Source organism: Pseudogulbenkiania subflava DSM 22618 (assembly GCF_900177275.1).
Lineage (GTDB): Bacteria > Pseudomonadota > Gammaproteobacteria > Burkholderiales > Chromobacteriaceae > Pseudogulbenkiania > Pseudogulbenkiania subflava.
The window spans coordinates 55,288-104,130 of sequence record NZ_FXAG01000017.1 but is presented as its reverse complement, the minus strand read 5'-3'; the positions used below and the strand labels follow the sequence as shown (position 1 = coordinate 104,130).

47 protein-coding genes and 1 tRNA gene (1 of these 48 only partly in view) are annotated in these 48,843 nt (G+C 64.1%); 20 read left to right on the top strand and 28 right to left on the bottom strand.

What is annotated here, in order from left to right; all coding sequences use genetic code 11:
• Position 1: 1 nt before the first annotated feature.
• Positions 2-78 (top strand) — tRNA-Asp (locus B9N72_RS14980).
• 96 nt (positions 79-174) lie between these two features.
• Here the strand turns inward: B9N72_RS14980 and B9N72_RS14975 are convergent.
• From B9N72_RS14975 to pmbA, 4 genes are all read right to left on the bottom strand, one after another.
• Positions 175-666 (bottom strand): disulfide bond formation protein B, encoded by a 492-nt coding sequence (locus tag B9N72_RS14975; RefSeq protein ID WP_085277106.1) that lies wholly within the window; start codon positions 664-666, stop codon positions 175-177.
• A 54-nt stretch (positions 667-720) separates the two neighbouring features.
• Complete coding sequence (locus B9N72_RS14970; protein WP_085277105.1) at positions 721-1,866, bottom strand: patatin-like phospholipase family protein; 1,146 nt, start codon at positions 1,864-1,866, stop codon at positions 721-723.
• Between the two features lie 63 nt (positions 1,867-1,929).
• Positions 1,930-2,547, bottom strand: coding sequence for a DNA-3-methyladenine glycosylase family protein (locus tag B9N72_RS14965; RefSeq protein WP_085277104.1), 618 nt, complete (start codon positions 2,545-2,547; stop codon positions 1,930-1,932).
• Positions 2,544-3,890: a metalloprotease PmbA gene (pmbA, locus tag B9N72_RS14960; RefSeq protein ID WP_085277103.1), complete on the bottom strand. Its 1,347-nt coding sequence runs from the start codon at positions 3,888-3,890 to the stop codon at positions 2,544-2,546. Before pmbA ends, B9N72_RS14965 begins: the two co-directional genes overlap by 4 nt.
• 97 nt (positions 3,891-3,987) lie before the next feature.
• On the opposite strand from pmbA, the gene yjgA reads away from it, so the two are divergent.
• The 5 genes from yjgA to B9N72_RS14935 all read left to right on the top strand — a co-directional run bounded on the left by yjgA (position 3,988) and on the right by B9N72_RS14935 (position 8,643).
• A complete protein-coding gene (gene yjgA, locus B9N72_RS14955) occupies positions 3,988-4,533 on the top strand; it encodes a ribosome biogenesis factor YjgA (RefSeq protein WP_085277102.1) in 546 nt (181 codons plus the stop codon).
• Positions 4,530-5,111: a molybdopterin adenylyltransferase gene (gene mog, locus B9N72_RS14950; RefSeq protein ID WP_085277101.1), complete on the top strand. Its 582-nt coding sequence runs from the start codon at positions 4,530-4,532 to the stop codon at positions 5,109-5,111. Before yjgA ends, mog begins: the two co-directional genes overlap by 4 nt.
• Entirely contained in the window at positions 5,111-6,073 is a 963-nt protein-coding gene (locus tag B9N72_RS14945; protein WP_085277100.1) for a YheT family hydrolase, read from the top strand. Before mog ends, B9N72_RS14945 begins: the two co-directional genes overlap by 1 nt.
• A gap of 19 nt (positions 6,074-6,092) precedes the next feature.
• Entirely contained in the window at positions 6,093-6,887 is a 795-nt protein-coding gene (gene trpC, locus B9N72_RS14940; protein ID WP_085277099.1) for an indole-3-glycerol phosphate synthase TrpC, read from the top strand.
• Positions 6,888-7,125: 238 nt separating this feature from the next.
• Positions 7,126-8,643, top strand: a complete 1,518-nt coding sequence (locus B9N72_RS14935) for a PilZ domain-containing protein (protein ID WP_085277098.1) — start codon at positions 7,126-7,128, stop codon at positions 8,641-8,643.
• Between the two features lie 64 nt (positions 8,644-8,707).
• Here B9N72_RS14935 and B9N72_RS14930 read toward each other — a convergent pair whose 3' ends face one another.
• The 13 genes from B9N72_RS14930 to B9N72_RS14870 all read right to left on the bottom strand — a co-directional run bounded on the left by B9N72_RS14930 (position 8,708) and on the right by B9N72_RS14870 (position 24,510).
• Positions 8,708-9,910: an acetyl-CoA C-acyltransferase gene (locus B9N72_RS14930; protein WP_085277097.1), complete on the bottom strand. Its 1,203-nt coding sequence runs from the start codon at positions 9,908-9,910 to the stop codon at positions 8,708-8,710.
• A gap of 192 nt (positions 9,911-10,102) precedes the next feature.
• Positions 10,103-12,478 (bottom strand): 3-hydroxyacyl-CoA dehydrogenase/enoyl-CoA hydratase family protein, encoded by a 2,376-nt coding sequence (locus B9N72_RS14925; protein WP_085277096.1) that lies wholly within the window; start codon positions 12,476-12,478, stop codon positions 10,103-10,105.
• A gap of 114 nt (positions 12,479-12,592) precedes the next feature.
• Complete coding sequence (locus tag B9N72_RS14920) at positions 12,593-14,053, bottom strand: OmpP1/FadL family transporter (protein WP_085277095.1); 1,461 nt, start codon at positions 14,051-14,053, stop codon at positions 12,593-12,595.
• Between the two features lie 194 nt (positions 14,054-14,247).
• Positions 14,248-14,706, bottom strand: a complete 459-nt coding sequence (locus B9N72_RS14915) for an acyl-CoA thioesterase (RefSeq protein ID WP_234986000.1) — start codon at positions 14,704-14,706, stop codon at positions 14,248-14,250.
• A 22-nt stretch (positions 14,707-14,728) separates the two neighbouring features.
• Positions 14,729-17,182, bottom strand: a complete 2,454-nt coding sequence (locus B9N72_RS14910) for an acyl-CoA dehydrogenase (RefSeq protein WP_085277094.1) — start codon at positions 17,180-17,182, stop codon at positions 14,729-14,731.
• A gap of 117 nt (positions 17,183-17,299) precedes the next feature.
• Entirely contained in the window at positions 17,300-17,983 is a 684-nt protein-coding gene (locus B9N72_RS14905; protein ID WP_234985999.1) for a TetR/AcrR family transcriptional regulator, read from the bottom strand.
• A 150-nt stretch (positions 17,984-18,133) separates the two neighbouring features.
• Positions 18,134-19,318, bottom strand: coding sequence for an O-succinylhomoserine sulfhydrylase (locus tag B9N72_RS14900; RefSeq protein ID WP_085277092.1), 1,185 nt, complete (start codon positions 19,316-19,318; stop codon positions 18,134-18,136).
• Between the two features lie 138 nt (positions 19,319-19,456).
• Positions 19,457-20,992 (bottom strand): amidophosphoribosyltransferase, encoded by a 1,536-nt coding sequence (purF, locus tag B9N72_RS14895; protein WP_085277091.1) that lies wholly within the window; start codon positions 20,990-20,992, stop codon positions 19,457-19,459.
• A gap of 28 nt (positions 20,993-21,020) precedes the next feature.
• Positions 21,021-21,578, bottom strand: coding sequence for a CvpA family protein (locus tag B9N72_RS14890; protein ID WP_085277090.1), 558 nt, complete (start codon positions 21,576-21,578; stop codon positions 21,021-21,023).
• A gap of 6 nt (positions 21,579-21,584) precedes the next feature.
• Positions 21,585-22,397 (bottom strand): SPOR domain-containing protein, encoded by an 813-nt coding sequence (locus B9N72_RS14885; protein WP_085277089.1) that lies wholly within the window; start codon positions 22,395-22,397, stop codon positions 21,585-21,587.
• A gap of 7 nt (positions 22,398-22,404) precedes the next feature.
• A complete protein-coding gene (gene folC / locus B9N72_RS14880) occupies positions 22,405-23,679 on the bottom strand; it encodes a bifunctional tetrahydrofolate synthase/dihydrofolate synthase (RefSeq protein ID WP_085277088.1) in 1,275 nt (424 codons plus the stop codon).
• A 2-nt stretch (positions 23,680-23,681) separates the two neighbouring features.
• A complete protein-coding gene (locus B9N72_RS14875) occupies positions 23,682-24,149 on the bottom strand; it encodes a protein YgfX (RefSeq protein WP_085277087.1) in 468 nt (155 codons plus the stop codon).
• Between the two features lie 7 nt (positions 24,150-24,156).
• A complete protein-coding gene (locus B9N72_RS14870) occupies positions 24,157-24,510 on the bottom strand; it encodes a hypothetical protein (protein ID WP_085277086.1) in 354 nt (117 codons plus the stop codon).
• 144 nt (positions 24,511-24,654) lie between these two features.
• Here B9N72_RS14870 and B9N72_RS14865 point away from each other — a divergent pair, with 144 nt between their 5' ends.
• From B9N72_RS14865 to B9N72_RS14845, 5 genes are all read left to right on the top strand, one after another.
• The gene (locus B9N72_RS14865) at positions 24,655-26,568 is read left to right on the top strand and encodes an ATP-binding cassette domain-containing protein (protein WP_085277085.1); all 1,914 of its coding nucleotides are present in this window, start codon (positions 24,655-24,657) and stop codon (positions 26,566-26,568) included.
• Positions 26,565-27,086 (top strand): C40 family peptidase, encoded by a 522-nt coding sequence (locus tag B9N72_RS14860; protein ID WP_085277084.1) that lies wholly within the window; start codon positions 26,565-26,567, stop codon positions 27,084-27,086. Before B9N72_RS14865 ends, B9N72_RS14860 begins: the two co-directional genes overlap by 4 nt.
• The gene (locus B9N72_RS14855; RefSeq protein ID WP_085277083.1) at positions 27,086-27,664 is read left to right on the top strand and encodes a hypothetical protein; all 579 of its coding nucleotides are present in this window, start codon (positions 27,086-27,088) and stop codon (positions 27,662-27,664) included. Before B9N72_RS14860 ends, B9N72_RS14855 begins: the two co-directional genes overlap by 1 nt.
• Before the next feature lie 100 nt (positions 27,665-27,764).
• On the top strand, positions 27,765-28,766 hold the full coding sequence (locus B9N72_RS14850) for a class 1 fructose-bisphosphatase (protein WP_085277082.1): 1,002 nt from the start codon (positions 27,765-27,767) through the stop codon (positions 28,764-28,766).
• Positions 28,767-28,864: 98 nt separating this feature from the next.
• Positions 28,865-29,665 carry a response regulator gene (locus B9N72_RS14845; protein ID WP_085277081.1) on the top strand — a complete coding sequence of 267 codons (801 nt, stop codon included), beginning with the start codon at positions 28,865-28,867 and terminating at the stop codon, positions 29,663-29,665.
• Between the two features lie 30 nt (positions 29,666-29,695).
• On the opposite strand, the gene B9N72_RS14840 is transcribed toward B9N72_RS14845, so the two are convergent.
• A complete protein-coding gene (locus B9N72_RS14840) occupies positions 29,696-30,538 on the bottom strand; it encodes a hypothetical protein (protein ID WP_085277080.1) in 843 nt (280 codons plus the stop codon).
• Positions 30,539-30,616: 78 nt separating this feature from the next.
• Positions 30,617-31,648 carry an EAL domain-containing protein gene (locus B9N72_RS14835; RefSeq protein ID WP_085277079.1) on the bottom strand — a complete coding sequence of 344 codons (1,032 nt, stop codon included), beginning with the start codon at positions 31,646-31,648 and terminating at the stop codon, positions 30,617-30,619.
• A gap of 229 nt (positions 31,649-31,877) precedes the next feature.
• Here B9N72_RS14835 and B9N72_RS14830 point away from each other — a divergent pair, with 229 nt between their 5' ends.
• From B9N72_RS14830 to B9N72_RS14820, 3 genes are all read left to right on the top strand, one after another.
• The gene (locus B9N72_RS14830) at positions 31,878-32,750 is read left to right on the top strand and encodes an NAD(P)-dependent oxidoreductase (RefSeq protein ID WP_085277078.1); all 873 of its coding nucleotides are present in this window, start codon (positions 31,878-31,880) and stop codon (positions 32,748-32,750) included.
• 403 nt (positions 32,751-33,153) lie between these two features.
• Positions 33,154-34,458 (top strand): DEAD/DEAH box helicase, encoded by a 1,305-nt coding sequence (locus tag B9N72_RS14825; protein WP_085277077.1) that lies wholly within the window; start codon positions 33,154-33,156, stop codon positions 34,456-34,458.
• Between the two features lie 145 nt (positions 34,459-34,603).
• A complete protein-coding gene (locus B9N72_RS14820; protein WP_085277076.1) occupies positions 34,604-34,960 on the top strand; it encodes a DUF2249 domain-containing protein in 357 nt (118 codons plus the stop codon).
• 114 nt (positions 34,961-35,074) lie between these two features.
• Here the strand turns inward: B9N72_RS14820 and B9N72_RS14815 are convergent, their stop codons facing one another.
• Positions 35,075-35,419, bottom strand: a complete 345-nt coding sequence (locus B9N72_RS14815; protein WP_327078302.1) for a YkgJ family cysteine cluster protein — start codon at positions 35,417-35,419, stop codon at positions 35,075-35,077.
• Between the two features lie 315 nt (positions 35,420-35,734).
• On the opposite strand from B9N72_RS14815, the gene B9N72_RS14810 reads away from it, so the two are divergent.
• On the top strand, positions 35,735-36,145 hold the full coding sequence (locus tag B9N72_RS14810; protein WP_085277074.1) for a YMGG-like glycine zipper-containing protein: 411 nt from the start codon (positions 35,735-35,737) through the stop codon (positions 36,143-36,145).
• Positions 36,146-36,220: 75 nt separating this feature from the next.
• On the opposite strand, the gene B9N72_RS14805 is transcribed toward B9N72_RS14810, so the two are convergent.
• A complete protein-coding gene (locus tag B9N72_RS14805; protein WP_085277073.1) occupies positions 36,221-36,526 on the bottom strand; it encodes a panthothenate synthetase in 306 nt (101 codons plus the stop codon).
• A gap of 72 nt (positions 36,527-36,598) precedes the next feature.
• A complete protein-coding gene (locus B9N72_RS14800; RefSeq protein ID WP_085277072.1) occupies positions 36,599-36,898 on the bottom strand; it encodes a helix-hairpin-helix domain-containing protein in 300 nt (99 codons plus the stop codon).
• A 118-nt stretch (positions 36,899-37,016) separates the two neighbouring features.
• Here B9N72_RS14800 and B9N72_RS14795 point away from each other — a divergent pair, with 118 nt between their 5' ends.
• Positions 37,017-38,141 (top strand): PQQ-dependent sugar dehydrogenase, encoded by a 1,125-nt coding sequence (locus tag B9N72_RS14795; RefSeq protein ID WP_085277071.1) that lies wholly within the window; start codon positions 37,017-37,019, stop codon positions 38,139-38,141.
• On the opposite strand, the gene B9N72_RS14790 is transcribed toward B9N72_RS14795, so the two are convergent.
• Entirely contained in the window at positions 38,119-39,621 is a 1,503-nt protein-coding gene (locus tag B9N72_RS14790) for a sigma-54-dependent transcriptional regulator (protein ID WP_085277070.1), read from the bottom strand. The genes B9N72_RS14795 and B9N72_RS14790 overlap by 23 nt on opposite strands.
• A 165-nt stretch (positions 39,622-39,786) precedes the next feature.
• Between B9N72_RS14790 and B9N72_RS14785 the strand changes: the two genes are divergently transcribed.
• Genes B9N72_RS14785 through B9N72_RS14775 form a run of 3 tightly spaced genes read left to right on the top strand, consistent with a single transcriptional unit; the run spans position 39,787 to position 42,295 of the window.
• Positions 39,787-40,584 carry a hypothetical protein gene (locus B9N72_RS14785; protein ID WP_200811003.1) on the top strand — a complete coding sequence of 266 codons (798 nt, stop codon included), beginning with the start codon at positions 39,787-39,789 and terminating at the stop codon, positions 40,582-40,584.
• Complete coding sequence (locus B9N72_RS14780) at positions 40,581-40,961, top strand: hypothetical protein (RefSeq protein WP_085277069.1); 381 nt, start codon at positions 40,581-40,583, stop codon at positions 40,959-40,961. Before B9N72_RS14785 ends, B9N72_RS14780 begins: the two co-directional genes overlap by 4 nt.
• Positions 40,958-42,295, top strand: coding sequence for a B12-binding domain-containing radical SAM protein (locus B9N72_RS14775; protein ID WP_085277068.1), 1,338 nt, complete (start codon positions 40,958-40,960; stop codon positions 42,293-42,295). The genes B9N72_RS14780 and B9N72_RS14775 overlap by 4 nt, the downstream gene beginning before the upstream one ends.
• Positions 42,296-42,368: 73 nt before the next feature.
• Here B9N72_RS14775 and B9N72_RS14770 read toward each other — a convergent pair whose 3' ends face one another.
• From B9N72_RS14770 to B9N72_RS14760, 3 genes are all read right to left on the bottom strand, one after another.
• Positions 42,369-43,103, bottom strand: a complete 735-nt coding sequence (locus tag B9N72_RS14770) for a pseudouridine synthase (protein ID WP_085277067.1) — start codon at positions 43,101-43,103, stop codon at positions 42,369-42,371.
• Between the two features lie 164 nt (positions 43,104-43,267).
• Positions 43,268-44,464: an amino acid aminotransferase gene (locus tag B9N72_RS14765; protein WP_327078303.1), complete on the bottom strand. Its 1,197-nt coding sequence runs from the start codon at positions 44,462-44,464 to the stop codon at positions 43,268-43,270.
• A gap of 221 nt (positions 44,465-44,685) precedes the next feature.
• Positions 44,686-46,341 (bottom strand): magnesium transporter CorA family protein, encoded by a 1,656-nt coding sequence (locus B9N72_RS14760; RefSeq protein ID WP_085277109.1) that lies wholly within the window; start codon positions 46,339-46,341, stop codon positions 44,686-44,688.
• Between the two features lie 427 nt (positions 46,342-46,768).
• Here B9N72_RS14760 and B9N72_RS14755 point away from each other — a divergent pair, with 427 nt between their 5' ends.
• On the top strand, positions 46,769-47,077 hold the full coding sequence (locus B9N72_RS14755; protein ID WP_085277108.1) for a SemiSWEET transporter: 309 nt from the start codon (positions 46,769-46,771) through the stop codon (positions 47,075-47,077).
• A 123-nt stretch (positions 47,078-47,200) separates the two neighbouring features.
• On the opposite strand, the gene rarD is transcribed toward B9N72_RS14755, so the two are convergent.
• Positions 47,201-48,109: an EamA family transporter RarD gene (rarD, locus tag B9N72_RS14750; RefSeq protein WP_085277066.1), complete on the bottom strand. Its 909-nt coding sequence runs from the start codon at positions 48,107-48,109 to the stop codon at positions 47,201-47,203.
• Positions 48,110-48,347: 238 nt separating this feature from the next.
• Positions 48,348-48,843, bottom strand: the 3' portion of a protein-coding gene (locus tag B9N72_RS14745) for a Pr6Pr family membrane protein (RefSeq protein WP_085277065.1). 170 nt of this gene lie beyond the right edge of the window; 496 of the gene's 666 nt are visible here — the last part of the coding sequence; its start codon lies beyond the right edge, outside the window — the gene reads right to left on this strand; its stop codon occupies positions 48,348-48,350.

Here is a 48,843-nt window from a genome sequence, read left to right as displayed (position 1 = left end):
TGGAGTGGTAGTTCAGTTGGTTAGAATACCGGCCTGTCACGCCGGGGGTCGCGGGTTCGAGTCCCGTCCACTCCGCCAACAATAGAAAAGCAGCCTTCGGGCTGCTTTTTTGTTTTCCAGGCACTTCAAACCTCGGGCAGGGCGACCAAACCGATCGCCCTGCCCCTCCGAGGCTTACTTCTTGGTAAAGAAAGCCTTCGCCAACAATACCAGAACCAGCGCAAAGAACACCCCGGTCCAGAACGGCATCGACATGCCGAGGAATGTCCAGTCAATCTTGGCGCACTCGCCGCTGCCCTTGAGCACCTTGGACAACACATTGCTCATCGGCATGGTTTCCAGCATGTAATCCAGACCGGGACCGCAGGACGGGACCTGGTCGGCCGGCAGGTGTTGCAGCCAGACATGGCGCACCGATACGGCTCCTCCCGCCAGCGCGGCGATGGCCGTGAGGCCAGCCCATAGCCGCCCACCGGTCTGGCCAGGGTTATGGATTGCCGCCAGCAGGGCGATGCCCCCCACCGACATCACGCCGATACGCTGGAAGATGCAGAGCGGACAAGGTTCCAGGCCCCAGACGTGCTGAGCGTACAAGGCAAAACCGATGGCCGCGGCGCACGCCAGCGCGATCAGAAGAAAAATGCTTCGGCGACTATTCAGTCCCATTCCATACCCTTTACATAAAAAGAAACACAAACGCTATCGGAACTGTCGACCTGGTCAAAGTTCCAGAAACTCGCCGATCGCCTGCTTTTGATTGAGCACGTCCTTGTAGCCCAAGGCGATCAGTTCACGGCAGTACTCGGGTTCGAACAACAAATAGCTGGCCAACACGCTACCGCGCTTGCGCGTGGCCCCAGCCCCCTGCATGACGAAACGCATCACCCGGGGGAATCGCCCGCTATGACGATAGGCAATTTCCTCCAGGGAACGACTGGGGTTCAGCACAAACGCCTCGACCCGGCGCAGCGGGGTCTGATCGGCCAGTTCGGGGTAGGCCTGCAGCAGGGAGACGGTATGGTTGATGCGCAGCAGACGCTCCATGTCGGATGACAGGCTATCGAGAAACACGCTATCCAGCAGATGGCCAAAAATCTGCGCCGGCGACGGAGCGATTCCTCCCCCACCCTGCCGGCGTTCGGCGTGAGCGACGTCCCGTCCCCCAACCCCGACGATGAACAGCTTCTCGGCCCCCATGTGCAAGGCAGGTGACAATGGCGCCATCTGCCTGACGGCGCCATCGCAGTAGTAACGGTTGCCGACCTGGGCCGAAGGAAAGATCAAGGGAATAGCCGAGGTGGCCATCAGGTGATCGACACCGAGCGTCTCACGCACGCCGACGCGACGGTAGCGCGACCAGGGCTGAATGCTGTCGTCCCCCTGGAAAAAGGTCTCCGACATGCCGGAGCTGTAGCAGGAAGCGGTCAGCGCCACTGCGCGCAGTGCGCCGGCACGAATGGATTGCTCGATCCCTTCGAATTGCATGACGCTGGAGAGCAGTTCGCGCAGGGCCGAATTGTCGAGAAAACTGCGCGGATTGGTCCAGACCCGTCCACCGCTCAATACCGAGACACCAAAATGCAGGAAGGTCTTGAGGAAGTAGGCCAGACTCGGGTCGTAGATGTACTCGATGTGCACCTGCTTCCAGACCTGCGCCAGGTAACCTGCGGCACGGCGGAAATCGGTAGCGCCGGCGGCCATGGCCACCGCGTTCACAGCGCCGGCAGACGTGCCGGAAATAATCGGAAAAGGATTGCGGGAAGGATCCGGCAGCAGCTTGGACAGGGCCAGCATCGCTCCGGCCTGATAGGCAGCACGCGCCCCGCCTCCCGACAGGATCAGCGCAACAGTGGGTTTGCCCGACATGGCGGCACCTCTTCAGGATGCTTCAAATAAGCAGTCTCGCCTTCACCATCCATCCCGAAGTCGTCAATACACCACTTCCTGCGGCTCGACGTGACGCCACAAGTACCAGCTGGCCACGCTGCGCCATGGCCGCCAGCGTTCGCCCAGCTCGCGCAGGGCGGCCGGGGTTGGCCGAAGCCCGTCCAGGTATAACCCGGACACCGCACGCTGCAGGCCGATGTCGTCGACGGCCCAGACATCGGGTCGCGCCAGATGGAAAATCAGGAACATTTCCGCCGTCCAGCGGCCGATACCGCGTACGGCAACCAGTTCCCGGATGATGTCCTCGTCGTCAAGCACCGGGAACGACTGCGGATCGATACGGCCATCGGCAAAATGCCCAGCCAGATCCTGCACGTAGTCGGCCTTGCGCGCCGACAGCCCGACCTGTCGCAGGGCATCGACCGGCGCAGCCAGGATGCTGTCCGGGCTGTCGCAGCGGACCACTGCCGACAACCGACCCCAGATGGCGTCGGCCGCCTTCAGCGAAATCTGCTGGCCGACAATGGCTCGCAGCAGGGTTTCGAAGGGTTGTCCGCGCGTCACCAGCCGGGAGCCGGGAAAGCGTGCGATCAGCCCGGCCATGACCGGATCGGCTTCGGCCAACCCTTCACAAGCAGCCTGCCACTCGGTCGGCGTCATGCCCCCTGGCCTGCCACCATCATCGACTCGATCAGGATGGAGCCCACATGTTTGGCCCCGCGCACCAGCACGTCGTCACCGATGCCCACCACCTGCCGGAGCATGTCGCGCAGATTGCCGGCGATGGTGATCTCCTCCACCGCATGGGCAATGACGCCGTTCTCCACCCAAAAACCCGCGGCGCCGCGCGAGTAATCGCCGGTCAGCGTATTCACGCCGTGGCCGAGCAATTCGGTGACCAGCAGCCCGGTTCCCATCTTGCTCAGCAAATCGTCGAAACTGTCGCCGGTGGAATGCACAATGAGATTGTGCGGCCCGCCGGCATTGCCGGTGGTTTCCATGCCGAGCTTGCGCGCCGAATAGCTACTGAGCATGTAGCCCTTCAGTACGCCTTTGTCCACCAGCCGGCGGGCGCAGGTTTCCACCCCCTCGCTGTCGAAGGGGCTGCTGCCGAAGCCACGCAGCAGGAAGGGGTCCTCATCGATCACGACGCAAGGCGAGCACACCGGTTTGCCGAGGCTGTCGAGCAGGAAGCTCGATTTGCGGTAGAGCGCGCCGCCGCTGATGGCGGACACCAGATGGCCGATCAGCGACGCCGCCACCGGCGCCTCGAACAGCACCGGATACTGGCCCGTCGTGATACGGCGGGCATTGAGGCGACGTACCGTGCGTTCGCCGGCGCGGGCGCCGACCTGCATCGCGCTCTCCAGATCCTCGCGGTGGCGAGCGGCACTGTACCAATAGTCGCGCTGCATCGACTCGCCTTCGCTCGCGACCACCGCCGCTGACAGGCTGTGGCGCGACGAGGGGAAGCCACCGACAAAGCCATGGCTGTTGGCATAGATGAACTGACTTTGCTGGGTGGAGACCGTGGCGCCTTCCGAATTGCTGATGCGGCTATCTACCGCCCGTGCCGCCTGCTCGCACTCGCGCGCAAGTTCGATCGCCTCGGCCACCGGCAAGGCCCACGGATGGTACAGCGCCAGATCGGGGAAATCGGTGGCGAGCAAGGACGACTCGGCCAGGCCGGCGCAATCGTCCGCGGCGGTGAAACGGGCGATGTTGACGGCAGCGCCGACCGTATCGGCCAAGGCCGTTGCGGTGAAATCGGAGGTGCTGGCGTGGCCCTTCTTCTGACCGAAATACACCGTGACATCGACACCCTTGTCCTGGTTGTATTCGATGGTTTCCACCTCGCCGAGGCGAACGCTCACCGATTGCCCCGTGCCTTCGGAAATGTCCACCTCGCAGGCGGTTGCGCCCTGCTGGCGCGCCAGTTCCAGCACCTGCGCGGCGAGGCTTTCGAGGTGACTGCGGGTATAGCTGAAAGTGGTATCAGACATAGACTCTTTCACTGTTATCGGACGGCCGGATCAAGAACCGCCGGTCTAGGCTTTTCCGGTATCATACCAGCCTTGAAATATGAAGAGCTCGACAACGATGACCGATTACTTGAACGATAGTGCGGATCAGGAATTCAGCAAAACCCGCCGCAAGAAAGAAATGATCGCCCTGCAGGAGTTGGGCGAGGAATTGCTGCAACTCTCCAACGACCGTCTCAAGCAGATGACCCTGCCGGAAAACCTCGTGGAAGCCATTCGCGAGTACAAGCGCATCTCCTCCCATGGCGCACGCAACCGGCAAGAGCAATACATCGGCAAGCTGATGCGCGATATCGATCCCGAGCCGATCCGCCAGCAACTGGCGGTGATCCGCGGCGAATCGGCCGAGCATACCGGCTGGCTTCACCTCCTGGAGCGCTGGCGCGAACGTCTGATGAGCGATGACAAGATGCTTGCCAGCTTTATTGCGGACTATCCTGAAAGTGACGCCCAGTACTTGCGCACGCTGATCCGCAACGCGCGCAAGGAACAACAGGACAACAAGCCGCCGAAATCCTTCCGACTGCTGTTCCAGGCGCTCAAGGAAATCATCCCGGAACCGGGCAAGCCGACCGGGCAGCAAACCGAGGAACACGAAGAATGACACTGAAAATCGGCCTGGTTTCCATTTCCGACCGCGCCAGCCAGGGCGTGTACGAGGACAAGGGGATTCCGGCGTTGCAGGAGTGGTTCGCCGGCGCCCTGAGCAGCCCGTTCACCACGCTGACCCGGCTGATTCCGGATGAGCAGCCGGTGATCGAAGCCACGTTGCGCGCACTGGTCGACGACGAAGGCTGCCAGCTGGTGCTGACCACCGGCGGCACCGGCCCCGCGCTGCGCGACGTCACTCCCGAAGCGACCCTGGCGGTGGCTGACCGCGTGATGCCCGGCTTTGGCGAACAAATGCGCCAGATCAGCCTGAAGTTCGTGCCGACCGCCATCCTGTCGCGCCAGGTGGGGGTGATCCGCAAACAATCGCTGATCCTCAACCTGCCGGGCCAGCCCAAGGCCATCAAGGAAACCCTCGAAGGCCTGCGGGACAGCGAAGGCAGTGTCGTCGTCCCGGGCATTTTCGCGGCCGTACCCTACTGCCTCGACCTGATCGGCGGCCCCTACGTCGAGACGCAGGAGGCAGTGGTCAAGGCTTTCCGACCGAAATCCGCGCAGAAACCGGTGCCGTAATGCACTACGAGGCCCCCCTCTGGCTCAAGGGTGGCCACGCCCAGACGGTGTGGCCGGCCCTGTTCATCCATCTGCCGCGCCCGCCGTACCGGCGCGAAGTATGGAGCACGCCGGATGGGGGCGAGATCGCCGTCGACTGCATCGATGGCGATGGCGGCGCCCCTCTGGTGGTGCTGTTCCATGGATTGGAGGGGGACAGCGACAGCCATTACGCGAAGGCGCTGATGCTGGAGGTCCAGGCACGTGGTTGGCACGGCGTCGTGCCACACTTTCGTGGCTGCGGTGGTATCAGCAACACTCTGCGCCGCGCCTACCACGCCGGCGACTCGGCCGAAATCGGCTGGATTCTGCAAAGGTTGGCCGAAAGCCACGCCGTGGTGCTCACCGCCGGCGTCTCGATCGGCGGCAACATGTTGCTGAAGTATCTGGGCGAGCACGGCCGCCGCGCCCTGCCGCTCGCCGCCGCCGCCATCTCGGTTCCGGTGGACCTCGCCGCCGCCAGCGCACAGCTCGACCACGGCCTTGGCAAGGTGATCTACACCCGCATGTTCATGGCCACCCTCAAGCCCAAGGCGCGCGAGCAGCTTGCCCTCCACCCCGGCCTGTTCGACGCCTACAAGCTGGACCGCGCCAAGACCTTCCGCGAATTCGACAACCTTGTCACGGCACCAATACATGGGTACCGTGATGCCTTTGATTACTGGGACCGCGCCAGCAGCAAGCCCTTCCTGAGCCGGATCGAAACCCCGACCCTGGTGCTGAACGCCAAGAACGACCCCTTCCTTCCTCCCAGCGCCCTGCCCCTGCCGCAGGACACCAGCCGCTGGGTGACGCTGGAACAGCCGGAAGAAGGGGGACACGTCGGCTTTCCCACCGGGCGGTTCCCCGGCCAGCTCGACTGGCTGCCCAAGCGCCTGCTGGCCTACTTCGACCAACAGCTCGCCGCCGGTCCGACGCCCTAACTGAGAGATTGCCATCACGATGTCCGACATCCTGAAGACCATCATAGCCACCAAGCACATCGAAGTGGCCGACTGCCTGAAAACCCGTTCCCTTGCGGACATCCGCGCCGACGCTGAAGCACGCCGCAATGATCGCCGCGACTTTGTGGCCGCGATGCGCACCAAGCATGCGGCAGGACAGGCTGCCGTCATCGCTGAAGCCAAAAAGGCCAGCCCGAGCAAGGGCGTGATCCGTGCCGACTTCGACCCCGCCGCCATTGCCAGAAGCTACGCCGATCACGGCGCGGCCTGCCTGTCGGTACTGACCGACCGTCAATACTTCCAGGGCAGCGCCGAGTATCTGCAGGCTGCCCGTGCCGCCTGCGCGCTGCCGGTGCTGCGCAAGGACTTCATGGTCGACGAGTACCAGATCTACGAAGCACGCGCGATGGGCGCCGACTGCATCCTGCTGATCGCCGCGGCGCTGTCGCTGTCCGAGATGCGCGCCTTTGAAGCGCTGGCGCTGGAACTGGGCATGGCGGTACTGGTCGAAGTGCACGACGAGGCCGAGCTGGAACTGGCGTTGCAACTGACCACCCCGCTGATCGGCGTCAACAACCGCAACCTGCGGACCTTCGAGGTCAGCCTCGACAACACCCTGAAGCTGCTGCCGCGTATCGGCGAAGACCGTATCGCGGTGACCGAGAGCGGCATCCGTAGCGCGGAGGACGTGCGACTGATGCGCGACCACGGCGTGCATAGCTTCCTGGTCGGCGAGGCTTTCATGCGTGAGCCGGATCCTGGCCTCGCGCTGGAGCAGCTGTTCCGCCGTTGAGGCGCCTGACCACGTTCGGCCAACGTGCTACCTTGTGGAGCCAGTTGGCCGGCACCCGCTGCGATGCAAGACGCCCTGACCCCGCCGCCCTCATCAGCACCGGCCCTCCACCGCCACGCTCCCCTGTCCACAACGGTAGTTTTACCGCTACCATTGCTTGGAACAGCTTTCACGACAAATGCAAACTAGCGTAAACTTGCCACGCAGTGGCATTCAAATTTCATAAAGCGTCACCCTCATGTTCGATTTCAAATCTCTAGTCAGCTCCCTGCTGAGCAAAGACTCACCGGAAAGCGACATCCTGCCTTCCGCTACAGTCCTTGTCAGAGATCTGCCGCAAACCGAATACTTCACTGCGACCGTCGAAATCATCAAGGCGGTCGCCAAGATCAGCGCCGACGTCAAGATGTCCCTGAAGGAGCGGGTTCGCACGCTGCTGTACATCGATGAAAAGGCTCACAGCATCCAGCGCCGCCTGCGCAACGACTACCTCGACCAGAAGCCCGGCAGCAAGAACTACCTCCCCACCATCCTCGCCTACTGGCACGAACTGGCCAATGCCTATCACATCTGTGTGCGCCTGGCCGAAAAATCCAACGGTTCCTCGCTCGGCGACGAGCTGGCCCTGGTAACGCTGCGTGGTTTGAATTACCAGAAGCAACTCGTCACCTGGAGCGCCATGCGCTACCTGAAGCCGGAAGCGACGGTGTGGCAGCAGGCCTACCGGTTCTACCAGTACGCGGAAGCGCATGACTTTTCCCGCACGCCGATGCGGCTGTTCGAGGACCACCCCTGGGAAGTCAGCTGCGAAACCGTATTGATACACGCCTGCATGATGCACCTGGCGCAGACCGACAATATGCAGCAGACGGAGATCCTCGCGACCGACCGGCTGCTGAATATCCTGTGTCAGCCCTTGAAGCTCGATTTTCAGCCGCAGCCGAAGCGCACCGTGTTCCTCGTCAACCTGGCCTTGCCGGAGCCCCCGCGCCGCATGCTGCGCGGCATGGCCGGCAAGGACTGCCGCTACTGGAATACCGAACAGGTGACCCAAAAGCTGGCCGACCTGATGTTCGATCTGGACCAGCGCCTCCCCTCCGCGCTGGCCAATTTCGGTCTGGGGCTCACCCAGAAGGACTGGTCTACCATCTGCGAAAAACTGGCGGTGCGCTGGTCCGACGATGGCGGGAAATCCCACCGCAAGGCCGAGCGCTCGCCCAAACTCGAATCGGCCACGGTCGACATCGGCTTCGAACGCATCGCCTACCTGACCAAGGTGCAGGACGATGACCGCGCAGCCCCACCTGAGAATGACGATTGGCGTATTACCGATTACAGCGCCACCGGGTTGGGCCTGACCTATCTTGGCAAGAGTGTCGAAGAGTTGGCACTGGGCCGGCTGATCCGGGTCAGCTCGCTGTCGCATTCGGACGCCCTGGGCATCATTCGCCGCCTGTCCCGCCACAAGAACGGTACTCTGGTCGGCGTGGAAATCCTCGGCACCCAGCCCGCCGGCATCACCCTGATCGAGCCCGACAGCCCGGACAGCACCCCGGCCAGCGCTCTCTATATCACCCAGTTGAACTCTACCAAGAGCCAGCGCTGGTTCCTGATTCCCAAGGCACTCGCCGAACCGGGACGGGAACTGCATCTGGTCGCACAGGGCAAGACCTACAAGATACGACTCAAGTCCCCCAGCCAGGAGTTACAGGAGTGTGCCCACATCGACTTCGACACGCTGGCCAAACTCGAATAGCCATCGTCTTCAATAAAAAAACGCCAGCACAGTGTGCTGGCGTTTTTCTTTGCGGGCATGCCGCTCAGAACACTTCCAGAATACCCGCCGCGCCCATGCCGGTGCCGATGCACATTGTCACCATGCCGTAGCCTTTCAGCCCCTGATCACGCATGCCATGAACCAGCGTCGCCGTGCGGATGGCGCCAGTCGCCCCCAGCGGGTGGCCGAGCGCGATGGCACCGCCGTGCGGGTTGACCCGCGCCGTATCCAGCTCAAGATCGCGGATGACCGCCAGCGCCTGGGCGGCGAACGCCTCGTTCAACTCGATCCACTTGAGCTCCTCCTGCCCGATGCCAGCCTGGCGGCAAGCCGCCGGAATGGCTTCTTTCGGGCCGATCCCCATGATGGCCGGCGGCACGCCCTTGACCGCAAACGTCACATAGCGGCCGAGCGGAGTGAGGTTGAATTCCTTCAGTACCTTTTCCGATACCAGGATCACTGCGCCAGCACCGTCGGACATCTGCGAGCTGTTGCCCGCCGTCACCGAGCCCTTGGCGTCGAACACCGTTTTCAGCTTGGCCAGACCTTCCGGCGAGGTATCGCGTCGCGGGCCTTCGTCGGTGTCCAGTACGCGGGTCTTGCTGATCACTTCGCCGGTGTCCAGGTTCGGCGTACGGTAGGTCACGTCCAGCGGCGTAATTTCGTTCTTGAACTTGCCGCCGTCTATCGCTGCGACGGCGCGGCGGTGAGACTCCACCGCAAACGCATCCTGGTCCTCGCGTGACACATTCCACTGCTGCGCCACTTTCTCGGCGGTCAGCCCCATGCCGTAGGCGATGGCATAATTTTCATCCTTGGCAAAAATGGCCGGGTTCAGCGACACCTTGTTGCCCATCATCGGCACCATCGACATCGACTCGGCACCGGCGGCAATGACCACGTCGGCCTCACCCATGCGGATGCGGTCGGCTGCGATCTGCACCGCGTTGATGCCGGACGAGCAGTAACGGTTGACGGTGATGCCGCCCACGGTGTCCGGCAGGCCGGCCAGCAGCACGCCGATGCGTGCCATATTCAGCCCCTGCTCGGCCTCCGGGAAGGCGCAGCCCACCACGCAGTCGGAAATCCGGCTCGGGTCCAGCGTCGGCACCTGAGCCAGTGCGCCGGTGATGACGTGAGCCAGCATATCGTCCGGGCGGACGTGGCGCATCATGCCGCGCGGCGCCTTGCCGACCGGGGTGCGCGTTACCGCGACGATGTAAGCTTCCTGTACTTGTTTAACCATGTTTGCAATTCTCCTGAGAGCAGACTGGACAAGCTCCTCGCCAGTCTGCCGGTGTTCTGGCTGCGGTCAGCGCTTGCGGAAGAATCCGTTGCGAGCGGGCCGAGGTCCAAGCGAGGAACGCAGCTGTACAAGTGGTACAGCGAGTACCGCAACTTGGAGATCGGCACGCGCAGCAGGATTATTCCCAAGCGATCAGTTGCGCAGCGGTTTGCCGGTCGTGAGCATATTGGCGATACGATCCTGGGTCTTGGAATTCTTCAAGAGCTGCATGAAGGCCTTGCGCTCCAGGTCGAGAATCCATTGTTCGTCGACTTCGGTACCGGCCTCGAGATCGCCCCCGGTCATCACGTCGGCAATCAGCGAAGCGATGGTAAAGTCGTGCTCGCTGATGAAGTGCCCCTCCAGCATATTGACCAACTGCCCCTTGATCGATGCCGCACCGCTCCGGCCGGCTACCGCGAAACACTTGATCTTGAGCGGCGGACGGTAGCCCGCTTCGGCCAAGGTCAGCGCCTGCTGCTTGGCCACGTAGAGCAGCTCGTAGGCGTTGAACACCACGCAGTCGCTCTTGCGCAGGAAGCCGATCTCTTGCGCCTCGAGCGCGCTGGTGGCGACTTTGGCGGTGGCAATCGCCATAAAGTAATCCTTCAGCGCCGCCAGCACATCACCCCTGGCCTCCTGGGACGCCCGCAGGGCAAATTCCTTGCAGCCGCCACCGCCCGGCAGCAGGCCGACACCCACCTCGACCAGACCGATATACGACTCCAGCGCGGCCACCACGCGGTCGCAGTGCATGACGAACTCGCAGCCGCCGCCGAACGCGTAGCCCTGGGTTGCTGCAACGGTCGGAATCTGGCTGTAGCGCAGGCGCATGGACGTGGCCTGGAAGCGGTTGACGATGCCGTCGATGCTGTCCCAATCGCCCATCATGAACGCCGGTAGCATCGACTGCAGATCGGCTCCGGCCGAGAACGGCTCTTCGGTCTGCCAGAGCACCAGGCCCTTGAAACGGGCCTCGGCGATATTGATCGCCTGATTGAGCCCTTCCAGCACGTCCGGACCGATGGTGTGGGCCTTGGTCTTGAACGACACCACCAGGATGTCGTCGCCGGTGGTGAAGGCACGCACGCCGTCGTTCTCGAACACCGTCTCGCCCAACGGCGCCGTTGCCTCGCCAAGCAGCTTGGCAGGCGCCAGCTGGCGTTGGTAGACGTCCAGCGTAGAGCGGCCAAGCAGGCGCGCCCCGGCGGCATCGTACGAACCCTGGGCAAAGTGCACGCCGGCTCGATCGGACTCCAGCACCCAGGCCGGAAGGTTGGCCGAAGCCAGCGCCTTGCCGGCTTTGACCTCCTCGTCGATCCACTGCGCCACCTGCTGCCAGCCGGCCGCCTGCCAAGTCTCGAACGGGCCGACGCTCCAGCCGAAACCCCAGCGAATGGCAAAGTCCACATCGCGTGCGCAATGGGCGATATCGCCCAAGTGGAAGCCGATGTAATGGAATACATCGCGGAAGCAAGCCCACAGGAACTGCGCCTGCGGATGACTGCTGGCGCGCAGCTTGCGGAATTTCTCCGCCGGATCGGCAATCTTCAGGATGTCCTTGACGGCATCATCCCCCTTCTCGCCCGCGCCCACGTACTCGCCCTTGAGCGGATCGAGCACGAACATCTTCTTGCCGTCTTTCTTGTAGATGCCGAGCTTGGTCTTGGCACCCAGCGCACCCGCGGCGATCAACTTCTGCAGCCACTCCGGCGATTTGAACAAAGCGTGCCACGGGTCGTTGGGCAGGGTGTCCTGCATGGTCTTCACCACGTGGGCAAAAGTATCCAGACCGACCACGTCGGCAGTGCGGAACGTGGCCGATTTCGGCCGTCCCAGGCGCGGCCCGGTCAGGTCGTCGACCACGTCGAAGCGGATGCCGAATTTCTCGGCATTGGCGATGGTAGCCAGCATCGAGAACACACCGATGCGGTTGGCGACGAAGTTCGGCGTATCCTTGGCCCGCACCACGCCCTTGCCCAGCGTGGTGACGAGAAAACGCTCGAGATTGTCGAGCATGGTCGCATCCGAGCCCAGGCACGGGATGATCTCGACCAGGTGCATGTAGCGCGGCGGGTTGAAGAAGTGCACGCCGCAGAAGCGCGCGCGCACGTCTTCCGGGCAACTTGCCGCCAGGGCATTGATCGACAAGCCGGAGGTATTGGTGGCAAAGATGGTATGCGCCCCTAGGTGCGGAGCCACCTTGCGGTACAGATCCCCCTTCCAGTCCATGCGTTCGGCGATGGCTTCGATCACCAGATCGCAGTCTTTCAACAAGGACAGGTCATCGTCGTAGTTGGCCGGCTGGATATACTGTGCCAGATCCGCCGCGGCCAGCGGCGACGGCTTGAGCTTCTTCAACCCGTCAATGGCCTTGAGGGCGATGGCATTTTTGTCCCCCTCCTTGGCCGGCAGATCGAACAGGAGCGTCGGCACCTTGGCATTGACCAGGTGGGCGGCAATCTGCGCGCCCATGACGCCGGCGCCGAGCACGGCCACCTTGCGCACAATGAATTTGGTGTGAGACATGGGTTTCCTCGTTGGTTGAACACGGTCGTGAGGCAGGCCCCTCATACCTGCCTTGCCTTGATGCAGCCGGGGCAAGGCCCGGCACTTTCTTTCACCCTTCTACGCGTGGTGCGTTTAGAAGTGGTAGTTGTACTGCATGCCAACGATCTGCAGGTTGGTCTTGTATTCGCCCTTGGTGGTTTCGCCGTTGCCGGTGCAGGATGCACCGCCAGCCGGATTGCAGCTGTCGGTATAGTTCATGTTGCCATCCTTGAAGTAGACGTAGCTGTACGCCAGGTCCACCGAAGACTGCTTGTTGAGTTTGTAGTTGGCACCTACCGAGAACCAGTAGCGGTCGCTGTCCGGCAGCGCGGGATGACGCAGGTTATCGTTCTTCACCGGAGACTGGTCGTAGGCGACGCCGGTACGCAGCAGCAAGTTGTCACTGTAGTGATAGTTCATCCCCAGAGACAGCTTGTAGGTGTTCTTCCATTGCTGGTTGATCACCAAGTCGCCCTGCGACACGCCATTGACGGTGCTCTGCTGGATTCGAATCTCGTTCAGGCGCGAGTGACGGGTCCAAGTGAGGTCGCCCATCACGTCGATCTTGTCGTTCAGTTCGTGAAAGAAGTTGGCCGAAGCGGACTCGGGAGTCACCACTTTGACGGTGGCGTTGGAGTCGGGGTGTTCCATGCCGGCCAACGTTGAAACAGACGTGGAGCCAAGGATGGGCAAACCGGTGAGTATGGCATTGGGAACCGCCCCCGTTACATTGGAGAAGTCCCAGTCCCATGTCCCCTTGAGGGTGTGGTTCACCTTGGAACGGTAGGCCAGACCGAAGCGGGTACGGTCATCCAGCTTGAACATATAACCGACGTTCCAGCCGAAACCCCAATCGTCACCGTCGACCGTGCCGGTGCCGTCGCCGCTTATGCCGTAGCTGGCCAAGGCGCCCTGAACAAGCGGACTCGTCGGCGACAGGCCCAGACGCTTGGCTGCCAACAAGGCGACGCCCGTCTTGGCGTCCGCCCCCTGCACCAGCTCGGCATCCATGTACTGCGCCGACACGCCGAAACCAAGGGATTGACGATCGTCCAGCTTGAAGGAAATGGACGGATTGATATTGATCGTTTTCATATCAAGCTTTTCCAGGCTGTAGCGGCCGGCCCAATTGCCGCCGTAATCCAGCTTGGCGCCATACGGCACGAACATGCCCAGACCGATGTGCACCCGATCGTTGAGCTGGTGGGTCAGATAAAACGATGGCGCCACGACAAAATCCGGCGCATAGGTGCCACCATTGCCACTACCGGTCGACTGGCCAAGGTAGTTGGTGGAACCGTGATCGGTATAGGACGAATCCGGGATGACAAAGGTCAGGCCGCCGGAAAACTGCGTTCCGTCGAGCAAGGACATGCCCGCCGGGTTGTAGAACAGGACCGAGGCATCCCCGGCTTCGGCGCTGTTGGCGTGTGATGCCCCCTGGCCCGAGACGCTTTGCGAGCCAAAGTGATAGCCCGAAGCCATGGCAGCAGGAACCGGCAGGCCGAACGCCAGTCCCACCATCACGGAAAAGCTGAGACTCTTGAGTTTCATGTTATCCCTCTCCTTGTATCTTTTATTTGGCTAGATGCCTCGTGGCGAGATGCACTCATATGGTGCCTACGCCTCGTCGATACTATTGAGAGCCTCTTCGCTTGTCCAGAAATTTACGATCGTTTGTTCGAAACGAACGTTTGATTCAACATAATGACAACAGTAGGCCTTACCCCTAATGGATACGCTAAAAATCAGTCAGCTTTGGACAGCAGGCGCGACTTGCCGTTGCTATCAATGGCAACAAACGTGACGATAACTTCCGTTACCAGCACCTCTTCTCCCTGCAAGCGCTCGGCCAGCACGCAAATCTTGAACGTCAGCGATTTCTGCCCGACACGCAATGTGTCCACATACAGGCTGACGGTATCCCCCACCTGGATCGGGGCGGCAAACTGGAAGGCATTGACCGCAACCGTGGTCACCGGCCCTTTCGACAAGCGCTCGGCAACCATGCTGCCCGCCATGTCGATCTGCCCCATCAACCACCCGGCCTGAACCTGGCCATAGGCGTTGGTACTGGATGGCAGGGCCCTGACTCGCAGGGTCGGGATGCGGGCTTGCGATGTATTCATAGGGTTGTACTCCAACACAGGGTCGCTCCGGGAAATGACTCTTGGGAAGAAAACCGTTTCCCGGACGAACCGGTCCATTAGCAGAACCGGTCCTGGATGATCAGAAAATCAGGCGCTCGAGCAAGGCTTCGTCATGCTGGGTCAGCGAGCTGTCGAAATCATCGACCATGATGACGTCCCGCTTGAGCTTGCGTGCGCGCGTGACCGCGTCGAACTCGGCCTGAGTCAGCAGGCCGGCATGCAGGGCTTCGGCCAACCTGTCGCGTGCCGTGATCGTGACAAACCGGCCCTCGCGGGCCCACTTCCGCAGCCGGTGCTCGATAGGCTCGGTCTCGACGATAGCCCGCAGCGCCGGGGCGAGCACCCCGACCGCATCGCGCTCGTCCTGCGGCACGTACATGCCATGAGTCAGTCGGGCGCGGGTTCCGCCCTCCTCCATCATGGCACGCACGACAAGGGTACCCATCTTGTCGCCGGCCGGCTTGTGCGTCAGCCCCCACGGAAAAATCACCCGGCGCAACACGAACGACAATATCCGATTCGGCAGGTTGGCCAGGAAACCGTCCATCGCCTGCTGCAACTCGTAGATCGCGTTTTCCACCGCCCACTGCAACACCGGCAAATCCTCCTGCGGTGCCCCGTCGCGCTCGAAGCGCTTCAGGCAGGCCGAGGCGATATACAGATTCGACAGCATGTCGCCGAGCCGAGCCGATAGTTTCTCACGGAATTTGAGCGAACCGCCAAGGCTGAGCATAGCCATGTCCGACAACAGAGCGAAGGCCGTGGAGAAACGAGTCAGTTGCCGATAATAGCGTGCCGTAGCCCCCGCTTTGGGCGACATCGTCAGGCGACTGCCGGTCAAGCCCAGCCAGAAGGAACGCACCACGTTGCTAATGATGAAATTGACATGCCCGGTAATGGCCAGATCGAACTCCTTCCCATCCTCCGCCATGGCAGCCCGCATCTCGCGCAAGACGAACGGGTGACAGCGGATGGCGCCCTGGCCATAGATGATCATCGAGCGGGTCAGGATATTGGCCCCTTCCACCGTGATGGCGATCGGGATCGACTGGTAGGCTCGCGCCAGATAATTACGTGGCCCCAGCACCACGGCCTTGCCGCCATGCACGTCCATCGCGTCGTTCAGGGTTTTGCGCATGCGCTCGGTATTGTGGTACTTCAGCACCGCCGACAGCACCGAGGGCCTCTCGCCCATATCCAGGCCGGTCAGCGCCAGATCCTGCGACGCTTCCATCTGGTAGGTGTAGCCCGCGATGCGCGCCATCGCCTCGTCCACCCCTTCGAACTTGCCGATCGGCAGGCCAAACTGGTCACGAATACGGGCGTAGGCACCGGTGACGTAGGTGGCAAGCTTGCCCGAGGCAACCGACATGGCCGGCAGAGAGATGCAACGTCCCACCGACAGGCACTCCACCAGCATGCGCCAGCCTTGGCCCGCGTATTCCCGGCCGCCGATGATCCATTCCAGCGGAATGAACACGTCCTTGCCCCAGGTCGGCCCGTTCATGAAGGCGGTGCCGCCCGGCCAGTGGCGGCGTCCGATCATCACCCCTTGGTGCGCCGTCGGCACCAGGGCGCAGGTGATGCCGATCTCCACCTTGTCGCCCAGCAACCGGTCCGGATCGTACAGTTTGAAGGCCAGGCCGAGGATGGTCGCCACCGGCGCCAGCGTGATCCAACGCTTCTCCCAGCTCACACGGATGCCCAGCACGTTGTCGTGACGCTCGCCGCTACGCGGGTCGGTATAAGAACCTCGGCACACCACGCCGTAGTCCGGAATACTGCCGGCGTCGGAGCCGGCATGCGGGCTGGTCAGGGCAAAGCACGGAATCTCCAGCCCCTTGGCCAGGCGCGGCAGGAAGTAGTCCTTTTGCTCCGTGGTGCCGTAATGCTGCAGCAACTCCCCTGGCCCCAGCGAGTTGGGCACCATCACCGTGACCGCCGCCGTACCGCCGCGGGTGGCAATCTTGGTCACCACCTTGGCGTGGGCGTAATTGGAGAATTCAAGCCCGCCATACTGCTTCTTGATGATCATGCCCAGGAAGCCGTTGCTCTTGATGAACTGCCACACAGCCGGGGGCAGATCCTTGAGCTCGTGGGTGACCTGCCAGTCGTCGACCATGCGGCACAACTCTTCGGTCGGCCCGTCGAGGAAGGCCTGCTCCTCGGGCGTCAGCCGGGGCTCCGGATAAGACAGCAGCCGTTGCCAGTCCGGCTTGCCGGAGAACAGGTCGCGATCCCACCACACCGTGCCGGCGTTGATGGCCTCCTGCTCGGTCGGTGACATCGCCGGGGTAATCTTCTTGAAAAGCCGGAATAGCGGCCCGGTGAACACCGCCCGGCGCAACGGCACGCCATTGAGCACCAGCGCCAGGAGGGCAAACACGATCCAGAGCGCGGCGGGGACCTGGACATTTAGAGAGAACTGCGAGACCAGCAGCCAGCCGGCCAGACCGATGCTCCAGGCCAGAACCGTAGCACGAAAATACGCCAGCCCTCCGACCATCACGACAACAAGGACGGCAGATATCATTATGGTGTTACCTCGTGTTGACCCATCCCGACCCAGCCCCGCGCCCAAACCCCTCACAGCCTGCCTTGATGCGGTTTACCGTCACCCCGGCGGCTAACAACGGAACTGGATCGCCCCTCAGGCAGGCGAAGTCAACCCGGCAACGACAAAGGGGACCAGATGCTTGACGATCATGTCCGGGTCCCGGGCAGAAACGACCTGGCTGCGCACGAAAATCTTCAGCACATCGTTACCGGCAAAGGCATTGAACATGACGCTGAAGGCAAAGTGCATCCTCCAGGCCAGTTCCTCCGCCCCCAGCTCCGGCAGCGCCTTATGGAAAGCCACCGAGTAACGCTGGACAAACACGCTGTATTGCTGGGAGATGACTTCACGCAGCTGACGGTGGTTTTCCACCAGGGTGCGCGACAGCAGGCGGACAAACAGCGCCCCGCCGCGGGACGGGTCCTTGGACAAGGCAAGACAGGGGCGAATGAACGTCTTGACCAGTTCTTCGACTTCCAGCTTCCCGCCCTGCTGCTCCAGTTCGTCCAGTTCAGCCAGGCAACCCGAAATCAGCGGGGCAAGCCGGCGCATGAACACGGATTCGAACAGGGCATCCTTGGAACCGAAATGGTAGTTCACCGCAGCCAGATTGACTTCGGCCTGCTGCGTGATCATGCGAAGCGAGGTGGCCTCGAAACCGTGCTCGACGAACAGACGCTCGGCGACATCCTGAATGCGCGTTGCGGTATCGGGTTTGCTCGCTTCCATGATCTCTGGTGCTTTCTTTGTTTTTACGGATTGACTTGCATTGCCCATAATAGCTCTCGAACAAGCGTTTCAAACTTAAGTTTCAAATCGATTAGTGTCAAGAAAATCATCGCCCGATCAAATTCCTGCCACCTCCCGCACAAAAAAATGGCAGGCTACCTTGATAGTAGCCTGCCGTTTCAAACAAACATATAAATACTAACAGAGACCGCGTGCGATGTCGTTTTTCAGGTCGTCGACATGTTCGAGGCCCACGGCCACACGCAGCAGACCTTCGACGATGCCGGCTTTTTCCCGGGCTTCCTGGGTGATGCGGGCATGCGTCGTGGAGGCCGGATGGGTGATGGTGCTCTTCACGTCGCCCAAGTTGGCAGTGCGGGAAATGACCTCGACGCCGTCCACCAGCTGCCACGCGGCCTCGCGCCCGCCCTTCACCACGAAGGAGACGACCGCACCGCCCAGTTTCTGCTGACGCATCGCCAGCGCGTGCTGGGGATGGCTGGCGAGCCCCGGATAGAACACCCGTTCGATGGCCGGATGCGCCTCCAGCCAGCGTGCCAGTTCGAGCGCGGAGGCACATTGTTTTTCCATGCGGATGAACAGCGTCTCCATGCCGGACAGCAGCACCCAGGCATTGAATGGGGCCAGCGAAGGCCCGGCGGTGCGCACGTGCAGGTAGATCGGCTCGATCAGGGCGCTCGACCCCACCACGGCCCCGCCCAGCACCCGGCCATGACCGTCGAGGTACTTGGTGGCCGAATGCACCACCAGGTCGGCACCCAATTTCAGCGGCTGCTGCAGGGCGGGCGAACAGAAGCAGTTATCGACCACCAGCAGGGCATCGGCTTCATGGGCAATGTCGGCGATGGCGGCAATGTCGGCTACTTCGGTGAGCGGGTTGGACGGCGTTTCCAGGAAGAACAGCCGGGTAGTCGGCTTGACCGCAGCACGCCAGGCCTGCTGATCGCCGGCATCGACAAAGGTGGTTTCGATGCCGAACTTGGACAGGGTGCCGGAGAACAGGTTGATCGTGGAGCCGAACAGGCTCTGCGAGGCCACGATGTGGTCGCCCGCCTTCAGCAGGGACATCATGCACGCCTGGATCGCTGCCATGCCGCTCGCGGTAGCGATGGCCCGCTCGGCGCCTTCCAGTGCCGCCAGGCGCTCCTGAAATGCATTCACGGTCGGGTTGGTGAAGCGGGAGTAGGTGTAGCCGGGCTTTTGCCCGATGAACATCGCCGCGCCTTCTTCGGCGGTGTCGAAGGTAAAGCTGGAGGTCAGGTAGAGCCCCTGACTGTGTTCATGGAATTGGCTGGCTTCCAGTCCGGCCCGGATGGCCAGGGTCTCCGGATGCAGCGAAAGGAGGTTGTTCTTTTCAGTCATAACGTTCCACCGCTGGTTAATGCACCCGGAGCCCGGCACGCCCCTGACGAGGCCGCGGCAGCGACCCGGCAGAGGCGCGACAGGCTCCGGATGCGGGAAGAAAAATGCGCCCCCGCGGGGGCGCATGGTCAGATACGGTCAAATCAAGTTCTGCTCGGCGACGTTCAGGTTCAGATCGACCGGCTGCGCGCCTTCGACCTCTTCCTTCTGACCCTTGCCGTCACGCCGCGCGCTCTCGATGGCGTCGAGATAGGCCTCGGTGATGTCGCCGGTGATGTACTCACCGTTGAAGCACGAGGTCTCGAAGTCGCGCAGTTCGCGGTTGACACTGTGCACGGCGTCCTTCAGGGCATCCAGATCCTGATAGATCACCGCATCGGCACCGATCTCGGCGGCGATCTCTTCTTCGGTCCGGCCAGTTGCCAGGAGTTCGGCACGGGTCGGCATGTCGATGCCGTAGACGTTGGGGAAACGCACTGCTGGAGCGGCCGAGGCGAAATAGACTTTCTTGGCGCCGGCGTCGCGCGCCATCTGCACGATTTCCTTGGAAGTGGTACCGCGCACGATCGAGTCGTCCACCAAGAGCACGTTGCGGTCCTTGAACTCGCACGCCACGGGGTTGAGCTTCTGGCGCACCGACTTCTTGCGCACCGCCTGGCCCGGCATGATGAAGGTGCGGCCGATGTAACGGTTCTTGATGAAGCCTTCGCGGTACGGCAGGCCCAGGTGGTTGGCTAGCTGCAGGGCGCTGGGACGGCTGGTATCGGGAATCGGCATCACCACGTCGATATCCAGCTGCGGCAGCACGCGGCGAATCTTTTCGGCCAACGTTTCCCCCATCACGGTACGCGCCTGGTACACCGAGGCGCCATCGATCACCGAGTCGGGGCGGGCGAAGTAGACGAATTCGAACAGGCATGGCGCATGACGGGTCGGCCCCTTGCTCGGCTGGGCGTGGAAGTCGCCATCGAAACTGACGAACACGCACTCGCCCGGCTCGACGTCACGCAACACCTTGAAGCCGGAGCAATCCAGCGCCACCGACTCCGAAGCGAACATGTACTCGGTCTTGCCGTTGCTGTCGTTGGTGCCGATCACCAGCGGGCGGATGCCGTTGGGATCGCGGAACGCCACCAGCCCGTAGCCGGCGATCATCGCGACCACGGCGTAGGCGCCACGCACGCGGCGGTGGACTGCCTCGACGGCCTCGAACACCGCGTTGGTCGACAGCTCGTAACCCTCGACGCGCTGCGCCAGCTCGTGGGCAAACACGTTGAGCAGCACTTCGGAATCGGAGTTGGTGTTGATATGACGCAAGTCATAGCGGTACATGTCCGCCTTGAGCTCGTCGGTATTGGTCAGGTTGCCGTTGTGCGCGAGCACCACGCCGAACGGCGAATTGACGTAGAAAGGCTGCGCTTCGGCCAGGTTCGACGCCGAACCGGCAGTCGGGTAGCGTACGTGGCCGATACCGGCGTTACCCAGCAGCGAGCGCATGTTGCGGGTACGGAACACGTCTCTCACCATGCCACTGCCTTTGTGCATGTGAAAAGACTTCCCGTTGGCCGTCACGATGCCGGCAGCATCCTGACCCCGGTGTTGCAGCAGTTGCAGGCCGTCGTACAACAACTGATTGACGGGAGTCTGCCCGACCACGCCTAGAATTCCACACATTTCAAGTTTTCCCAACTACCAACAGAACTTAAGAATATAAAGCACGATCCGGCGACTCCTGCGCCGGACCATGCCGCAACGTTTCGCTTCGCCGCCCCGAGAAGTTCAGATGCTCCGACATCTTGGGCGGAAGCCAAGGCCGCAAGGACAACGCGGCGGCCTCGAATGGCGCGGCGAACAGGGCGTTGCGCCACATCGGCTGCTTGGGCATATCGGTCAGACCGCCCAGCAAAACCATGACCGTCACCAGGACGCCACCGCGCGCGAGGCCGAATACGGCGCCCAGCAGGCGGTTGACGGCGCCCAGGCCGATCGAATCGATCAGGCCGGTCAGCACCACGCGCAGCAGCGCCGTGACCAGCCAGACCAGGAAAAACAGGGCAATGAAGGAGGCGGCCAGACGCAATCCTTCACTCGGCAGTTCCGCCGGCAGGAAGCCGGCCAGCGTCGGCGCGAACTCCTTGGCGCACCACAGCGCCGCGATCCACGACCCCAGCGACAGCACCTCGGCCACCAGACCACGCATCAGCGCGATGATGACCGAACCCGCCAAGATGGCAATGACGATATAGTCGAAAACGGTCATTGCGTCTTATCGGCTCACGATAATGCCCGTCACACCGGCACTGGACAGTTTTTTCAGGACGCTTTCAGCCTCGGCACGGGAACCGAAGGGGCCAACCCGGACGCGGGTAACATTGCCCTTGCTGGTTTCGACCTTGCTGAAATGCGCCGTCACACCCAGCGCCGACAACCGCGACTTCAAGGCTTCGGCCTTGGCCGGGTCGGACAGCGCGGCCAACTGGATCACCACATTGCCGTTGCCCGCGGAGGGCTGGCTGTCCGCCTTGGGCGCCGACTTGGCCGGCTCGGCCTCGGCGCGCCCTTCCAGAATGGCCGCGGGATCGGATTTCTTAGGTGCCGGCGCTTCGGTTTTCTTGGGCTCCGGACGGGGTTCCGGCTTGGACTCAAGCCTGGCTTCGGCCTTGGGATGCGGCTTGGGCTCTTCCTTGACGGGCGCCTTCGCTTCGGACTTGGTCTCTGGCACGACGGCAGGCGGTCGCGGCGCGGATGGGGCAACCGGCGCCGGTGCAGCGTCATTGAGCTTGGCCGGCAACTGCGTCATCGCCGCGGCCGAGTCGGCGGCGTCCTCCAGCGGGGCGCCATCCGCACCGGCAGCAACCGCTGCTTCGGGATTCGGCGAGGCAGCGGTCGACGGCGCCTCGGGCGCTTTCTGGCCGACGATCTCGACCGACTCCGGCTTCATCTGCTGCTCCGGCACGCTGCCAACCACCTTCCACAAGACGACGGTCGACACCAGCACCAGCACGATGGCGCCGACCAGGCGGCGGCGCGCGCGCTTGCGCAGCAGAATCAGTTCCTCATGGGTGGACAGTCCGGGCATGCCTTCCTCAGGATGTGTGATGTCGCGCCTCGAGCACCGCGGCAACGGTGTGGAACGAGCCGAATGCGACGATTCTATCATTTTCCCCGGCTGCCGATAAGGCAGCGGTCCACGCCTCGGCGACTGTGTCGTACACATTCACGTTACGCACGCCAAGATCAGCCAGGCGTTCCGCCAGCTGCGCCCCGCTCTGCCCGCGCGGCAAGTCGAGGCCGCCGACGAACCAGCCGTCGAACTCGTCCTTGGCCAGCGCCACGACGGCATCAAGATCCTTGTCGGCCAGCATCGAGAACACGGCATAGCGGTTTTCGGCGAAGGCGAGCTTCTTCAGGTTGGCCACCATGGCCTTGACGGCGTGCGGGTTGTGGCCGACGTCCAGGATCGCCAGCGGGCGGCCTGGCAGCACCTGGAAGCGCCCGGGCCAATCGACTTCGAGCAGGCCGCGTTTGACCGCACCGATGCCGACAGGCAGTTTTTCCTTCAAACACTCCAGCACCGCCAGCGCGGTGGAGGCATTGACCAGCTGGTAGCTACCGCGCAGCGCCGGGAACGGCAAGGCATGGCGAAACACCTCGCCCACGCGGAACGACCATTGGTTTTCCAGCTTGTTGAAGCCGAAGTCGCGGCCGTATAGCTTGAGGTCGGCGCCGAGCGCGGCGGCATGGTCGAGCAGGCGTTGCGGCGGGTTGGCATCGGCGCAGATCGCCGGCTTGCCGGCACGGAACACGCCAGCCTTCTCGAAACCGATGTCCTCACGGTTGTCGCCGAGGATGGCTTGGTGGTCGAGATCGACGCTGACCACCACCGAGACGTCCGGCTCGAACACGTTGACCGCATCCAGGCGGCCGCCCAGGCCCACTTCCAGCACCATCACGTCGACGTCTTGATCGACGAAGGTCTTGACGGCGCCCAGGGTGCCAAATTCGAAATAGGTCAGCGAGGTCTCGCCGCGTGCCGCCTCGACGGCGGCGAAGCCCTGCACGATCAGATCGTCGTCGACCGGCTGCATGTCGATGGCGACGCGCTCGTTGTAGCGCAGCAAGTGCGGCGAGGTATAGGTGCCGACCTTGAAACCGGCCCGGTTGAGCATGGTGGACAGCATGGCGCAGACCGAGCCCTTGCCGTTGGTCCCTGCCACCAGCACGATCGGGCAACGGGGCGCCAGCCCCATGGCGTCGCGCACGCGGCGGACGCGCTCAAGCCCCATCTCGATGGTGACGGGGTGCAGGCTTTCCAGGTGTGACAGCCACTCTGGCAACGTAGTCGGTGTCGTGTTTGTCATGGTTATGTATTCAGATTCGGTGCGGAGTCGGGCTCCGGTGCGTGGAACCAGCGCAAATAGACCCGCAAGGCGCGCAAGGATTCCCGAGCGGCGGAATCCGGCCACAACACCAGCGAGCGGCGATGCCCTTCCAGCCTCAGATTCACGACCACCAGCCAGGGCGTGATCACCGTGTCGCGCTCGATATCGGCCGGCACGGCGAAAGGGCCGAACCAGGCCACCAGTTGCCCCTGCGGCGAGACCTCGAGGCGGCCGATGCGTTGCCGCGACGGCCACCAGCCATCATGGCGCAGCCCGTGCCACAACACGGCGGGCAGGGGCAGCAGCAGCCAGGCCGCCATGGCCAGCGGCAGGTAGTACAGGCTGGCCGCCGCCAATGCCAGCGCACTGCCGATCAGCAGCGCGAGCCAGATCCGCGAAGGACCGAGCTCGACGGCAAACGGCGGCACGGCACGCTGGCGCGCGGTCATGGCGGGCTCAGAGCTCGGCGGCAGGGTAGTTGTGAATGTCTTCGTCGACGCTGTCGAGCACGGTGGAGTGGATTTCGACGTCGAACCACTCCCAGAAGGTTTTCAGCGAACGATCGGTTGGCCACAACGCTTCGTCTTCGTACCAGGAAGCCAATTCGATCTTGAACAGCTGGTCGGCCATGTCGTCGATACGCGACACGCCTTCTTCCGGGTCGGTGAATTCGGGCAGCAGGATCACCGTGCAGTCGGCGCGCAGGCTGTCGAGGGTGAGATCGGTGTCGTTGCCCGGCACGTTGTTCAGCCAGTTCAGAAACGGCTCTTTCGGCTTGATGACGGCGACGGATCGATCGACGAAGTACATGAAATTCCTTTCGCTAAAGCGGCCGCGGGTGGGGCCGGCGGTAATGGCGCGCATTGTAACAGCCCGGCCGGCCGGGCGCGAAGCGGACTTCGCGCCCGTGCTACAATTCGGCGCATTACGGTATCTCTGGATCATTGCAGACTCATGGCTCTCATCACGGTCGACAAGGCCTGCCTGGCTTTCGGGCACAACGCGCTGCTGGACAAGGTGGATTTCGTGCTGGAACCCGGCGAGGTGGTCGGACTGATCGGCCGCAACGGCGCCGGCAAGTCGTCGCTGCTCAAGAGCATCGCCGGCACGGTGGCACTGGACGACGGCCGCATCAACATGAAGGGCGACGTGCGCGTAGCCTATGTACCGCAAGAGCCCGAGTTCAACCCCGAGCACACGGTGTTCGAGGCCGTAGCCGAAGGCCTGGGCGATCTCAAGGCGCTGCTGACCGGCTATCACAAGGCGACCCAGGCGCTGACCGACTCGTCGGCCGACCATGAAACCCTGCTGGCCGAGATGGAGCGCATCCAGCACGAGCTGGAAGCGCGCAACGGCTGGCAGTTCGACGCTCTGATCGCCACCACCCTCTCCTACCTGGGCCTCAACGCCGACACCCGTATCAGCGAACTGTCGGGTGGCTGGAAAAAACGCGTGGCGCTGGCGCGGGCGCTGGCCGCCAAGCCGGACGTGCTGCTGCTGGACGAACCGACCAACCATCTCGACGTTTCCGCCATCGAATGGCTGGAGGGCCTGATCAAGAATTTCGCCGGCAGCGTGCTGTTGATCACCCACGACCGGCGCTTCCTCGACAACGTCGCCACGCGCATCGTCGAGCTGGACCGCGGCATCCTGCGCAGCTACCCCGGCAGTTTTTCCGCCTACCAGGCGAAGAAGGCCGAGGAGATGGCGGTGGAGGAAGAGCAGAACCGCTTGTTCGACAAGTTCCACGCCCAGGAAGAGGTGTGGATCCGCAAGGGCATCGAGGCGCGCCGCACCCGCAACGAGGGCCGCGTGCGCCGGCTGGAGCAGATCCGCCGCGAACGCGCGGTGCGGCGCGAGCGCGTCGGCCAGGTCAACTTCCAGCTCGACGCCGGCGAGCGCTCGGGCAAACTGGTGGCCGAGCTGGAACACGTCGGCAAGGCCTTCGGCGACAAGCTCATCGTGCGCGATTTCACCACGCGCATCCTGCGCGGCGACAAGATCGGCCTGATCGGCCCCAACGGCGTCGGCAAGACCACGCTGCTGAAGATGATCCTCGGCGAGCTGGCACCGGACAGCGGCACCGTCAAGCAAGGCAGCAAGCTCGAAATCGCCTACTTCGACCAGTTCCGCGAGCAACTGGACGAGGACATGAGCGTGGCGGACGTGATCAGCCAGGGCAACGACTTCGTCGAGATCGCCGGCCAGAAAAAGCACGTGATGAGCTACCTGGAAGACTTTCTGTTCTCGCCGCAGCGCGCCCGCAGCCCGGTGCGCTCGCTCTCGGGCGGCGAGCGGAATCGTTTATTACTGGCGCGCCTGTTCACCCGCCCGGCCAACGTGCTGGTGCTGGACGAACCGACCAACGACCTCGACATCGACACGCTGGAGTTGCTGGAGGACGTCATCGACAAGTACAGCGGCACGGTGTTCCTGGTGAGCCACGACCGCGCCTTCCTCGACAATGTGGTGACGCAGGTGATCGCCTTCGAGGGTGACGGCAGACTGGAAGAATACCCCGGCGGCTACCAGGACTGGATCGACACCAAGGCGCGCATGGCGGCGCTGAAGCCGGCCGAGTCCGCGTCCAAGGCACCCACAGCGGCACAGGCATCGCGCCAAGACAAGCCCAAAAGCGGCCGCACCAAGCTGTCCTACAATGAAACGCGCGAGCTGGCCGGCCTGCCCGAGCTGATCGCCACACTGGAAGCCGAACAGGCCGAGCTGAACCAGAAACTGCTCGACCCCAACTGTTACCGCGACACCCCGCGCGAGGCTATCGCCTGGCAGCAACGCATCGAACAGATCGACGAGCTGCTGCTGGAGAAACTGGCGCGCTGGGAAGAACTGGAAAGCAAACAGGGATGACCTCTCGCCGGTGCTCCGCCGTCATTATCGCCGTCGTGGTCGCCGCGCTGGCCGCCTGCAGCAGTGCCCCGCCCCGCAAGACGGCCGGCAGCCGACCGCGTCCGCCGGCCAGTACGACGCTGTCGGGGCTCACGGCGGACGGCGCCGGGCGCGAGATCCTGATGTACACCCTGGGCCTGCTGGACCTCGACTACCGCTTCGGCGGCAGCAATCCCGAGGCCGGGCTCGATTGCAGCGGCATGGTCAGTTACATCTATCAGAACGCCGTCGGCGTGAAGCTGCCGCACAACGCGGCGCAGATCGCCGGCGTGGCACGGCCGATCGAGGCCAGCCGGATGCAGGTCGGCGACCTGGTGTTCTTCAACACGCTGAACCGGCCGTTCTCGCACATGGGCATCTACATCGGCGACGGCAAGTTCGTGCACGCGCCGCGCAGCAACAGCACCATCCGCGTCGAGCGCCTCGACAACCGCTACTTCGCCGCGCGCTTCGAAGGCGCGCGCACGCTGTTCGACTGATGCGTGACTGGGGCGCAAGGTTGGCCGAAGCCTGGCAGAAGACCTCGGCCCGACTGCCGCGGCTGCACCGCGATGGCTTCTCGCTGCCGCGCGAGTTGCTGCTGGCGCAGCTGCGCAAGCACCTGGACGGCGACGACTTCACCGTGCTCGACCTCGAGCTCGCGGACGACGCCGGCCTCCTGACGCTCGAGGTGCTGCGCCCGGCGCCGGCACGGCTCGCCATCCGCTTCCACTTTTTGCCGGTGGACTGGCCGCGGCGCGAGCTGGTGCTGGCCTACACCCTGAAGGGCGAGGCCCGCTCGTCCTCGCTGGCGCGGCGCGCCCTGACCGGGCTGGTGCTGGCCACGCTGGAGGCCGGCTGGGGGGAACGGCTCATCCGCAAGCTGACGGAGCCGCTGGCGTGGCTGTCGAGCGGGTCGCAACGGCTCACGCTGCACCTCGACCGCCTGCCGCGCGTGGCGGGCTGGCTGGAGCAGCCGGTGTTCGGCCAACCCCTGGCCGAGCGCATCGCCATTGCCGACATCCGCACTGTCCCCGACGCGCTGCGCGTCACCCTGAGCCGCAACAAGGCGGGCTGACACGCTAACAGCAAGCCCTGCCGAGGCGTTATAATGCCGCCTGTTCTTTCCGCCGACCGATACGCCCCGGCGGCAGCCCACCCCGATACAGAGGATATCCATGAGTCACACCACCCTCAGCCGCTTCCTGATCGAGCAGCAGCGCAAGCAAGGCAGCATTCCGCCGGAACTGCGTTTCCTGATCGAAACCATCGCCCGCACCTGCAAGGCCATCAGCCATTCCGTGCACAAAGGCGCGCTGTCGGGCGTGCTGGGCGAAGCCGGCACCGGCAACGTACAGGGCGAGGCGCAGAAGAAGCTGGACGTGATCGCCAACGACGTGCTGCTGGAAGCCAACGAATGGGGCGGCAGCCTGGCAGCGATGGCGTCGGAAGAAATGGAACTGCCGCACGCCATCCCGGGCGAATACCCCAAGGGCGAGTACCTGCTGCTGTTCGATCCGCTCGACGGCTCGTCCAACATCGACGTCAACATCTCGGTCGGCACCATCTTTTCGGTGCTGCGCTGTCCCGAGGGCGTGACACAGCCGACCGAGGTCGACTTCCTGCAGCCGGGTACGCGCCAAGTCGCCGCCGGCTACACCGTGTACGGCCCGCAGACCATGCTGGTGCTGACCTTCGGCAACGGCGTGCACGGCTTCACGCTGGACCGCGAGAACGGCAGCTTCGTGCTGACCCACCCGGACATGCACATCCCGGAAACCACCAAGGAATTCGCCATCAACATGTCCAACATGCGCCACTGGGAGGCCCCGGTGAAACGCTACGTGGACGAGCTGCTGGCCGGCACCACCGGGCCGCGCGGCAAGGACTACAACATGCGCTGGGTGGCATCGATGGTGGCGGAAGTGCACCGCATCATCATCCGCGGCGGTGTATTCATGTACCCGAAGGACGCGCGCGACCCGTCCAAGGCGGGCAAGCTGCGCCTGATGTACGAAGGCAACCCGATGGCCTTCATCATCGAGCAGGCCGGCGGCGTCGCCACCAACGGCCATCAGCGCATCCTCGACATCCAGCCTTCCAAGCTGCACGAGCGCGTGGCGGTGTTCCTGGGTTCCAAGGAAGAAGTGGAACTCGTCACCCGCTACCACGCGGAGTAAGCCCCAGAACCAGCCCGTGCGCCGCACGGGCTTTTTTTCGGCCAACCGCCCGACCGGACCGTAACACCCCATCCCGCCAAGCCAACGAGGACGCCGACGTGCCGCTTCCCCAGCTCCTGACCATCGCCCTGGCCGAGCCCTCGCCGCTGCAGGCCCAGATCATCCGCCATGCCCTGAACGAACTGGGCATCCGCAACGTGGACGTGTTCCACAGCGGGCAAGCCTTGCTGCAGCACCTGCAGCAGCACACCCCGGACGTGGTGATCAGCGCGCTCTACCTGCCCGACATGACCGGCACCGAACTGGTCTATGCGCTGCGGGCACAGCCCGCCCACCTGGACCGGCCGTTCATCCTGATCTCCAGCGAGACCAAGCCGCACTACCTCAACCCGGTACGCCAGGCCGGCGCGCTGGCGATCTTGCCCAAGCCGTTCACCACCGCCCAGCTCGACAAGGCGCTCGGCAACGTGCTGGAGTACCTCAATAGCGACCCGATGCTGAACGAGTGCGACGAGGATTTCAGCATGCTGAAGGTGCTGATCGTCGACGACAGTGCCACTTCGCGCCGCCTGATCCGCACCGTTCTGGAAAAAATCGGCTTCGAGCAGATCGCCGAAGCCGAAGACGGCAGCGAGGCGGTGCCGCTGATCAACGCCACCCACTTCGACCTGGTGGTGACCGACTACAACATGCCGCACATGGACGGCAAGCAACTGGTGGAATACATCCGCACCCAGAGCATGCAGTTCACCGTGCCGATCCTGATGGTCTCGAGCGAAACCGACCAGCGCCGCCTGGCGGCGGTGCAGGACGCCGGCGTGTCGGCGGTGTGCGACAAGCCGTTCGACACCGCGGTGATCCGCCAGCTGGTCAGGCAGTTCGTCGCCGAGCGCGCCTAGTCAGGCCGACCTCCGTGGCGGCGCGCCCCGTCAGCGCGGCGCCACCCAGACCAGCCGGCTGCGGCTCTTGTCGTCGCCCAGCGCCTGGCGGCGCCAGTAGCCGGCACTGTTCACCACGCCGTCCAGCCCCGGCAGCTCCGGCACCTGGCAGCGCGTCACCTCGATGAATCCCGCCTTGAGCAGCGCACCACGCCCTTTCTGACGCGTCTTGGGACAGGTCGGGTGCGTGGCCGCCACCACCCACTCCGCCGTGGAGCCTTCTTCCCACACCGCCTCCAGCGTCACCTTCGGCTGGGTCATCATGGCAAAACCGTTCAACACCGACTCCAGCAGCGGACGCCACGGCGCCGGCACGCCGTCGAGTTGCGGCGCCAGCTCGCCGGGGTAGTTGACCGTCAGCGTCCACAGCGGCTCGGGAACCTGCCACCAGTTCGTCCCCTGCCCGGAGAACGCCGCCTCGACCAGCACCAGGTCGAGCTGCCGGTCAGCAGGCCGATGGCGGATGAAGGCCCCGCCGCTGGCCTCGCCGCTCACCTGCAGAAAGAAGGCTTCCGCCGGCAGGATCAGCGTATCCGGCAGATGGGACGGCAGTCGCGTGTGCGCCAACGCCCGCGCCAGTCCGGCGTCAAACTCGGCGATCAGACGGCCGTGCCGGACGTGGTAGCCGTACGCCAGGGCCAGCACGAGCTCGGCCTCGGGCACGCCGTCCGCCTCGCCGTAGACCTGGGCAACCCGCGCCAGCTCACGCCCGACCAGTTCGCCGACACCGTCTTCGGCCAACGTGACGCTGCCGGGTTGGGAAAAGAGCTGCCCCACGCGCTTGGCCCAAGGCCGGGTCAGGGCGTAGCGCTGCACACCGTATTGCATACTCATCGGGATGTCCGCCAAGAAAAAAGGCCGGATTGTAGCCGACCTTGGTTTTGCCGTTCAAAGCCTGCGCCTGAGGCGTGTTCAGGTGCCCTCCGCTCGCGGCGCCGCCGGACGCGGCGACTCGGACTCGGACGCCACTTCGGCGTAGAGCCAGCGGCGGAAATGATTCAACGTCATCGGCCGCCCGAAGAAGAAGCCCTGCAGGAACTGGAAGCCCTTGGCGTTGAGGTAGCTCTGCTGCCCCTGGGTTTCCACCCCCTTGATCATCACCTTGAGGCCGAGCTGGGTCGCGTTGACCAGGATGTCGTCGAGGATGTTGCCGCGGAAACCCTCCTTGCCGATGGCCGAGACGTAGCCCTTTTCCACCTTGAGGTAGTCGAAACCCCAGGTTTGCAGGTAGTGGCGGTCGGCATGGCCGGCGCCGAAGTCGTCGAGCGCCAGCTGGACCCCCATGGCCTTGAGCTCGCGCACCACCTTGAGGCTCTCTTCGTGCTCTTCCAGCGCAACCCGCTCGGACACTTCCAGCACCAGCTGGATGTGCTTGTCCTTCAGCACCGACAGCAACAACCGGCAGTCCTCGATGATGTCGCGCGTGGTCAGGTGGCTGGCGGATATATTGACGCCGACCACGAACCCTGCCGGCAGCATCATCTGCCCCAGCTCGTAACCGACGCAGCGCAGCAGGTAGCGGGTCAGCGCCACGATCAGTCCGGCCTCCTCCGCCGCCGGAATGAACAGCTGCGAGGGGATGAAGCCCTGCACCGGATGGCGCCAGCGCGCCAGCACCTCGACGCCGATGCAATGACCGGACTGGGCCGTGACGATGGGCTGGTAGTGGACGAAAAACTCGCGCTTGCGTAGACCCTGGGCGATCTCCCAGTTATTGGAATTGCGGCTGTCCTTGGTGCTGTTGATGGCCCAACCCAGGGCAGCCCCCGCCAGCAGCGCCATCAGCAGCGGCGCCAGCAACCCGCCCATGGCCAGCGTCAGCCGCGACTCCAGCGTCACCAGCAGCAAGCCGACGAGGACGCACAGCACCATGGCCGAGACATAGACGGCCCACGCGGGGGCCCCCAACAGGGCCCGGCCCCACACCATTTTCAACTTGCGCATTCCGCCTCTCGCCCCGTGACTGATTCATCCTGCTCGCCCAGCGTCGTGTGCGCTACCGCCACCCCGCTGTGGATGGCGAGCTCTCAGGATAATGTTTCATTCATCGCAGATAAAGCTCAAGCTGGTTTTATTCGTTCCGCCCAGTTGTTCCGCCGGCCACGGCATGCTCCCGATGACAGCCGGCACCCGGCCCCGCTACCATGAACTCCCCCAGCAACAGGAATAGCGCATGGAACGGATCGGATTTATCGGCCTGGGCCTGATGGGTCAGCCCATGGTCAGGCGGCTGCTGGCCGCCGGGCATCACGTCACCGTCTGGAACCGCAGCCCGGAGAAAAGCCAGGCAATGGCGGAACACGGCGCCCACATCGCAACCAGCCTGGCCGAACTGGCTCGCGGCTGCACCCTGCTGATGAGCTGCGTGTCGGATACGCAGGCCGTCGAAGCAGTGGTGTTCGGCGCGGACGGCCTCGCCGCGCACGGCCGCCCGGATCAGCTGCTGGTCGACTTTTCCAGCATCGAACCGGCCGCCACGCGCGACATGTCGGAGCGGCTGCAGCAGAGGTGCGGCATGCACTGGGTCGATGCACCGGTATCGGGCGGGGTGCGCGGGGCGGAAAACGGCCAACTGGTGGTCATGGCGGGCGGGCAGGAAGACGACATCGCCCGCCTGCGCCCGCTGGCGACGGCGCTGTGCCAGCGCCTGACCCACATGGGCCAGGTCGGCGCCGGCCAAGTCACCAAGGTATGCAACCAGCTGATCGTCGCCGCCAACGCGCTGCTGATCGCCGAGGCGGTCTCGCTGGCAGAAAAATCCGGCGTCGATGCCACCCTCCTGGCGCCGGCGCTGGCGGGTGGCTTTGCCGATTCGCTGCCGCTGCAGATCCTCGCACCGCGCATGGCCAGCCAGAACTTCGAGCCGGTGCAATGGAAGGTGGCGACGCTGCTCAAGGACCTCGACAACGCGGTCAAGCTGGCTCGCGAGGCCGGCGCGAGCTCGCCCCTGGCGGCGCTGGCCGACCAGTTGATGCGCCTGCACGCCGGACAGGGTCACGCTCAGGCCGACCTGAGCACCGTGGTGCAACTGTACCGGGAACCCTGATACGGCACCGTGGCTGCCTGCCACGTGGGCGGCGGAGTGAAATTTTCCGGACGCCCGCGACAAGACACACGCAAATCAATTACTTAGAAAGGCTGTTTGGCGAAATAACTTGCCAGACGGCTTTTTTTCCCGTACTATCCGGCCTCTTGAAGTTTCAGCCGGGCTTCTTCGTTGTTCTCCCCCTGCAGTTAGCAGTTCACGCCTTTGCCCCGCTCAAACAGAGTTTCATCGTCCCTGACCGCTATTTTAGGCTTCGACCACGGAATGCTCCTTTTCCGGACCGCTGTTCGCCGCTTGCTTGGTTAGTGCCGATGAGTCGGGTGACCCGATTCTGAAGATGGTCACCGCATCCCGCCTATACCAGGCCAAGTGACGCCGGACATGCCGGCACTGAAAGGACATCATGCATTTTGCTGATCTGGGCCTCGCCCCCGCTATTACCTCCGCTCTCGACGCTGCCGGCTACACCACCCCGACTCCGGTTCAGGCTGCCTCGATTCCGGCCGCGCTGGCTGGCCACGATCTGCTGGTTTCGGCGCAGACCGGTAGCGGCAAAACCGCCGCTTTCCTGCTGCCCTCGCTGCAGAAGCTGACCGAGCGCTCCACCGGCTCGGGCCAGGGCCCGCGCATCCTGGTATTGACCCCGACCCGCGAACTGGCCCAGCAGGTTGAAAAGAACGCCACCGAATACGGCAGCCAACTGCGCTGGCTGCGTACCGTGTGCCTGGTCGGCGGCGCTTCCTTCGGCTACCAGATCCGTGCCATGAGCCGTCCGGTCGACCTGATGGTCGCCACCCCGGGCCGCCTGATGGACCACATGCGTTCCGGCCGTATCGATTTCTCGCGCCTGGAAATGCTGATCCTCGACGAAGCCGACCGCATGCTCGACATGGGCTTCATCGAAGACATCGAAACCATCGTCAAGGCCACCCCGGAAAGCCGCCAGACCGTGCTGTTCTCGGCCACGCTGGACGGCACCGTCGGCAAGCTGGCGCAGAAGCTGACCCGCGACCCGCAGCGCATCGAAATCGCCCGTGAAGAAACCGGCGGCAACATCGAAGAACACCTGCTGTACGCCGACGACAACCGTCACAAGGAACGTCTGCTCGACCACATCCTGAAGGAAGCCGGCTTCGACCAGGCCGTGATCTTCACTGCCACCAAGATCGGTTCCGAAGAGCTGGCCGACAAGCTGTCGGACCAGGGTTACGCTGCCGCCTGCCTGCACGGTGACATGCCGCAGAACTGGCGCAACCGCACCCTGAACGACCTGCGCCGCGGCCGCGTGCGCATCCTGGTGGCCACCGATGTCGCAGCGCGCGGCATCGACGTGCCGACCATCACCCACGTGGTCAACTACGACCTGCCGAAGCAGGCCGAAGACTACGTGCACCGCATCGGCCGTACTGGTCGTGCCGGTCGTGACGGCGTGGCGATCACCCTGGCCGAGTCCAAGGAATTCCACAAGGTGCGCCGCATCGAGCAGTACCTGAAGCGCCAGATCACCGAAGGCGTGATCGAAGGCATGGAACCGACCCGTCGCCCGCCGAAGGGTGGCCCGCGTCGTGCCGGCGGCAAGCCGGGCGAGCGTCGCGGCGGCTACGGCGGCAACAACCGCAAGCCGGGCGGCAACGGTGGCTACGGTAACCGTGGTCCGCGCCAGGGCGGCAGCGGCGGCTACGGCAACCGCACTCGCGCCGCCGACTAAGCGGCAGCAATGAAAAATGGCGACCTCGGTCGCCATTTTTCTTGCCTGTCGTTCCTGCTCGCAATTTTCTTATCTTCGCTCAAGGATGCGTCGCCTCGCTACGGGCATCCTGCCGACTGTTCACCCACACGACAGGACCCCTACCATGAGCGAATTGCCGGTACTCGACAACAACGTCTTCCCCTTCGACGCGCGCGGCGTAGCCAAGCGTTTCCGTCATGCCGCCATTTTCGGTGCCATCGAATCGCTGTACGACGGCGACACCATGCGCTTCATCAACGATCACGACCCGCTGCCGTTGCTGGACCAATTGCGCCAGCGCTACGGCCACCAGCTGACCTTCAGCTACGTCGCCCGCGAGCCGGGAAACATCGTTATCGACTTCAAGGTGCAGTTGGGCGAGCAGGCCGCTGACGGCCAGCAGCAAGCCGCGAGCGAAGCGCCGGCCCAAGGCGGCGGTTGCGGCGGCGGCGGTGGTGGCTGCGGTTGCTCCGGCCACTAAGCCCGGCACCGACACGCTACGACGCTGGTCCCGCTTGTGCGGGGCCAGCGTTTTTTTGTGCCCTGCGTCGCGAGCTCAGGCAGCCGCGACGAGCACCGGCAGCTCGGCCAGCCCTCACTTGGCCCGCGCCCTGTTGCACGCCTCGGTGTACGCCTCGAACTCTCGACAGGTCGACGAGCGCTGCGGGTAGATAGCACAGCCGACCTCCCGGCCGACCTCGCCCTGCAAGGCCACACAGCGCGGCGTGTCGGACCAGGTGCCGCGCATGCGGCGGCGAAAATCGTTGATTTTATCGGTGAGATGCAGCGGGACCGGACCGCCGCCGTCATCGGCTTCGGCTTCGGCTTCGGCTTCGGCTTCGGCTTCGGCCCAGTAGAACGAGACGCGGAAGGCGGCGCAACAGGTGCCGCAACGCAGACGGGGACGCCCGCCGATCCGCATCGCCAGAGGCGAGCACACCACCGCTCGCGTCAGCCACGGAAATGTAGCCTCGCCGACACAATGGCCACCGGATATTTTATGAAGCGCCGTTAACACTTTGCCCCCTCTTCGCACCCGTCCGACAGCACCCTTCCCCCTCGCCACGATACGGCAGAACCCTTTCCAGACAAGGACTTGCCATATCCCGACGCCATGAGCGGCACGACCCCGGAGCCAGCCCCTCGCCCCTCCTGAGTCACCATCCTCCGGCGCTAAACATTTGCTAACAGTTTGCCGCCCCACGGCCTCCGGGGAGTGCCTACACTAGGCTCATCAACACACGGGAGAACGATCATGCTGCTGAAGAAATGGATTGCCGTACTGTCGCTGGGGCTCGCGGCCACCGCCGCCCAGGCACATTCCGACGCCGTCTTGGGTGGTGCGCTCGGTGGTGCAGCCGGCGCCGTCATCGGCTCGTCCATCGGCGGGCGTGACGGAGCCATCGTCGGCGGCGCCCTGGGTGCCGCGACCGGGGTCGCCATCAGCCAGCGCCCCTACTACTACGAGCCGGCACCCGTGGTCTATGCCCCGCCCCGTCGGGTGGTGGTCGAGGAACCGGTCTACGTCCGCCCGCGCCCGGTCATCATCGAGCGCGAGCGCTACGTGGATTACGGCCCGGGCCCGTACTGGGCAGGCCGCCCGGGATGGCGGCATCACGGCTGGAAGCATCGCGGCTGGGAGCGCCGCGACTGGGAAGATGACTGATCGCAAGGGCAACCTCTGCGCAGCGAAAAGGCGGAGCCCTCGGGCTCCGCCTTTTCGCTGCTTGGCACCGCTCGGTCAGCCCCAGCGCTTGCCCAACAGCTCCAGACCGGCACGATTCAGGTCGGCCGGGGTCATCGCGATACGGAATTCGCAATCGGCCTCGAACTGCAGAAAGAACGGCTCGGCGTAGCGCGGAATCTCGCTCGCCTCGTTGACGTTGATGACCGCCACCACGGTCCGCAAACCGTTCTGCTCGGTGAAGTAGATCGCCTCGGGCTTGATCTCGTCCACAATCTGCGCCATAACTTCGGCGGCCCTCCCTTCCCGTACCAACTGGTTGAACGGCTCGTGGGGGATATGCGCCATCATCAGCATCTTCATGTTTTTTCTCCTGCCCCGGCGACCCGGCCAGGGCCTTGCGATTGAAAGGAAATGCGCCGTCTCGTCCCGGATTCAGGAAGAGCCGCAGGCAAGACGCGCCTTGCGCTCCATGGTGTAGGCCCACCACGGCCGGGCACCGTGGCCGTCCATAAAGCGGACGATGGAGATGAAGGTATCCAGCAGGCAGGGGTCGTAGCGGGTGGCGTCGAGTATGCACAGCTCGTGGTACAGCGCGTAGGGGTCCGCGCCCTTCAGATCCTGCGGATCGACGATGCCGATATGTCGCAGGTAGCCCGCCAGCGCCGGGCCAACGTTGGGCAGCTCGGTGAGTTGCCGCACCTGGTGCGGTGGCACACAGCGGGACGGATGCATGGTCTGGGTTTCCAACGTTGGCCGAAGCGACACCTGGCAAGGCGGTCTTTCTCCATCATAATCGATGACAAGAAGCCGTGCCCGCCCGTTCGGCCCGCCCTCGTCAGGAGAATCCGCCATGCCTCTGCGCGCCATCCTCGCCGCACTGCTGCTGGGCCTCGTCGGCCTCGCTTCGGCCAATCCCTACCCCAGCCAACTCTATTCCTTGCAGCTGACCACACTGGCCCGCGGGCTGAACCACCCCTGGTCGCTGGCCTTCCTGCCGGACAGGCGGATGCTGCTCACCGAGCGTGCCGGTCGCCTGCGCCTGCTCGATGCCCAGGGCCGGCTCGACCCGCAACCGGTGAGCGGCGTACCAGCGGTAGTCGCCGTAGGCCAGGGCGGGCTGTTCGACGTGCTGCCGCACCCGCGTTTCGCGGACAACCACCTGATCTACCTCAGCTACGCCGGCGGCACGCCCGAATCCAGCAGCACCGAGATCGCCCGCGCCCGGCTCGACGGCCACGCGCTGCGCGAACTGACGGTGATCTTCCGCCAACTGCCGCGTTCCGATTCCGACCACCATTACGGCGGCCGGCTGCTGTTTGATCGCGCCGGCAAGCTCTACCTGTCACTGGGCGACCGCGGCGAGGACGCCCGCGCGCAACGCCACAACGATCACGCCGGCTCGGTTATCCGCCTCAATGACGACGGCAGCGTGCCGCCCGACAATCCCTGGGTCGGTCATCCCGGCTGGAAGCCGGAGAAATTCACCCTCGGCCACCGCAATCAGCAAGGCATGGCGCTCAACCCGCGCACAGGTGCCGTCTGGACCCACGAGCACGGCCCGCAGGGCGGCGACGAGGTCAACGTGATCCGAGCCGGTGCCAACTACGGCTGGCCGGTGATCACCTACGGCAAGACCTACGGCCTCGGCCTGCCGATCGGCGAAGGGACACACAAGGCCGGCATGGAACAGCCGCTGAAGGTGTGGGTGCCGTCGATCGCCCCTTCCGGCATGGCGTTCTACCAAGGAAAACCGTTTGCGCGCTGGCAAGGCGACCTGCTGATCGGCGCCCTGAAGGACCAGATGCTGGTGCGGCTGAAACTGGACGGCGACAAGGTGGTAGCGGAAGAACGCATGCTGAAGGGCGTGCTGGGGCGCATCCGCGACGTGCGCGTCGGCCCGGACGGCTTGGTCTACCTGCTTACCGACGAGGACGACGGCAAACTGGTGCGGGTCAGCCCGGCGGCAAGCCGTTGAGCTGCCGTTCAGCCTCATCCAGGTATTTGCGAACAGTCCGGCGATCGAGCCCGGTGCGCTGCGCCACCTCGACGTAGACCGGATGGCGCCGGTAGAGCAAGGCGCAATAGCCGGCGAGAAGCTGCTCGGCACTGAGGCTGCCTGCGCGGACAGCGGCCAGGAACGCCTCCTCCTCGGTGGCCGCTGCCGGCTCGCCCCTATCCCCTCCGTAGGCCCCGGTCAACAGGATGCGCCGCACCGCCTGCTCCAGTTCGCGCACGTTGCCCGGCCAGCCATAATCCGCCGACAGATCGCGCCGCAAGGCCGTCAGGACGTGATCGATCAGCGGCGGGCTCGCCTCTCCCGTCATGCGCCCGATGAGGATGGCGACCAGTTGCTCGAGTTCGCCGGGCGCCTCGCCGAGGCGCACCCGCAGCGGCGGCACCACGATGACGTCGGAACAGAGCCGATAGAACAGATCGTCGCGCAGACCGTTCTGCCCGCGCAGTTCGGACAATGGACGGTTGGTCGCCCCAATCACCCTTCCCTTGAAACGCTTCGGCGCATGACTGCCCAGGGAGACGAAAGTCCGCTCCTGCAGTACCTGCAACAGCTTGATCTGCACCGGCGCGCTGACCTCGCCGATCTCGTCGAGAAACAGGGCCCCATGCGCGCTGCAGCGCTCGAACACCCCCTCATGATTGTTGATGGCACCGGTGAAGGCCCCCTTCTGGTGGCCGAACAGCTCCGACTCGATCAAGGTCTCGGGAAATTGTGAGAGGTTGAGCGCGATGAAGGTATGGGCGAAGTTCTCCACGAAGCGGCGCCGCGCCGGCGCGTACGGGATGAACGACGAGCGGCCGATCGCGGATGCCGCGCTGCCCTTGCCGGTACCGGTCTCGCCCAGCAACAGCGTGGAGAAATCCTCCATGCGGTTCCACAGCCGCAGGTTGAAGTTGTGCATGTCGTAGGTGAAGGTATTGTTCCAGAGCGCCAGGCGCAGGCCGCGCATCGACGGACTCTCGCCCGGCAGCGAGCGCTGGATGAAGTAGAAGGCGCGGCGCAGCTGGTAGAAGAAAGCGAAATAGCGGCCGATGGCCTCGTCGCCGAAACCGCGCCGCCCCATGTCGGTGTACAGTTCCTCGGCAAACCACACCTCCAGCGGCGTCTCTTCCAGCAGTTGGCACTCGATCAGCCTGTCCAGTTTTTCCAGATAGCGGATATAGGTCAGGTAGAGGTACGCCGCCTCCAACAGCGGCCGGTCCTCAGCGGTAAAGTCATCAAGACGCGCCGCCCCCCCGACATCGAAACGCTGCAGCTTCTGAGCGGCCACCCGGTAGAGCGCCAGCTGGTCCCCCTGCAGCGCCGGCAGCGTCATGCCTGGCACCAGTTCCAGCAAGAGCTGCTCGCGCTCCCGGCTGAACGGGTTGCTGAACACGAAGCGCGCCAAGCGGCGGAAGAACTCCCGCTCCGGCGCCGTCAGTAGGCAAGACTGCGGCATGGCGACACCTGATGTACATCGCATGATCATTTAATGTACACAATGATTCGCAACCATGCCTGGAAAACAGAATTTATAGCGTAAAATCAATTAGTTGCAAAATTTACCGCATTGGCACGGGAAATGCCTAGACAGCAGCATGCACTCCCAATCAGGAAAACCGCCATGCCCCTTCTCTCGCGCCGCGCCCGCCTCGGCATCCTGGTCGCCGTCGGTACCGTCTTCGCGCTGGCTTCCTTGCTGCTGCCGCCCGTCGCCCAGCCGCTCGCCTACCATCACTTCGCCGACCAGCGCCCGCTGCTCGGCCTGCCGCACGCCCTCGACGTAGCGACCAATCTACCGTTCCTGGCCGTCGGCTTGGCCGGACTCGCCTTCCTGTCCGGACCGAAGGCGGCCACCGCCTTTGCCAGGCCCGTCGAGAAATGGCCCTACGCGCTGTTCTTCCTGGCGGTCGCGTTGACCAGTGCCGGCTCGATCTACTACCACCTGGCGCCGGACAACCCCCGCCTGGTCTGGGACCGGCTACCGATGAGCGCGGGCTTCATGGCACTGCTGGCGGCGCTGATCGCCGAGCGTATCGATCTGGGTGCAGGCCTGCGCCTGCTGCTACCGCTGACGGCGCTGGGCCTGGCTAGCGTCGGCTACTGGCATTGGAGTGCACAGGCCGGCAGCGAGAACCTGCTGCCTTATCTCGCCGTGCAGTTCGGCACGTCCGTTCTGGTGTTGCTGATTGCGGCGCTGTTCCCCTCGCCCTACACCCGGGCAGACGACATCTACTGGGTGGCCGCGCTGTATTTCGCTGCCAAAGTCGCCGAATATCTGGACGCCGGGTTGTTCGCGCTGGGCGGCGTCCTGTCAGGGCACAGCCTCAAGCACCTGCTGGCGGCGGGCGCGGCGTATCGATTGTTGCGGATGCTGCAAACGCGCGAATTCAAGCGCTCGGCAGCAGAAGGATGGCGATGATCACGCTGAATCTATGGGCAGCGTGGCTCGGTATCGCCGCCGGCCTGCTCAGCGGTGTCACACTCGGGCTCTTCTTCCATCGCGATACTTGGCTCGGCGGCTACGCCTCCTGGCCACGCCGGCTGCTGCGGCTCGGCCACATCAGCTGCTTCGGCGTGGCATTTCTCAATCTGGCCTTCGCGGCGACGGTACGCCTGACCGGCGAACTGCCCCACGGGCAGCTCGCTTCCTGGCTACTCGTCATCGGTGCGCTGACCATGCCGCTGGTCTGCGCCCTCGCGGCGTGGAAAAAGCCGCTACGCCACTTGTTCTTCATCCCGGTGTTCGCCCTGCTCGGCGCGGCCGCGGCCGTTATCGGAGGAGGATTCGCATCATGAAAATCGGTTTGATCGCGATGAGCGGCATTCGCGCCTGCGACCAGGAGCTGCTGGCACTCGGCCTCACCCTTCCCGGCTTCGTCGAACGCAGCAAGGCCATCGCCTCGCTGCCCAGCCTGGGGCTCTTGACCCTGGCCGGCATGACGCCACGCCGCCACTCGCTACGCTATTTTGAAGTCGCCGAACTGGCCCGGGCGGAGTCCTTGCCCACCGACTTCGACCTGGTCGCGATCTCTAGCCTGACAGCGCAGGTGAAGGAGGCCTACTGCCTAGCGGAACGCTACGCCCGACTCGACGTGCCGGTCGTCATGGGCGGATTGCATGTCACGGCCCTGCCCTACGAGCCTGGTCAGCATGGTGCCAGCGCTGTGGCGGGAGAAGGCGAAGCGGTCTGGCTGGAGGTGCTCGAGGATGCCGAACTGGGCAGCCTGAAACCGCTCTACGACGCACGCAGCCGGGAATTCGACCTGGCTGAAGCACCGCTGCCAGCGTTCGAACTGCTGGATATTTCCCACTACAACCGCTTCACGGTACAGACCAGCCGTGGCTGCCCTTGGCGCTGCAATTTCTGTGCGAGTTCGATCCTGCTGACGCGCAAATACAAGCAGAAGCCGATCGCCAAGGTACTGGCCGAGGTCGACGCCATTCTCCGACTCTGGCCGCGCGCCTTTATCGAGTTCGCCGACGACAACTCCTTCGTGCACCGGCGCTATTGGCGCGAGCTGCTGCCGGAACTGGCCAAGCGCCACATCAAGTGGTTCACCGAGACCGACCTGTCGGTCTATCAGGACGAGGAGCTGCTGGACCTGATGCGTGCCGCCGGCTGCGCCGAGGTGCTGATCGGCTTCGAAAGCCCGGTACGCGACGGACTCGACGGGGTCGAGCTCAAGAGCAACTTCAAGTGGAAACACGCCGAGGAATACCGCACCGCGATCCGCACCATCCAGCGCCACGGCATCCGGGTGAACGCCTGCTTCGTGATCGGCCTCGACGGCCATACCCCGGACATCGTCGAGTCGCTGCTCGAATTCGTGCACGATACGCAGCCCTTCGATGTTCAGGTGACGGTGCCAACGCCGTTTCCCGGCACACCTTTCTACCAGCAACTACTGGACGAGGGCAGGCTGATCGACCCTCACGGCTACGAGCGCTGCACGCTGTTCGACGTCAATTTCCGGCCACGGGGCATGACCGGCGAGCAAGTCCGCACGGCGATGAAGCGGCTGGCGGTGGAGCTCTACAACGAGGACTTCACCCGGCAGCGGCGCGAACGCTTCAAGACCTCCTGGGTCAGCGAGCGGCGCGCACGAAGGACGCCAAGCACCATGGGTTAGCCTTGCCTACGCTCGGCAGGTGGAACGGCAAAGCACCGTACCGGCTCTACAGCACGTCGCCCTGCCGATCGGGTCAGAACCGTTCGTGCTCGGCCAGGTAGCGCCACTGCCCCTGCTCCAGATCGCCCAGCGCGATGCGGCCGATGCGGATGCGCTTCACCGCCGTCACGCGCAGGCCGACCAGCTCGGCCATGCGGCGGATCTGGCGACGCACCGGGTCGCGCAACACGAAGCGTAGCTGGCTATCACTCTGGCGGCTGACCTTGACCGGCTTCAGCGCTTCGCCGTCGAGGCTCAGGCCGTGCCGCAGCTGCTCGAGCATGGCCTCGCTGACCTCACCCTCGACCCACACCAGGAACTCCTGTTCGAAGTCGGCCGCCTTGGCCATCAGCGCTCGCGCAATGCGGCCATCCTGGGTCAGCACCAAGAGGCCGGACGAATCGACGTCCAGCTTGCCCGCCGGCGCCAGGTAATTGAGATGTTTCTTCAGGAAGGTGTAGCCGGAACGGTCCCTGGGCGAACGGGTCTCCGGCTTGATCAGCTGCCAGGCCGGACGCTCGCCGGCCTCCGACGGGCCGGAGCCGTAGCCCACCGGCTTGTTGAGCAGGAAGGTGACGCGCTCGGCCTGCAGCGCCATCGCCTGGCGCGTCAGTTCGATGGTCTGCTCCGGGCGCACCCGGCTGCCCAATACGTTCACCACCACGCCGTCGACCTTGACCAGCCCCATCTCGATGAATTCGTCGGCCTCGCGGCGCGAGCACAGGCCCAGTTCAGTCATGCGTTTGGACAGGCGGATGGTATCGGTCATGGCGGAGACTCGGGGGTGATTCGACAGGAGCGCGATTATCGCGCTTTTGGCGGCGACGTGCGCGGTTATCTGCGGCCAATCTTTGAACCCGCACACATGACAGGCAAACAAAAACCCGGCCGAATCGCTCCGGCCGGGTTTCTCTGAAACGGCGACGGACGAAATCAGCCCTTGACCACCGCAGCGATGGCCTCGGCCACGTAGCCGATGTTCTTGCTGTTGAGAGCGGCCAGGCAGATGCGGCCGGTCGACACGGCGTAGATGCCGAAATCGTTCTTCAGCTGTTCTACCTGGGCGGCGGAGAGGCCGGTGTAGGAGAACATGCCGCGCTGCTTGATCACGAAGGAGAAGTCCTGCTCCACGCCCTTGGCCTTGAGCTGCTCGACCAGACCGGAGCGCATGGCGCGGATGCGGTCACGCATGCCGGCCAGTTCGTCTTCCCACTGCTGACGCAGTTCCGGGCTGGACAGCACGGCGGCCACGATGGCGCCACCATGAATCTGCGGGTTGGAGTAATTGGTGCGGATCACGCGCTTGAGCTGCGACATCACGCGGCCGGCTTCTTCCTTGGAGGCGGTCACGATGGACAACGCGCCGACGCGCTCGCCGTACAGCGAGAAGCTCTTGGAGAACGAGCTCGACACGAAGAACTGCAGGCCGGAAGCCGAGAACAGATTCACCGCCACGGCATCCTGATCGATGCCTTCGGCAAAGCCCTGGTAGGCCATGTCGAGGAACGGCACCAGGCCGCGCTCACGGCAGGCTTCGACCACTTCGCCCCACTGGGCGTCGGACAGATCAGCGCCGGTCGGGTTGTGGCAGCAGGCGTGCAGCACGATGATCGAACCGGCTTCCAGGCCCAGCAGGAAGGCCTTCATCGCGGCGAAGTTGACGCCACGGGTGGTCGGGTCGTAGTACGGGTAGTTCTCTACCTTGAAGCCGGCAGCTTCGAACAGCGCGCGGTGGTTTTCCCAGCTCGGGTCGCTGATGTAGACGGTGGCGTTCGGGTTCATGCGATGCAGGAAATCAGCGCCGATGCGCAGCGCACCGGTGCCGCCCAAGGCCTGGGCGGTGACCACGCGACCGGACTCGGTCAGTTCGCTGCCGGCGCCGAACAGCAGGTTCTGCACGGCTTGGCCGTAGATGGCCGGACCTTCGATCGGCTGGTAGCCGCGCGGCGGCATGGCTTCCAGGCGGGCCTTCTCGGCGGCCTTGACGGCGGCCAGAAGCGGAATCTTGCCGTTGTCGTCGTAGTACACGCCCACGCCCAGGTTCACCTTGGTGGCACGGGTGTCAGCGTTGAAGGCTTCGTTCAGGCCGAGAATGGGGTCGCGCGGCGCCATTTCCACGGCGGCGAAGATCGAAGTGGTCATCAGGAGCTCCATGAGTATTGCCGATTGCGGCAGCATCGCCGGATTTGTGCAGGAGGCCGGTCGACGCTGCGGGGGATAAAAACGAAATCCCACAGAGTTTACCACGCTGCCGCCGCGATAGAACGCCGCCGGGCAGGCAAATCGCGACGGCAAACGTCAGAAAAGGGCTCCTGGCAAGGGCACGGCGCCAGGCTCACCGCACTCACGGCTCATCCTGCCGCCTTTTTGTGGCGCCAGACCGCGATCAGCGCCCCCAGCTTCGCCCGGCGCGGCAGGCGCTCGTCCGACAGCGCCTCGAGGAAGTCCGACAGGCGTTTCGACTTCACCACGGTATAGAGTGTCAGCCAGGTGGTCGGAATCAGCGTCAGCAGGAAATACCACACCTTGAGCGGGAACGGACTGTCCGCGGCGGCCAGCAGGTTCATGCCGAGAAACCCGGTAGTAATCGAACCGATCAGGCCGAAGGTGGTAACGATGGTCAGCCGCACCACGGTGTTGGCCTGGCGGCGCAGACTGTCGCTGTCGAGGTACTCGCTCATCTCACGGATTTCGTCGCGCACCTCGTCGAACAAGGCCGCGGAGCCGAGGTGGTCGGTGCACATGCGAAACAGGGCGCGCGACTGCGCCAAGTCCGACAGCTCGTGGAACCAGTAGCGGTGGGTGAAGCGCAAGAAGATCTCGAACAGCTGGCGGATAACACGCTTGAATTCCTTGACCGATTCCGCGTGGTGGATGTCGAGCCGGTTGAGTGCCTCGACCAGCCGGTCCGAAAACATCAGCAAGCTTGCCTTCTGAAAATGCGCGATCAGAAACAGCAGGAAATACTGGTGCCGGAACTGTGCCAACAGCCCGGTCTCCGCGCCGGTAAACACCGGCGAGGCCGCATCGCCGACCATCACCAGGGCATGGCCACAGCACAAAAAACGCGTCGGTGGGCCATCCACCCGGTCCCCCCAATAACGGTCGTAGCAATAGCGCTGCTCGAAGTCGGCAACGTGCCGGTCGGCGTACGGCAAGCCCGACTGCTCACTGGCCGCAGTGAGCAACCCCAGGCGGATGAAGTCGCTGCGCGACAAGGCGCGCGGATCGTCCAGCGCCAGGTAGGCGATCACCGGCATGCGGTAGTACTCGAGCTGGCGGTAACGGATCAGGCCGGGCTCGTCGGCATGGTCAAGCACCAACGGCCGGAGCAGGAAATCCCAATGCGCCGCGATGCACGGCGCTCGATGGCGGCCGACGAAGGACAGGTACTTGTCGCGCTTCTCGAAGTCGGACGCCGCCAGCGTGGCGCCGTCCGCCCCCAGCCACTCCACCCGGGGCAGACAGTGCATGCCCTGCCCCGTTTCGTCCCAGCCGGCCGGATAAGCCCGGCCGAACCGGTACAGCGTGTCCTGCGCCTGGAACAGCGTCAGGTCGTCACCGGCCACCTCGACCACCAGTTGCACCACATCAATGTCGAAGAAGAAATGCAGGTCGACCCGCGCCACCTGCAACGTCAACGGCGCGCCGCCCGGCTCCGGGACAAGCCGCACCGCGGCGATGTCACGGCGGCGGAACACCCGCATCGGCGAGGCACCAGCGACGCGCCCCTGACGCGCGGTGCGGCTCTCGCCGTACAGAAAGCGCTGGACATGCGGTAGGAAAGTAATGAACTCATGGTACTGCTGGGCATGAAACCGGGCCGGATCGTCGGGGAAAACGTCGTCGATCTCGTGCCAGGGGTTGTCGGCGCCGCTTTGCTGCAACAGCTCCCAGTGCTTCTGGATCTGGCTGCCGGCGTGGATCGGCATCAGTTGCAGCGGCCACACCAGAATCTGGCGGAAATGGCGTACCCGTTTTTCGGTGGGGGAATGGGCTTCTGGCATCGCACGCTCCATAGGGGGCATCATCGACAGGGCCAACGGCATACTCGGTATCGCAACCTCCGAATACCATGCCGAATGACTGGAACGTAGCACAGCCCGGCCCACCCTAGATAGCCTCTGGGTACTCAAGGTATGGCAGACTCAGCACGCGATCCACAACGCCTGCAACTGCTCAGAACCTGTTCACGATCTGTCGCGAGCAGCCCTCAGCGGGGTGAAGAGCAGCGCAGGAACCGGAATGCACTAAAGTACATGAGGATCATGGCTGAGCGAGTCTCCGCAAGAGATTCGCACGCGCAGAGCAGCACATGAGCCCCGATCAGGGATGCGCAGCAAGATCGGGAACTGGTTCTCAGCGAGGTGCATTGACGGTGGCGAGCTCTCTGTTACGCTGACGGATCGTTCCCACCTCCACGCGCCATCCATCATGAAACTCGAATATTACGGCTACTTGGCCGCCTTTCTCACCACATCGAGCTTTCTGCCCCAGGTTCTGCACGCCCTGCGCACGCGCGACCTGAGCAGCATCTCGCTGTCGATGTACCTGATGTTCGTCAGCGGCGTGGCGTTGTGGCTGGCGTACGGCATCCTGCTCGGGGCCGGGCCGTTGATTGCTTCCAATGCCATGACACTGCTGCTGTCGTCGATTATTCTTGGCTTGAAGCTACGCGAGGAGATGAGGCGGCGGGCTGGATCGGCGCCTTCTAAAGAGGCGGTCGTGAAGGGGGATCGGTGAGGTAAGCGAGGCAACGCAGGGGCGCGCCAGCCGGCCCCGGCCGACATGCGGGCTGGGGGCCATGACGCGACGTCGCCCCGAGGCCGGTATCGAGCCCCCGACACAGGAGGCTCCTGCTATTGGCTAAGCGGCACGCAGCGATCGGCGCCGGTGCAGCGCGGTATGGATGCCGGTGAGCAGCACCGCGAGCCAGATCGGCGCATAGGTCAGCAGGCTGTCCAGCGACAGCGGTTCGCCCAGCAGCGTCACCGCCAGCACGAACAGCAGCACCGGCTCGACGTAGCCGAGAATACCCAGGAGCCCCAGCGGCAGGTGGCGGCTGGCGACCATGTAGCTGGCCAGTGCCACGGTGCTGATCAGGCCCAGCCCGGGCAGCAGCAGCCAGAATTTCGGCTCGCCCAGCACGCCCCAGCCGGCCTCCCCCAAGTGCCACAACAGCAGCAGCGCCACCGGGCTCATCAGCGCCAACTCCAGGGCGAAGCCGCTGATCGGTTCGAGTCTGGACCTGCGCCGCAGGACGAAATACGGCGGGTAGCCTATCGCCACCAGCAGCGTCGGCCAGGCGAAGGCGCGCGTCAGCCACAGTTCGTGCGCCACCCCCACCATGGCGCAGCCTACCGCCAGCCATTGCAGGCGATACAGCCGCTCGCCGTACAGCACGCAACCGGTCAGCACCATGGTCAATGGCAGCAGGAAGTAGCCCATCGACACCGCCATCGCCTCCCCATGCAGCGGCGCCCACATGAACAGCCATAGCTGGGTGGCCAGCAATGCCGCCATCGCCGGGAGCAGCAGCCACAGCAAGGGTTCGCGGCGCAGCCGCAGCAGTTGCCCCCGTAGCGACGACCACTGGCCGCGCACCGCCAGCAGCAACAGCACGCCGGGCAGCGTCCACAGCACGCGCCAGGCGTAGATGGCGAGGCCGTCCAGCGGCTTCAGCAGCGTGGTGTAGCCTGACAGCAGGGCGAACAGCACCGATGCCAACAGCGACAGCATGGCCCCCTTGCCGGAAATGGGCTGGGAATGTGGCATGACCTCTCCAGGGCACGACGGCCGCGGCCGCCAGAACCCGACGTTGTAGCATTGCCGCCGGGCTCGGGGCAAATGCGCTCGGAGGGCATCAAGGTTGGCCGAAGAGCCTGCGGCATGCCGCCGACGCGTCGGAACATGAAAAAATCTTCAGTGAAGGATGGCCGCTCGGTGGGGCGGAAGCGGGCCTGGGGTGTGTCGGCACGGGTGCCGGCGTGGGGAGGAAACCATCGATACCCCCCTAGCGCCGGGTGTTCACCCGCACCGCCAGCAGGCCCTTGACGTGACGGTCCAGCACCACCACCAGCCAGCCCATCGCCACGAAGGCGAGCGCCAGGAAGGCCGAGTTGACCAGCACCCCCTGGTAGCCAAGGCGCAGCACGTTGAGGAAGGGATAGGGATACAGCCCGACGAACACGCCGCGCAGCAAGGTGTAGGCGAGATAACCGCCGGGATAGGCCAGCCATAACAGCGCGTCGCGCCAGCGCAGCCGGGCCGGCGGTACGAACAGCACCCAGTGGACGAAGTAGCCGATCGGGATGACGTCGTGCAGCAGCACGTCGCCCAGCCAACGCCAACCGGTGGGGTTCCACAGATGCCGCAGCAGGATGGCGTACACCAGGCCGACGATGGTGATGTACACCAGCGAGGCCGAGCGCACCGTCGGGCGCCGCAGGAAATGCCCGAAGCGGGAGTGCGGTCGCAGCCTCGGGACGGTCAGCCCGGCGGCGAGGAAC

Coding starts and splice junctions, on each gene's coding strand:
- B9N72_RS14850 (WP_085277082.1), top strand. CDS start 27,765: ATGAGTCACACCACCCTCAGCCGCTTCCTGATCGAGCAGCAGCGCAAG.
- B9N72_RS14935 (WP_085277098.1), top strand. CDS start 7,126: ATGTTCGATTTCAAATCTCTAGTCAGCTCCCTGCTGAGCAAAGACTCA.
- B9N72_RS14945 (WP_085277100.1), top strand. CDS start 5,111: ATGCACTACGAGGCCCCCCTCTGGCTCAAGGGTGGCCACGCCCAGACG.
- B9N72_RS14755 (WP_085277108.1), top strand. CDS start 46,769: ATGAAACTCGAATATTACGGCTACTTGGCCGCCTTTCTCACCACATCG.
- B9N72_RS14930 (WP_085277097.1), bottom strand. CDS start 9,910: ATGGTTAAACAAGTACAGGAAGCTTACATCGTCGCGGTAACGCGCACC.
- B9N72_RS14865 (WP_085277085.1), top strand. CDS start 24,655: ATGGCTCTCATCACGGTCGACAAGGCCTGCCTGGCTTTCGGGCACAAC.
- B9N72_RS14970 (WP_085277105.1), bottom strand. CDS start 1,866: ATGTCGGGCAAACCCACTGTTGCGCTGATCCTGTCGGGAGGCGGGGCG.
- yjgA (WP_085277102.1), top strand. CDS start 3,988: ATGACCGATTACTTGAACGATAGTGCGGATCAGGAATTCAGCAAAACC.
- B9N72_RS14905 (WP_234985999.1), bottom strand. CDS start 17,983: ATGGGCAATGCAAGTCAATCCGTAAAAACAAAGAAAGCACCAGAGATC.
- rarD (WP_085277066.1), bottom strand. CDS start 48,109: ATGCCACATTCCCAGCCCATTTCCGGCAAGGGGGCCATGCTGTCGCTG.
- B9N72_RS14920 (WP_085277095.1), bottom strand. CDS start 14,053: ATGAAACTCAAGAGTCTCAGCTTTTCCGTGATGGTGGGACTGGCGTTC.
- purF (WP_085277091.1), bottom strand. CDS start 20,992: ATGTGTGGAATTCTAGGCGTGGTCGGGCAGACTCCCGTCAATCAGTTG.
- B9N72_RS14855 (WP_085277083.1), top strand. CDS start 27,086: ATGCGTGACTGGGGCGCAAGGTTGGCCGAAGCCTGGCAGAAGACCTCG.
- B9N72_RS14805 (WP_085277073.1), bottom strand. CDS start 36,526: ATGAAGATGCTGATGATGGCGCATATCCCCCACGAGCCGTTCAACCAG.
- B9N72_RS14785 (WP_200811003.1), top strand. CDS start 39,787: ATGCCCCTTCTCTCGCGCCGCGCCCGCCTCGGCATCCTGGTCGCCGTC.
- B9N72_RS14795 (WP_085277071.1), top strand. CDS start 37,017: ATGCCTCTGCGCGCCATCCTCGCCGCACTGCTGCTGGGCCTCGTCGGC.
- B9N72_RS14870 (WP_085277086.1), bottom strand. CDS start 24,510: ATGTACTTCGTCGATCGATCCGTCGCCGTCATCAAGCCGAAAGAGCCG.
- B9N72_RS14820 (WP_085277076.1), top strand. CDS start 34,604: ATGAGCGAATTGCCGGTACTCGACAACAACGTCTTCCCCTTCGACGCG.
- B9N72_RS14860 (WP_085277084.1), top strand. CDS start 26,565: ATGACCTCTCGCCGGTGCTCCGCCGTCATTATCGCCGTCGTGGTCGCC.
- B9N72_RS14915 (WP_234986000.1), bottom strand. CDS start 14,706: ATGGACCGGTTCGTCCGGGAAACGGTTTTCTTCCCAAGAGTCATTTCC.
- folC (WP_085277088.1), bottom strand. CDS start 23,679: ATGACAAACACGACACCGACTACGTTGCCAGAGTGGCTGTCACACCTG.
- B9N72_RS14975 (WP_085277106.1), bottom strand. CDS start 666: ATGGGACTGAATAGTCGCCGAAGCATTTTTCTTCTGATCGCGCTGGCG.
- B9N72_RS14840 (WP_085277080.1), bottom strand. CDS start 30,538: ATGAGTATGCAATACGGTGTGCAGCGCTACGCCCTGACCCGGCCTTGG.
- B9N72_RS14800 (WP_085277072.1), bottom strand. CDS start 36,898: ATGCATCCGTCCCGCTGTGTGCCACCGCACCAGGTGCGGCAACTCACC.
- B9N72_RS14825 (WP_085277077.1), top strand. CDS start 33,154: ATGCATTTTGCTGATCTGGGCCTCGCCCCCGCTATTACCTCCGCTCTC.
- B9N72_RS14835 (WP_085277079.1), bottom strand. CDS start 31,648: ATGCGCAAGTTGAAAATGGTGTGGGGCCGGGCCCTGTTGGGGGCCCCC.
- B9N72_RS14760 (WP_085277109.1), bottom strand. CDS start 46,341: ATGCCAGAAGCCCATTCCCCCACCGAAAAACGGGTACGCCATTTCCGC.
- B9N72_RS14810 (WP_085277074.1), top strand. CDS start 35,735: ATGCTGCTGAAGAAATGGATTGCCGTACTGTCGCTGGGGCTCGCGGCC.
- B9N72_RS14965 (WP_085277104.1), bottom strand. CDS start 2,547: ATGACGCCGACCGAGTGGCAGGCTGCTTGTGAAGGGTTGGCCGAAGCC.
- B9N72_RS14925 (WP_085277096.1), bottom strand. CDS start 12,478: ATGTCTCACACCAAATTCATTGTGCGCAAGGTGGCCGTGCTCGGCGCC.
- trpC (WP_085277099.1), top strand. CDS start 6,093: ATGTCCGACATCCTGAAGACCATCATAGCCACCAAGCACATCGAAGTG.
- B9N72_RS14780 (WP_085277069.1), top strand. CDS start 40,581: ATGATCACGCTGAATCTATGGGCAGCGTGGCTCGGTATCGCCGCCGGC.
- B9N72_RS14775 (WP_085277068.1), top strand. CDS start 40,958: ATGAAAATCGGTTTGATCGCGATGAGCGGCATTCGCGCCTGCGACCAG.
- pmbA (WP_085277103.1), bottom strand. CDS start 3,890: ATGTCTGATACCACTTTCAGCTATACCCGCAGTCACCTCGAAAGCCTC.
- B9N72_RS14900 (WP_085277092.1), bottom strand. CDS start 19,318: ATGACTGAAAAGAACAACCTCCTTTCGCTGCATCCGGAGACCCTGGCC.
- B9N72_RS14875 (WP_085277087.1), bottom strand. CDS start 24,149: ATGACCGCGCGCCAGCGTGCCGTGCCGCCGTTTGCCGTCGAGCTCGGT.
- B9N72_RS14890 (WP_085277090.1), bottom strand. CDS start 21,578: ATGACCGTTTTCGACTATATCGTCATTGCCATCTTGGCGGGTTCGGTC.
- mog (WP_085277101.1), top strand. CDS start 4,530: ATGACACTGAAAATCGGCCTGGTTTCCATTTCCGACCGCGCCAGCCAG.
- B9N72_RS14885 (WP_085277089.1), bottom strand. CDS start 22,397: ATGCCCGGACTGTCCACCCATGAGGAACTGATTCTGCTGCGCAAGCGC.
- B9N72_RS14770 (WP_085277067.1), bottom strand. CDS start 43,103: ATGACCGATACCATCCGCCTGTCCAAACGCATGACTGAACTGGGCCTG.
- B9N72_RS14830 (WP_085277078.1), top strand. CDS start 31,878: ATGGAACGGATCGGATTTATCGGCCTGGGCCTGATGGGTCAGCCCATG.
- B9N72_RS14910 (WP_085277094.1), bottom strand. CDS start 17,182: ATGATATCTGCCGTCCTTGTTGTCGTGATGGTCGGAGGGCTGGCGTAT.
- B9N72_RS14790 (WP_085277070.1), bottom strand. CDS start 39,621: ATGCCGCAGTCTTGCCTACTGACGGCGCCGGAGCGGGAGTTCTTCCGC.